This window comes from Pisciglobus halotolerans (assembly GCF_900113675.1).
Lineage (GTDB): Bacteria > Bacillota > Bacilli > Lactobacillales > Carnobacteriaceae > Pisciglobus > Pisciglobus halotolerans.
In genome coordinates this window covers 1-55,710 of sequence record NZ_FOQE01000012.1, presented here as the reverse complement: position 1 = coordinate 55,710, position 55,710 = coordinate 1, and the positions used below count along the sequence as shown (strand labels likewise).

General features: G+C 38.3%; 66 protein-coding genes and 2 pseudogenes. All 68 read left to right on the top strand.

Annotated features, from left to right (window positions below; all coding sequences use genetic code 11):
- Positions 1-481 (top strand): DnaD domain-containing protein (locus BM057_RS05890; RefSeq protein WP_143074482.1); only part of this gene is annotated, 481 nt, incomplete at its 5' end.
- Positions 482-865 carry a RusA family crossover junction endodeoxyribonuclease gene (locus tag BM057_RS05885; RefSeq protein WP_092092162.1) on the top strand — a complete coding sequence of 128 codons (384 nt, stop codon included), beginning with the start codon at positions 482-484 and terminating at the stop codon, positions 863-865.
- 4 nt (positions 866-869) lie between these two features.
- Positions 870-1,088, top strand: a complete 219-nt coding sequence (locus BM057_RS11665) for a hypothetical protein (protein ID WP_092092160.1) — start codon at positions 870-872, stop codon at positions 1,086-1,088.
- A 1-nt stretch (position 1,089) separates the two neighbouring features.
- Positions 1,090-1,761, top strand: a complete 672-nt coding sequence (locus tag BM057_RS05875; protein WP_245741841.1) for an N-6 DNA methylase — start codon at positions 1,090-1,092, stop codon at positions 1,759-1,761.
- The gene (locus BM057_RS05870; RefSeq protein WP_092092156.1) at positions 1,751-2,689 is read left to right on the top strand and encodes a site-specific integrase; all 939 of its coding nucleotides are present in this window, start codon (positions 1,751-1,753) and stop codon (positions 2,687-2,689) included. The genes BM057_RS05875 and BM057_RS05870 overlap by 11 nt, the downstream gene beginning before the upstream one ends.
- 8 nt (positions 2,690-2,697) lie before the next feature.
- Positions 2,698-3,450: a helix-turn-helix domain-containing protein gene (locus tag BM057_RS05865; RefSeq protein WP_092092155.1), complete on the top strand. Its 753-nt coding sequence runs from the start codon at positions 2,698-2,700 to the stop codon at positions 3,448-3,450.
- A gap of 6 nt (positions 3,451-3,456) precedes the next feature.
- Positions 3,457-3,681, top strand: coding sequence for a DUF3310 domain-containing protein (locus tag BM057_RS05860; protein ID WP_092092153.1), 225 nt, complete (start codon positions 3,457-3,459; stop codon positions 3,679-3,681).
- Positions 3,674-4,045, top strand: coding sequence for a hypothetical protein (locus BM057_RS05855; protein WP_092092151.1), 372 nt, complete (start codon positions 3,674-3,676; stop codon positions 4,043-4,045). The genes BM057_RS05860 and BM057_RS05855 overlap by 8 nt, the downstream gene beginning before the upstream one ends.
- Positions 4,042-4,260, top strand: coding sequence for a helix-turn-helix domain-containing protein (locus BM057_RS05850; protein ID WP_092092149.1), 219 nt, complete (start codon positions 4,042-4,044; stop codon positions 4,258-4,260). Before BM057_RS05855 ends, BM057_RS05850 begins: the two co-directional genes overlap by 4 nt.
- Positions 4,261-4,263: 3 nt before the next feature.
- A complete protein-coding gene (locus BM057_RS05845) occupies positions 4,264-4,491 on the top strand; it encodes a hypothetical protein (protein ID WP_092092147.1) in 228 nt (75 codons plus the stop codon).
- Positions 4,492-4,583: 92 nt separating this feature from the next.
- Positions 4,584-4,808: a hypothetical protein gene (locus BM057_RS05840; protein ID WP_092092145.1), complete on the top strand. Its 225-nt coding sequence runs from the start codon at positions 4,584-4,586 to the stop codon at positions 4,806-4,808.
- Entirely contained in the window at positions 4,805-5,002 is a 198-nt protein-coding gene (locus BM057_RS05835) for a hypothetical protein (protein WP_092092143.1), read from the top strand. The genes BM057_RS05840 and BM057_RS05835 overlap by 4 nt, the downstream gene beginning before the upstream one ends.
- An 18-nt stretch (positions 5,003-5,020) precedes the next feature.
- Positions 5,021-5,299: a hypothetical protein gene (locus BM057_RS05830; RefSeq protein ID WP_092092141.1), complete on the top strand. Its 279-nt coding sequence runs from the start codon at positions 5,021-5,023 to the stop codon at positions 5,297-5,299.
- Complete coding sequence (locus tag BM057_RS12045; RefSeq protein ID WP_281246061.1) at positions 5,296-5,421, top strand: hypothetical protein; 126 nt, start codon at positions 5,296-5,298, stop codon at positions 5,419-5,421. The genes BM057_RS05830 and BM057_RS12045 overlap by 4 nt, the downstream gene beginning before the upstream one ends.
- Before the next feature lie 103 nt (positions 5,422-5,524).
- Positions 5,525-5,770, top strand: a complete 246-nt coding sequence (locus BM057_RS05825; protein ID WP_092092139.1) for a hypothetical protein — start codon at positions 5,525-5,527, stop codon at positions 5,768-5,770.
- Between the two features lie 34 nt (positions 5,771-5,804).
- On the top strand, positions 5,805-6,152 hold the full coding sequence (locus BM057_RS05820; RefSeq protein ID WP_092092137.1) for a DUF1642 domain-containing protein: 348 nt from the start codon (positions 5,805-5,807) through the stop codon (positions 6,150-6,152).
- Between the two features lie 145 nt (positions 6,153-6,297).
- Positions 6,298-6,810, top strand: coding sequence for a DUF1642 domain-containing protein (locus BM057_RS05815; RefSeq protein WP_092092135.1), 513 nt, complete (start codon positions 6,298-6,300; stop codon positions 6,808-6,810).
- 165 nt (positions 6,811-6,975) lie between these two features.
- Positions 6,976-7,329 (top strand): hypothetical protein, encoded by a 354-nt coding sequence (locus tag BM057_RS05810; RefSeq protein ID WP_092092133.1) that lies wholly within the window; start codon positions 6,976-6,978, stop codon positions 7,327-7,329.
- An 8-nt stretch (positions 7,330-7,337) separates the two neighbouring features.
- Positions 7,338-7,541 (top strand): hypothetical protein, encoded by a 204-nt coding sequence (locus BM057_RS05805; RefSeq protein ID WP_143074480.1) that lies wholly within the window; start codon positions 7,338-7,340, stop codon positions 7,539-7,541.
- Complete coding sequence (locus tag BM057_RS12040; protein WP_281246060.1) at positions 7,538-7,669, top strand: hypothetical protein; 132 nt, start codon at positions 7,538-7,540, stop codon at positions 7,667-7,669. The genes BM057_RS05805 and BM057_RS12040 overlap by 4 nt, the downstream gene beginning before the upstream one ends.
- Positions 7,670-7,681: 12 nt before the next feature.
- Positions 7,682-8,104 carry a hypothetical protein gene (locus BM057_RS05800; RefSeq protein WP_092092129.1) on the top strand — a complete coding sequence of 141 codons (423 nt, stop codon included), beginning with the start codon at positions 7,682-7,684 and terminating at the stop codon, positions 8,102-8,104.
- Between the two features lie 187 nt (positions 8,105-8,291).
- A complete protein-coding gene (locus BM057_RS05795; RefSeq protein WP_143074479.1) occupies positions 8,292-8,528 on the top strand; it encodes a hypothetical protein in 237 nt (78 codons plus the stop codon).
- Complete coding sequence (locus BM057_RS05790) at positions 8,525-8,848, top strand: HNH endonuclease (RefSeq protein ID WP_092092126.1); 324 nt, start codon at positions 8,525-8,527, stop codon at positions 8,846-8,848. Before BM057_RS05795 ends, BM057_RS05790 begins: the two co-directional genes overlap by 4 nt.
- 70 nt (positions 8,849-8,918) lie before the next feature.
- Positions 8,919-9,311, top strand: a complete 393-nt coding sequence (locus BM057_RS05785) for a P27 family phage terminase small subunit (protein WP_245741839.1) — start codon at positions 8,919-8,921, stop codon at positions 9,309-9,311.
- A complete protein-coding gene (locus BM057_RS05780; RefSeq protein ID WP_245741838.1) occupies positions 9,304-10,941 on the top strand; it encodes a terminase TerL endonuclease subunit in 1,638 nt (545 codons plus the stop codon). Before BM057_RS05785 ends, BM057_RS05780 begins: the two co-directional genes overlap by 8 nt.
- Before the next feature lie 58 nt (positions 10,942-10,999).
- Positions 11,000-12,253, top strand: coding sequence for a phage portal protein (locus BM057_RS05775; protein WP_092092122.1), 1,254 nt, complete (start codon positions 11,000-11,002; stop codon positions 12,251-12,253).
- Complete coding sequence (locus tag BM057_RS05770; protein ID WP_245741835.1) at positions 12,207-12,938, top strand: head maturation protease, ClpP-related; 732 nt, start codon at positions 12,207-12,209, stop codon at positions 12,936-12,938. The genes BM057_RS05775 and BM057_RS05770 overlap by 47 nt, the downstream gene beginning before the upstream one ends.
- The gene (locus BM057_RS05765; RefSeq protein WP_092092120.1) at positions 12,939-14,153 is read left to right on the top strand and encodes a phage major capsid protein; all 1,215 of its coding nucleotides are present in this window, start codon (positions 12,939-12,941) and stop codon (positions 14,151-14,153) included.
- Positions 14,154-14,220: 67 nt separating this feature from the next.
- Positions 14,221-14,379, top strand: a complete 159-nt coding sequence (locus BM057_RS11660; protein WP_177186181.1) for a hypothetical protein — start codon at positions 14,221-14,223, stop codon at positions 14,377-14,379.
- An 8-nt stretch (positions 14,380-14,387) separates the two neighbouring features.
- Positions 14,388-14,675, top strand: coding sequence for a hypothetical protein (locus tag BM057_RS05760; RefSeq protein WP_092092118.1), 288 nt, complete (start codon positions 14,388-14,390; stop codon positions 14,673-14,675).
- Positions 14,675-15,019: a phage head closure protein gene (locus tag BM057_RS05755; RefSeq protein ID WP_092092116.1), complete on the top strand. Its 345-nt coding sequence runs from the start codon at positions 14,675-14,677 to the stop codon at positions 15,017-15,019. The genes BM057_RS05760 and BM057_RS05755 overlap by 1 nt, the downstream gene beginning before the upstream one ends.
- Complete coding sequence (locus BM057_RS05750) at positions 15,012-15,362, top strand: hypothetical protein (protein WP_092092114.1); 351 nt, start codon at positions 15,012-15,014, stop codon at positions 15,360-15,362. Before BM057_RS05755 ends, BM057_RS05750 begins: the two co-directional genes overlap by 8 nt.
- Positions 15,363-15,761: a hypothetical protein gene (locus tag BM057_RS05745; RefSeq protein ID WP_245741830.1), complete on the top strand. Its 399-nt coding sequence runs from the start codon at positions 15,363-15,365 to the stop codon at positions 15,759-15,761.
- 20 nt (positions 15,762-15,781) lie between these two features.
- A complete protein-coding gene (locus tag BM057_RS05740; protein ID WP_092092112.1) occupies positions 15,782-16,360 on the top strand; it encodes a hypothetical protein in 579 nt (192 codons plus the stop codon).
- A 51-nt stretch (positions 16,361-16,411) separates the two neighbouring features.
- On the top strand, positions 16,412-16,780 hold the full coding sequence (locus tag BM057_RS05735; protein WP_092092109.1) for a hypothetical protein: 369 nt from the start codon (positions 16,412-16,414) through the stop codon (positions 16,778-16,780).
- A 201-nt stretch (positions 16,781-16,981) separates the two neighbouring features.
- Positions 16,982-17,887, top strand: coding sequence for a hypothetical protein (locus BM057_RS05730; protein ID WP_092092107.1), 906 nt, complete (start codon positions 16,982-16,984; stop codon positions 17,885-17,887).
- Positions 17,888-18,181: 294 nt separating this feature from the next.
- Positions 18,182-19,234: pseudogene (locus BM057_RS12110) on the top strand (phage tail tape measure protein); the annotation flags it as partial.
- Between the two features lie 1,604 nt (positions 19,235-20,838).
- Complete coding sequence (locus BM057_RS05720; protein ID WP_092092105.1) at positions 20,839-21,522, top strand: phage tail domain-containing protein; 684 nt, start codon at positions 20,839-20,841, stop codon at positions 21,520-21,522.
- Positions 21,519-25,772: a phage tail spike protein gene (locus tag BM057_RS05715; RefSeq protein ID WP_092092103.1), complete on the top strand. Its 4,254-nt coding sequence runs from the start codon at positions 21,519-21,521 to the stop codon at positions 25,770-25,772. Before BM057_RS05720 ends, BM057_RS05715 begins: the two co-directional genes overlap by 4 nt.
- Complete coding sequence (locus BM057_RS05710) at positions 25,772-26,212, top strand: DUF1617 family protein (RefSeq protein WP_092092101.1); 441 nt, start codon at positions 25,772-25,774, stop codon at positions 26,210-26,212. The genes BM057_RS05715 and BM057_RS05710 overlap by 1 nt, the downstream gene beginning before the upstream one ends.
- The gene (locus tag BM057_RS05705) at positions 26,212-26,424 is read left to right on the top strand and encodes a hypothetical protein (RefSeq protein WP_092092099.1); all 213 of its coding nucleotides are present in this window, start codon (positions 26,212-26,214) and stop codon (positions 26,422-26,424) included. The genes BM057_RS05710 and BM057_RS05705 overlap by 1 nt, the downstream gene beginning before the upstream one ends.
- A 1-nt stretch (position 26,425) precedes the next feature.
- Positions 26,426-26,671 carry a hypothetical protein gene (locus tag BM057_RS05700; protein ID WP_092092097.1) on the top strand — a complete coding sequence of 82 codons (246 nt, stop codon included), beginning with the start codon at positions 26,426-26,428 and terminating at the stop codon, positions 26,669-26,671.
- A gap of 55 nt (positions 26,672-26,726) precedes the next feature.
- The gene (locus tag BM057_RS05695; RefSeq protein ID WP_092092095.1) at positions 26,727-27,173 is read left to right on the top strand and encodes a hypothetical protein; all 447 of its coding nucleotides are present in this window, start codon (positions 26,727-26,729) and stop codon (positions 27,171-27,173) included.
- Complete coding sequence (locus BM057_RS05690) at positions 27,166-27,573, top strand: hypothetical protein (protein WP_092092093.1); 408 nt, start codon at positions 27,166-27,168, stop codon at positions 27,571-27,573. The genes BM057_RS05695 and BM057_RS05690 overlap by 8 nt, the downstream gene beginning before the upstream one ends.
- Complete coding sequence (locus tag BM057_RS05685; RefSeq protein WP_092092091.1) at positions 27,573-27,932, top strand: phage holin, LLH family; 360 nt, start codon at positions 27,573-27,575, stop codon at positions 27,930-27,932. The genes BM057_RS05690 and BM057_RS05685 overlap by 1 nt, the downstream gene beginning before the upstream one ends.
- A 2-nt stretch (positions 27,933-27,934) precedes the next feature.
- Positions 27,935-29,203: an N-acetylmuramoyl-L-alanine amidase gene (locus tag BM057_RS05680; protein WP_092092089.1), complete on the top strand. Its 1,269-nt coding sequence runs from the start codon at positions 27,935-27,937 to the stop codon at positions 29,201-29,203.
- Between the two features lie 141 nt (positions 29,204-29,344).
- The gene (locus tag BM057_RS05675) at positions 29,345-29,836 is read left to right on the top strand and encodes a hypothetical protein (protein WP_092092087.1); all 492 of its coding nucleotides are present in this window, start codon (positions 29,345-29,347) and stop codon (positions 29,834-29,836) included.
- A gap of 12 nt (positions 29,837-29,848) precedes the next feature.
- Positions 29,849-30,292, top strand: coding sequence for a hypothetical protein (locus tag BM057_RS11940; RefSeq protein ID WP_245741825.1), 444 nt, complete (start codon positions 29,849-29,851; stop codon positions 30,290-30,292).
- A gap of 861 nt (positions 30,293-31,153) precedes the next feature.
- Positions 31,154-32,518, top strand: coding sequence for an RNA polymerase factor sigma-54 (gene rpoN, locus BM057_RS05665; RefSeq protein WP_092092085.1), 1,365 nt, complete (start codon positions 31,154-31,156; stop codon positions 32,516-32,518).
- Positions 32,519-32,708: 190 nt separating this feature from the next.
- Complete coding sequence (gene clpP / locus BM057_RS05660) at positions 32,709-33,305, top strand: ATP-dependent Clp endopeptidase proteolytic subunit ClpP (protein WP_047389993.1); 597 nt, start codon at positions 32,709-32,711, stop codon at positions 33,303-33,305.
- Between the two features lie 733 nt (positions 33,306-34,038).
- A complete protein-coding gene (locus BM057_RS05650; protein ID WP_047389994.1) occupies positions 34,039-34,569 on the top strand; it encodes a thioredoxin domain-containing protein in 531 nt (176 codons plus the stop codon).
- Between the two features lie 251 nt (positions 34,570-34,820).
- Positions 34,821-35,849, top strand: a complete 1,029-nt coding sequence (locus BM057_RS05645; protein WP_047389995.1) for a sugar-binding transcriptional regulator — start codon at positions 34,821-34,823, stop codon at positions 35,847-35,849.
- A gap of 52 nt (positions 35,850-35,901) precedes the next feature.
- Positions 35,902-36,903 (top strand): type I glyceraldehyde-3-phosphate dehydrogenase, encoded by a 1,002-nt coding sequence (gap, locus tag BM057_RS05640; RefSeq protein WP_092092083.1) that lies wholly within the window; start codon positions 35,902-35,904, stop codon positions 36,901-36,903.
- A 155-nt stretch (positions 36,904-37,058) separates the two neighbouring features.
- On the top strand, positions 37,059-38,246 hold the full coding sequence (locus BM057_RS05635; protein WP_092092081.1) for a phosphoglycerate kinase: 1,188 nt from the start codon (positions 37,059-37,061) through the stop codon (positions 38,244-38,246).
- A 70-nt stretch (positions 38,247-38,316) separates the two neighbouring features.
- Positions 38,317-39,072: a triose-phosphate isomerase gene (gene tpiA, locus BM057_RS05630; RefSeq protein ID WP_047389998.1), complete on the top strand. Its 756-nt coding sequence runs from the start codon at positions 38,317-38,319 to the stop codon at positions 39,070-39,072.
- Complete coding sequence (gene gpmI / locus BM057_RS05625) at positions 39,072-40,601, top strand: 2,3-bisphosphoglycerate-independent phosphoglycerate mutase (protein WP_092092079.1); 1,530 nt, start codon at positions 39,072-39,074, stop codon at positions 40,599-40,601. The genes tpiA and gpmI overlap by 1 nt, the downstream gene beginning before the upstream one ends.
- A gap of 432 nt (positions 40,602-41,033) precedes the next feature.
- Positions 41,034-42,332, top strand: a complete 1,299-nt coding sequence (eno, locus tag BM057_RS05620) for a phosphopyruvate hydratase (RefSeq protein WP_047390000.1) — start codon at positions 41,034-41,036, stop codon at positions 42,330-42,332.
- Positions 42,333-42,758: 426 nt separating this feature from the next.
- Positions 42,759-43,203 (top strand): annotated as a pseudogene (locus tag BM057_RS11935) (DUF2441 domain-containing protein).
- A 77-nt stretch (positions 43,204-43,280) separates the two neighbouring features.
- Positions 43,281-43,520, top strand: a complete 240-nt coding sequence (locus BM057_RS11930) for a P-loop NTPase family protein (RefSeq protein ID WP_245741824.1) — start codon at positions 43,281-43,283, stop codon at positions 43,518-43,520.
- A gap of 444 nt (positions 43,521-43,964) precedes the next feature.
- Positions 43,965-46,217: an RNA polymerase recycling motor HelD gene (gene helD / locus BM057_RS05600; protein ID WP_092092072.1), complete on the top strand. Its 2,253-nt coding sequence runs from the start codon at positions 43,965-43,967 to the stop codon at positions 46,215-46,217.
- A gap of 90 nt (positions 46,218-46,307) precedes the next feature.
- On the top strand, positions 46,308-47,234 hold the full coding sequence (locus BM057_RS05595; RefSeq protein WP_092092070.1) for an AbiH family protein: 927 nt from the start codon (positions 46,308-46,310) through the stop codon (positions 47,232-47,234).
- Positions 47,235-47,722: 488 nt separating this feature from the next.
- Positions 47,723-48,811 carry a 3-phosphoserine/phosphohydroxythreonine transaminase gene (serC, locus tag BM057_RS05590; protein WP_092092068.1) on the top strand — a complete coding sequence of 363 codons (1,089 nt, stop codon included), beginning with the start codon at positions 47,723-47,725 and terminating at the stop codon, positions 48,809-48,811.
- On the top strand, positions 48,804-50,018 hold the full coding sequence (locus tag BM057_RS05585) for a 3-phosphoglycerate dehydrogenase family protein (protein ID WP_092092066.1): 1,215 nt from the start codon (positions 48,804-48,806) through the stop codon (positions 50,016-50,018). Before serC ends, BM057_RS05585 begins: the two co-directional genes overlap by 8 nt.
- Entirely contained in the window at positions 49,996-51,240 is a 1,245-nt protein-coding gene (locus BM057_RS05580) for a DUF1015 domain-containing protein (RefSeq protein ID WP_092092064.1), read from the top strand. Before BM057_RS05585 ends, BM057_RS05580 begins: the two co-directional genes overlap by 23 nt.
- Before the next feature lie 86 nt (positions 51,241-51,326).
- A complete protein-coding gene (gene secG / locus BM057_RS05575; protein ID WP_047391115.1) occupies positions 51,327-51,563 on the top strand; it encodes a preprotein translocase subunit SecG in 237 nt (78 codons plus the stop codon).
- Positions 51,564-51,812: 249 nt separating this feature from the next.
- A complete protein-coding gene (locus BM057_RS05570; protein ID WP_092092061.1) occupies positions 51,813-52,556 on the top strand; it encodes an alpha/beta hydrolase in 744 nt (247 codons plus the stop codon).
- Between the two features lie 3 nt (positions 52,557-52,559).
- Positions 52,560-54,941, top strand: a complete 2,382-nt coding sequence (rnr, locus tag BM057_RS05565) for a ribonuclease R (RefSeq protein ID WP_092092059.1) — start codon at positions 52,560-52,562, stop codon at positions 54,939-54,941.
- 15 nt (positions 54,942-54,956) lie between these two features.
- A complete protein-coding gene (smpB, locus tag BM057_RS05560; RefSeq protein WP_047391108.1) occupies positions 54,957-55,415 on the top strand; it encodes an SsrA-binding protein SmpB in 459 nt (152 codons plus the stop codon).
- Positions 55,416-55,710 lie beyond the last annotated feature (295 nt).

Below are 55,710 nucleotides of genomic sequence, written 5' to 3'. Positions count from 1 at the left end.
TAGGTTAGGTAAGGATAGGTTAGGTAAGGATAGTAGTAGTAAAGAAGAAATTCCTGCTACTACTACTCAGCCTAATGCACATGATTTTTATCAAAATAACTTTGGAATAGAAAACCCAACAGTTATGCAGACGATTGAAATGTGGATTGAAGATTTGAACCAAGAGCTTGTTATTGAAGCTATGCGCAGAGCTGCGATTGATCAAAAAGGATTTAGATATGCTGAGGGCATAATGAGAAATTGGGATAAGAAGAATATCCGGACTATGGAACAAGTAGAAGCGGAAGATGTTGCATTTGCAAATCAGAGCAAAAAGAAAACTTCTTATTCTAAACAACCAGTTAGAAAAGAAGTTCTGCCAGATTGGGCGAAAGACGATTACGAAGAGCCGAAAGAGAAGCCAGCAAGTGTAGAAGATCAGCAAGCGTTTAGAAACAGGCTAGAGAAAATTAGATCTAAAAAGAAGGTGGAAGAAAAATAAATGTTGCAATTAACGATAATCGGAAAACCAATAACCAAGAAAAACAGCCAGCGTATATTGAGGAATAGACGGACGGGCAAGCCATTTGTTGCCCCGTCTGCTCAATATGAGCGATACAAGAAAGATTTTATCATCCAAGCAATGTCAGCCAAACCGAAAGAACCAATCAACAACCCTGTCTGCATTACTGCTTTGTATTATATGCCAGACAAAAGACGCGTTGATATTACTAATTTGATGAACGCAACACATGACTTGCTGCAAGATTCAGCAATCATTGCAGATGATTCTTCAAAGATCGTTAAGTCGGTTGATGGATCAAGAGTATTGCTAGATAGAGAGAACCCGAGAGTTGAGATATTGATTAAGGAATACGAGGAGTGATCATATGTGTGAAGTACCAAAAACTGAAAAGCAAAAAATGATGATTAAGCTCCATTCTTGGATGCATGAGAATAGAATCAAACCAAATGGACCTATAAAAGAAGGATTTGGAGGATACAGACAAGAAGGAGCGACTAGACAAGGGATAAAGCTTTATCTCGTAAACAGGCATGGTATACACGTTTGGAGAGGTGTGGAAAAAGGTTGGAGAAAGTTGGTGTGATGTGGATCTAAAAACGGTAAACAGCATATTAGGCATCACAGAATCTTATCAAGCTCCTGAGAAACTTATGAAAACATTGTTTGATAAAGAAAAACGAGAAGCAATGTTCAAAAAGTTTCTTGAACATGAACATAAAATGGACTTTGATTGGTTTCATGAATATTTTCAAGAGGAACATGCAGAAAAGAAAAGTAAGAAACAAGATTTCACTCCGCAATCCATTTCTCATCTGCTAGCTAGATTGACAGTAGGAGAAAATGGATGCGGCAGAACGTTAGATGTAGCGGCTGGAACAGGCGGGATCACAATCGCTAAATGGCATCACGATCGCTTACAACAATCTCCATGGGAATACAAGCCGTCAAATTACTTTTATCAGTGTGAGGAGTTATCAGATAGAGCTATTCCTTTCTTGCTGTTCAATTTGATGATTAGAGGCATGAACGCAACTGTTGTGCATGGTGATTCGTTATTGAGAGAAGCAAAGCAGATCTACTTTATCCAAAACGAAAACGATGACTTCATGGCGTTCAGCTCTTTAAACGTGATGCCTCATAGTGAAGTAGCTGCTAAAGAGTTCGGCGTGAAAGAATGGCTGGAAGACGCTATTGAGCATACTGAAAGCGAAGGAATGCCAGAACATTTAAAAGGAGTGGTCAATAATGGAAAGTGAACTATTTGTTGACTACTTCAAGGAATGGGTTGAAACGTATAAAGTCGGCGCTGTCAGAGATGTCACGCTGAATAAATATAAGATGACACACAGAAGTTTAAGCAACATCGTTCCTGATTTAACGATAGACAAGTTGGATAGGCGTGTGTATCAGAAAATACTTAATGAATACGCTAAGACACACGAAAAAGCAACGACTACCGACTTTCATCATCAAGTCAAAGCGTGTGTCCAGGATATGTTCCACGATGGCATCCTGGATAGGGATCCGACATATCGAGCAATCATCAAAGGTAAGAAGCCAGATCATCGTAAAAAGAATAAGTTTCTGCAAATTGATGAACTGACAAAACTGATCCGATCACTAGACCTATCAAATGGAATCAATAGTGATTGGCTCATCATGATTATCGCTAAAACAGGGTTGAGATATGCAGAAGCTTTAGCGCTAACGCCAGCCGACTTTGATTTTGATCAAAATGTGCTGCATGTCAATAAAACGTGGAAATACAAGTCTAAAGATGGCGGCTTCGTTGAAACGAAAACATCAACATCGATCAGGACGATTGCGATTGACTGGCAAATCGTTGGACAATTCAGGCCAGTTATACAAGGGATGCCAGAGAATGAACCAATATTCGTTAAAAAGAATAAAGATGGATCGTACGTAAGGCAGTTCAATTCAACGATAAACGGTTACTTGGAAAGAAAGTGTAAAGAATTAGAAATCACGATCATCAGCATTCATGGTTTGCGGCATACGCATGCAAGTGTTTTGCTTGCTGCAGGCGTTTCGATTCATTCGATTTCAGCAAGGCTAGGGCACGCTAATGTAACGGTGACACAAGAGACTTATGCTCATGTTTTAGATGATCTGAAGCAGAAAGACAACCAGAAAATAATCGGAACATTGATGCAGATAGCGTAGGTGACAAGATGCGAAGATGGACAACTGAAGAAATAGATATCCTGAAGGAAGAATATGGCAACAGACGAATAGAGACTTTGCAGATGGAATTAAATAGGAGTGAACAGTCAATATTAAATAAAGCTGTTCGATTAGGTATCACACAGAAAGAAAATGGAAGCTGGTTCACGGTAACTGACTTTTGTGAAGCAACAGGGATAAGCAGAACAACTGTTCAATATTGGATTAACGAGTGCGATTTCCCTGCTAAGAAAAGTAAGACAATTGCAAAGAAATATGTGCGAATATATCCAGATAGTTTCTGGATTTGGGCAGAAGAAAACAAACATCGTATCCAATGGCCAGAGTTTCCAAAATATATTTTCGGAAAAGAACCTGATTGGGTAGATGTGGCGAGAAAAGCAGGGAAATCCAAAGTGGGCAAGCGCAGACCGTGGACAACCTGGGAGATCAGCGAATTAAAATTTCTATTGAACCAAGAAAAATACACTTATCCAGAAATTTCAGAAAAGTTAAACAGATCTCAAGGAGCGCTGAAAAGAAAGATATATGACTTGAACCTACCCTGGCCGGTATATGTCAACCGTACGGCAGTTCCTCCATACACGCAAGAAGAAATAGACAAAGCGATAGACTTGTATAAAAGCGGATATCCATTGGCGGAAGTTGCCAAAATGATCGGCAGGACAGAAATGGGATTAAGAGGAAAGCTGGAACGATCAGGGTACAGAATAACTGGAAAGAAAATAATTAGGGAGTGACGAACAATGGAAAAGCTAAAACCTTCCTACTACCACAACGGCAACATAGACGTTATCAAATTTGGCGAAGAAAACTTCACACAAGATGAGCTGAAGGGTTTTTACAGAATGAACGTGCTGAAATATGTAACACGTTTTGACAAGAAGAACGGCTTGGAAGATTTGGATAAAGCGGGTTATTACTTGGATAAATTAAAAGAGATTGCAAAGGAGGAAAATGACGATGAATAGAGAAAATAGGAAAGAAGCGTTTGAACAACTTAGAAAAATAGAAAGAGATTATGGTTCTGTTGTTGCTCTAGACGAAGGACATGCAGAATTGGTTAGATTGAGAGCACTTTATGGTGGCAAGTTGATCGCTGACAATACTGAGGACGAGAGAAGAGCTACAAAAATAAACAGTCACAAGAGAGGCAGAGGGAGTTCTAAAAAAACTGCTGTTTATAAAGACGGTAAAGTGCTTGAAGTATTTCCTTCGTTGAAGAAAGCCACTGTGTATTTTAATTTCCCTTACAGTGCTATCAAAAGGCAAATGAAAAAAGGTTGGGGTTATCGGGATGGATATAAATTCGTGTATGCAGGTGAAGAAAGATGAGACCGACAAGAATAGTAGTAGGCGAGAACATCGAACGTTACCGCAAAGAGTTAGGCATGAGCATCACACAGTTAGCTGCAAAGATGGGGATGAATGCGACACAAATCGATCGTTACGAGAACGCTGAAACAAACATGGGGATTGATAAGCTAGACGAATTCGCTTGTTGCTTAAAAGTCAAAACGATTGATTTGGTGGAAGATTGGGAGGACTAATAAATGAAAGTATGGGTAGTGGTAATCGAAAAGAAAGATGGCACGAGTGAAATTGTCGGAGTTTTTAAAGATGTCGGAGATGCGATGGTTAAGAGTGAATACACTAACAAACTAGGTAATGATGACTATAAAGAAATATATATTCAGGAACATGAAGTTGTGGAAAATACAGGTCAAACTATGAATCTCAAAGAGTTCTCAGAATTTGCGAAAAGAGAGTTAGAGAAATGACCAAAACATTCGCCATCTACAAAGGTTATCAACTCCTTGCAGAAGGAACAGCAAAACAGTGTGTAGAGAAGTTGGTGTAAAGGAGGGATAGTATGGAAAGCTGGGTAAAAGATACGAAAGGTTATGAATATTTTGTAAGTAATAAAGACACGTTTGATCGTGGCTGGGAAACAATGGTTTTTATGTCTGAAAATCAAGAGGTCACTGACTGGGGAGAAGTTTATCAGGCGCTATATGATAACGTAGACCAAGCCGTGGCAGGTCATGACCATGCTGTACGTTTGTTTAGAGAAATAGAACAGGAGGAAACGGAATGAAAACAGAAAAGAATTATCTTGATTTAGTTAGAGAATATTTCCCTAACATTTCAGATGAAAAAGCAGACTGGATATTGTGGGAAAAAACGCCTTTTCCAATGATAACTGACGAAAAAGAAATAAGGAGATATTTGGCAGAATATAAGAAGGATTTGGAATACACAAAAGGAACTCTTAACTCAAATCGAATTTAAGCTGAAGGAGGAATCGGAATGTTCGAAATACTAGAAGAAAAAATAGTTAACACCAGAAAAGAACACAAATGCTATTTGACGGGAGAGGTTATCCAAAAAGGAAGAACAGCTATTTTTATAAGAGGAATCCAAGACGGCGACTTCTACACTCTATATATTTTACCAGAAGCGGAAATTTTTAAAGACTTGCATAAAAAAGAACTAATCAATACGGAAGGTTTTTTAGAAGAGTTTTGCATCCGAGATAACATGAAAGAAGAATGGGAAAGTTTTAAAAAGAAGGAGGAATCAGAATGAACTATAAAGAAGGTACAGTACGTAAATTTAAAACAGAGGAATCATTTGAGGCAGAAGGACGTCATTTCTATGAAGGGAAAGTATACGAAGCTCAATATAAAAATGGGATAAAAACAGTCTGATGGTTTCTATCTTTGCAGAAAATGGCTATTTTAATTTCACGCCAGAATTGTTTGAACGAGTAATTGTCGGGTGGGAATTGATAGAGGTTAAGGAGGAAGTGGAATGAAAAAAATAGTATTAGCAGCAGTAACGCTTACAGCATTTGGAGTAGTCGTGAAGTATAGAAATAAACTGAATCAAGCGGTTGGTATATCAATGGATAACAAAAGTGATACAAGGGAACAAGGGTGTTATCCAAGTATCATAGTCACCAAAAAGAATGACGATGTTCTTGCGGTAATATCGGAAGATGATGTTATATATCACGATTCTGTAAATGTATATATGAATGGTGAGTTAGTAGATTAAGACAATGATGCAGATATATTTGAGGAGGATTGTCATGAAAAAAGATAAAGAGTGGTTGAAGAATGAAATATCAAGAATGTCATATGTGCCCGCAGGTTTAGACGAAAGCAATTCGATAATATCCACAAACTGGGTGCTTAATTTTGTTGAACAACTAGAAGAATCAGAGCAGGAGAAAGTTGTTATCCCACAGTATACCGCTTGTTTTGCACCGATAGGAACTAGACAAGGTGTCTACTTATATCGAGAAAGTGGTAGCGTAAAAGTAGGAGACAATATGAAAGTATATGATAAAAGTAAACAAGAGTACCATTTAACAGAACAAGAAATTAGAAACATAGACGAACGATTTTGGGCATTTGCAGAGGAGGTAACGGAATGAATTTGCGTAACAAAGTAAACAGATTTTTAGATAAATCAGTCACGCCTTGGGAATTTTTTATATTTCACTTGGTTATGTTTTTAATCATCGGTCTATTTATATTTTGGATGCGTTCGGTAAGTTAATTATTTTAGGAGGAATAGCCATGGAAAAAGATAAACAATGGTTGGTGGAAGAAATAACAAAACAGATCAATATTTATGGTGGAAAAGGAGAACAAATGGAAGGCTTTAAAAAAGGCTTGGAATTTGTTTTAGGATTGGCTAAAGAATTAGAAGAACCAGAAAAACCAATTATTCCGAAATTTGTTGCTGATTTCATAACGGAGATAAAGCCTAATTTTAATATTAGAACCGTCTTCACTTTAAAAAATAATAAACATGAGCGAGCCCAAGAATGGGCACTGGATAACCCAGATGTATTCGCTAGAGCATGGTTTGGTTATACTGTTGAGAAAGAGAAGTTGTATCGGGTTAAAGTAGACCAAGGATTAAACTACCTATACGTGGAATCGCTACATTTATATAAAGATGTTGTCGAACCTTTAGATTTTAATTATAAATTTTCAGTAAAAGACAAGGCTTTAAAGTTCGCTAGCAGAAACCAAGCTAAAGGTGTGGCGGAGTTGGTTGGCGGAGAAGTTGAGGAGATAATGTAGAAGTGTACGACGAGTTTAATAAGGAAGCAGAGGAGGAAACGAAATGAATAAACTGTTTAAGTGGCTCGCTTCGATTGAGCGGCTATTTGACCAACTACCGATCGTAATTGAGAGAGCGTGGGACATTTTAGTAAATGTGATATTTAAAAAGGAGAGATAAAAAAGATGAGTCTGATAGATGAAGTTATAAGCGTAGACAAGGAATCATACAATTTGTGGTTTGAACGTTGGTACAAAAAGATGGATATAGAATCTCAAATAATCGAAATGGCTAAACAAGGGATAAGTACAGCGAATATTTTTATAAAGAAAACAGACGAAAAAGAATCAACGTGGGACGATAAAAAAGTTTATTTGGTTAGACGTTTGAGAGATAAACGTACAACGAAGAAGATAAAAGAAAGGCTAGGAGATGGCTTTGACGTTGTTTGGGAAGAGAAAGAATACAAGACCAAACTTTTGAATATGGAGTTTGTCAATAAAGGTGAGCGGATAAGAATTAGCTGGAATAACTCTTAAAAGGAGATGTGCCAATGGAACCAACTTTTTATTGGTGGAAGCCACGCAAGAAACACACCAGACCACCAAGTAACTGGGTAGCGTCTGTTTATGGAATTGTAGCGACAGAAGAGTATTTGGAACCGGACGAGATAGACAGGCTAGACTACATTTATTTGGGGTATATGACAAGAGAAGAAATGCTGGAATTGACAGGGGTGGGATGTAGATGAAAGATTTAGTTGCGGATATACTTGCTGCAATCGTGTTTGTTGCACTAGTTGCTATCGCGATACTTGTTACAGGCTTAGCGGTGCTTGGTGCGATTAGTATATGGATGAAAGTGATTAGTCTATTCTAGGAGCGTGGGAGATTGGAATATAACTTTAAAGAGCTAGAGAAGATGCTTGCTAAATATAAATGGTACTTAAAAGAATCAAAACTGATTGAACTTGCTATCCGAAATCCTATGAGAGAAGTAGATGAGAACATTGGCGGCGGTAAGTCCAGTAATCAACACGTAGATGAGAGCACGCTCAGAACTTTGATCAAATTAGATGAAGATGAAACGCTAAATAAGTATTTATCTATCGGGTTCGCGATTGAAAAAACTTATGCAGAATTACCGCAATACTTACAGGAAGCAATGACGGAGTTTTATATCAATCGGCATGGAACATACAGAGGACATGCGAAGCGAGTGTCTGCTAAACTTAATATAGATGTAAGTACGCTTTATCGATGGCGTGAGAAAATAGTTAATAGTTTTTACAACAATTTGAAAGAAAATAAATAGTTGCACGACATTGCACGATTTGAAGGTGTATATTATTAATATGAGAATACTCCTTTAGAAGAGAGAATCGTTTATGCGGTTCTCTTTTTTTAATAGAAAGGATGAGAACATGTCTGATAAATTAAATAGGTTTCAGAAAAGGAACATAGAAGAGTTTGTTAATAATCAAGAGAAGAACCTTGACGAAATGCAACAACATATCTATGACATGATAACGTTGTATGGATTGACAAATGCTGAGACCGCAGCACTGTTAACTTCTGTTATGATCCAAGTATTGAAAGGCGATAACAATAAAGAATATTTAGAACGGTTGAATTTAACACCTGATACACTAGGGCTTAAAGCTACTCTACTAATCCAAGAGATTCTAGCAGGTGAGTATGCTAAAGAGTTCGCAAAGAAAGAAGAAGGTAAGTCATGAATCTTATGACTCCTTTGATACTCAAACAATTAAAAGAATACATTGCTGCCAATGACATGATTAGGTTTTACAAATCTAAAGAGTGGCGGAAGCTAAGAGCTATTGCTAAGAAGAGAGATCATAACGAGTGTCAAATGTGTAAAGCAAATGGTAAGTATTCTAAAGGCGACATGGTTCACCACATAAAAGAAGTTAAAGACAATCCTGAACTGGCTCTTGCTTTAAGTAACCTGCAAACGCTATGTAATGCTTGCCATAACAAGGTGCATGATAAGTTACCGAACCAGAAGAAAAAGTTCACCAATGAAGAAAGATGGTAGTCGTACGTAACCCCCCCGGGTCAAACCAAACGCTGATTCTTTTGGGGAGGCTAGCAACGGGGAGGGGTCATTGGAAAAAATATTTAATCGCCATATCATGAAAGGGCGTGATTTTTATCAAAAAGGAGTGAGTAACTTGAGTAGTGAAAGAATGACTGAAGCGGCCTACAAATTGGCTCGCGGAAAGATTAGAAACGCGCTAATCAAACAATTAAAAGAAAAAAACTTATATCATGAACCGTATAGCGATATGATCGAAAGGTATATGAGCCTTTGGGATACAACGATTGCACTTGAATATGATATTAAAGAAAGAGGAGTTGCTGTAGAAGGGCCGACAAGTATTAAGAAAAATGATTCTGTTGGAATGCTTGTGAATGTGAACAAGCAAATGCTATCCATTCTAGACAAACTAGGCCTTCAGGCAACTGGCATTAAGAATGAGGGTGGAGTCGATGTATAGTGGTGGATGTCGACACTTAGACGACTGGATCGATATAGTTGACACTGGGAAACAGAAAACAAACAAAGAAATGAAATTGCTCATTAGGTTAGTCAAACAAAAATTGAATCTACCCAATACTTATGTCGATCAATTAAAAGTGAAAAACTGTATTGAACTGATAGAAAAATATCGCCCTTACAAACTAGCACCGATACAGCGATTTATCCATGCCTGCATATCGGGGCTTTTTTATGATAATGGAGACCTTGTTTTTGAGGAATTTTTTCTCTATATCGCTCGTGGATTTGGTAAAAATGCAATACTGACGGATGCAGCCTTTTATTTGACTAGCAACCGGCATGGAGTGAATAGGTATAATTTCGATATTGTCGCAAACAGTGAGGATCAAGCCAAAACTTCGTTCATGGACGTTCATGAAACGATCGGGAATAATAAGAATCTGATACCGGCGTATGACAGAAGTTTGGTAAGAATTACATTCAAGAAAACGAATTCTACTATCCGATATTATACAAGCAATGCAGCAACAAAAGACGGTTTAAGACCAGGAGCGGTCGGTTTTGACGAAACACACCAGTATGAGAATTACGATCAATTAAAAGTGTTCACTTCTGCTTTGGGAAAAGTTCCTTTTGCTCGCATTTTTTATACTACAACAGATGGATACGTAAGAGGAGCAGTTCTTGACGACCAAAAGACGGAAGCACTAGAAGTTTTACAAGGAATGGACACAGAAAGTACACTTTTTCCTATGATGTGCCGGATTGACTCTTATGAGGAATGGGAAGATCCTGACAGTTGGGAAAAAGCAAATCCAATGCTCCCATATCTTCCAGAACTAAAAAAAGCCTATATGAGAGACTACAAAAAAGCTAAAAAGAATCCAGCAATGAAAATTGAATTTTTGACAAAACGTTTGAATTGGCCGCTCGAAGATACTTCTGCTTCGGTAGCTAGTTGGGATGACATTTTAGCTACTAATCAAGAAATACCAAAATTAGATGGTATGCAATGTGTTGGAGCAGTTGACTATGCGGATATTCGCGACTTTATTGGAGTTGGGTTATTATTTAAAAAAGACGGCAAACGTTACTGGAGACACCATACATTTGTCGTTGCTGAATCCCTTAAATTAACAAAATTTAAACTGGATATTGACAGAGCAGTTAATGAAGGGCTAGTGACTATTGTTCCAGGAACGATCATGGATCCTGCATATATTACTAATTGGTTTATTGAACAAGTTAACAAACACGGTTACCGTATTAAAAACATAGCAATGGATAGATTCCGGATAAGTGTATTAAAAGAAGCGTTTCAAGAAGCTGGATTGCCTTGGCAAGAAGTTCCAAGCGGTCCGATTACTCATGGCAAACTTGCTCCTTTGATTGATACGATGTTTGCAAATCATACAATTGTTTATGGAAATGACATGATGATGCGTTGGTATACAAATAACGTATATGTAAAAATGGATAACAAAGGAAATAAAACATATGAAAAAATCGAGCCTGAAACAAGAAAAACAGATGGATTTATGGCTTTGGTTCATGCGCTAAGTCTTGATGAGCAATTAGAAGTAAGGACAGTTAAATATAACAAGAAATTAAAAACATATAACTATTAAATCGGTAGCCATTGCTAGCGGTTATTTTTGTGCCTTGAAAGGCGGTGAGAAAATATAAATGGCAATAAAAGAGAATATTAAAGAGCTACCTATTATTAATTGGCTTTTTCCAAATAGAACTAAGAATTCAAATAAAATGATTACCGTAACCAACGAATGGGGTGCAAGTATCCAATTTAAAAGATATGCCATTTATCTTTGCATTAATAAATTGGCTAATGCTTTATCTTTATGTGACTTTCAAACATATGAAAAAGGGAAAAATATAAAAGGCGAAAATTGGTGGAAATTGAATTTTGAACCAAATCCTAATCAAAATGCTGTTGATTTTTGGTATAAAGCGCTAGAGAAAATGATTTTTGATAGCAATGGTGCATTGATTTACCAATCACAAGAAGGGTATTTAGTTGTCGCTGATGATTATGAAGTTGGCGAGTTTGCTTTTAAGGATAATGTTTATACAAGAATAGAATTGCCTGGCGGTCTTAAGCTTCAAAGTAGCTATCTTGAAAGTGATGTAATTCGATTAAAACTGAATAATTCTAAAGTTAAAGATATCGTTGATTCAATCTATGATGATTTTGGAAAATTGATTGCTGGATCGATTCGTAACTACAATCGTGGCAACTCAATCAAATTAATTGTGAAGATTGGAGCCATGTTTGAGCAATTAAAAAACAAAGTAGACGAAGAAACAGGCGAAACAGAATACGATACAGCAATCGATGACATTTTCCAGAATCGATTAAAAGGTGTGTTTTCAGATGGAGACTCAGCTACACCTTTAGAAGATGGTTTAGAAATCGATTCAATCGGAACGGCTAAAAACACAAAATCCGGAGCCAGTACCACACGAGACATATCCGCAATGTTTGATGATATTTTGAACATTGTTGCAGATGCTTTTGGCATTCCGAGAGGATTTGTAAAAGGCGATGTAGCTGATGCAGAAGCAATTACAGAAAACTTTATCAACTTCGGATTGCGACCGTTGACGAAAGAGATCGAAACAGAATTCAATCGTAAAATGTATGGAAAAAATGAAGTTATTCAAAATACAAAAATGAAAATCATGACAGATAAAGTAATGATTTATGATCCTGTTAAATTCGCAAACTCAGCTGAAGCATTCATGAGAATTGGAGTTTATTCTCCAAATAAAGTATTGGAAAAATTAGACGAGGAAACAATTGATGAGGCATGGGCAGATAATCACTATGTCACTAAAAACTATGAAGTTGTTGACAATTTGAAAGGTGGTGAGAATGATAATGAGCAGACTGGAAGAACTAATGAAACAAAGACCAATTAAGAACGAGTTTAAATTAAAGAATGAAGAAAATGGACCAGCAAAAGTTTTTTTGTATGGAACTGTCGGCGGTTATTATGACGGTTTTTCTTTAAGAACAATTCAAAATGCGTTAAAAGAAATTGACTCTGATGAAATTGAATTGCATATCAATTCATACGGTGGCGACTTATTTGAAGGGATAGCGATTAAAAACCTTTTGCGAAGTAGAGATGAAAAAATTACTATTTATATTGATGGTATCGCAGCAAGCGCAGCTTCTATTGTTGCTATGGCTGGAAATGAAATCATTATGCCATCAGATTCACAGTTGATGATCCACAATCCTTGGACAGTTGCTTTTGGAAATGCTAAAGAATTGCACAAAGTAGCTGATGATTTAGAAAAAATGCAGTCCAGCTTAGAAAAAACATATATTGATCGTTTTGTTGGCACGGAAGATGAGTTGAGAAAACTTCTTGACGAAGAAACGTATTTAACAGCTGAAGAATGTGTTGTTTTTGGTTTAGCTGACAAAATTGACTCTGAAGAAAATGACAATCAAGCAGATGATGAAATTAGCGCTAAAGATACATTGATTCAAAGAATAGCTGCTGAAAAGCTTAAAAAACCGGCAGCGGATATAAAAAAAGAAAATAAAGGTAATGATCTTTTGAAAAATTTAATTAAAGTAATGGAGGAAAAATAAATGAAAAACTTTGATTTTGTTAAAAATACACTAGCTACTCAGCGGCAAGCTGTAGTAGATGCTTTAAAAACTGATGATGCAGACGCTCAATCCAAAGCATTCAACGATTTGTTTGCTGGTATTCAAGAAGCAACAATGGAAGAAGCAAAGGCTTATATGGACAAATTTGGAAATGACTATAATGATGAACGTGTTTTGAGTGAGCGCGGATTGCAAAGAACACTAACTTCTAATGAGAAAAAATACTTCAATGCAGTTGTGGAAAAACAAACATTTGAAGGGATTGAAGAAGTATTTCCGGTAACAATTGTTGCTGATGTTTTCAAAAACTTAACTACCGAACATCCGCTATTGAGTCGAGTAGATGCAGTCGCTACTGGTGCTTTGATGAAATACGTTTATGCAGATCCAACTAAAGCAACAGCTTTCTGGGGACGTGTGCCTGATGATATTAAACAAATTCTTTTAGGTGCGTTTAAATCGATCAACCTTGAAACAAGCAAGCTAAGCGGGTATATTGCTTTACCAAAAGGTTTCTTTGAATTAGGACCGAACTGGTTAGCTCAATATGTTGTAACGACTTTACAAGAAATCATGCAAGCAACATTAGAAGTTGCAATTGTAGATGGAAATGGTAAAGAACAGCCAATCGGTATGACACGCAAATTAAGTGGGTCTGTAGATGGCGTTTATCCAGCTAAAGATAAGATTGAGGTTACTGATTTCAGTGCTACTACTCTTGCCGGAATTCATGCTGCTTTGGCAAAAGCTAAAACAGATAATGGACGTGTGGCAATGTTGGTTAATCCACAAACTTATTGGTCAAAAGTATTTCCAAAACTTTCTTTCCAAGACCAAAACGGAAATTGGGTAGTTACAGGACTAGTAACTGGTGATGAAATCATTGAATCTCATGCTGTTCCAGAAAATACAGCTATATTCGGCGTTCCTGAAAACTACTTCTTGGGCGTAGCTGGAGATGTACGCGTAACACGTTATGATCAAACATTGGCGATTGAAGACTATGATTTATTTGTAGCTAAATTCTTCGGTAATGGTGTTGCGAAAAATGAAAATGCGTTTTTTGTAGCAGATTTGGCTGAAATGGATGGTGCTACTATTCCTGACTTGGAAGGTAAAGCAGATGTTAAAAAAACAAATAACTTAGGGGTTCCAACAACTGAACCTGAACCTGAAACAGAAGAATTGCCCTAATAATCCTCTCGTTCTAGGAGAGGCAGCTATTGAAGAAAACTTTAAAATTAAATAAGGAGGGATTCAATTGGCTAAGAAAAAAGAAGAACTAAAAAAAGCATTTTCAAAAGGTTCTACGCCTACTGAAAAAGATTTCCATGATTTGATTGACGCTATTTTTGGTAACAAAGAAGATGAAAAAGAAACAAAATCTAAAACTAAATCAGCAAATAAAAAATCGAAATAGGTGATCAAATGAATACAAATGATTTGATTGCTGAATTGTTGCCAAAAGTTAAAAGGCACTTGCGAATCACTTGGGAATATCAAGACGATGAAGTAAAAGATATGGTTGAAGAGGGAATGGCCTATTTTGAATCTATAGCAGGTCCTTGTGATTTTGAACAAGGACTTGCTTTGACTTTATTAAAGGACTATTGTCGCTATTACTGGAATGGTTCTGTTTCGTTTTTTGAAGAGAACTACCGGCATATGCTACTAAATCTGCAGATAACCAATGCCAAAAAGCGAGTTGAACGTTAATGAAATTCAAAGATGAAGAAAGATTCAATGATGGACTGTTAGAGTTTGGGAGAACAGAGACCGTTAGAAACGCAGAAAAGAAGATAATTGGTGAACGTTTCATTCTAAACGGTAGTCTTTTCTTCAACTATACAACAATTAGACAAGTAGATTTTGATTTCTACGGAACACACGATAAAACTGTAGATTTAAAAGTAAAAACCTTTTATGTAAAAGGAATTGAGGAATCACATAAAGTGTTGATTGATGAAGTCTTGTACGACATAACAGATACAGATCCTACGACTGATAGACGATATCTTTTTTGGTATTTACAGAGAGTTGGTGAATTTGAGGGTGTTTGATTTAGAAAAAGTAATCAAAACGATTGAAGCGGTTGGCGGATATCAAGTTTTTGGGACAGACATGAAAAAAGATGAAGTGGACTCTAATGAGTCGTTTTTTATCTATTACGATAAAGGACCGATAACAAAAGCGGATGGATCAAATCAATATTTGAGAGATTTCATCTTAATGTTTATTACAAAAGAAAATGCTGAAATTGATGAATTTGGATTGATTTTGGCTTTACAGAAATGCCGACTGAGATTTGATAATACCGAATATGATTATGGACGTATTGCTGATACAGAAAGAGAAGCAAGGATGACCACTTTCAATTTCCATCAAGCATTGGTGGTGTGCTAGTTGGTCAAATTCCAATTAAACGCTCAAGAATCTGAGCGAATTGAACAGGCAATGGCAAGGATACCGGAAGAATCTGAACGCATGGTAAATGACGTTCTTAAATCAAAAGGTGTAAAGAAAGCTATTGAGTCAATTGTTGGATTTATGCCAATAAGTGACCGAAAAAAAGCTCATGCAAAACTTTCTAATCCATTGAAACAAAATATGATCAATTTAGGTTTTGAAATAACGCCTAAACCGCGTTTTGGCTATTTAGTTTTTCCGAATGACGGAATAGGTAGAAGTAATCCAGTTAAGCAGCAATTCTTTGAAAATGGACTAGAAAAAGTAACAGATAGTATTTTGGATGACGTTGTGCTTGCTCTAGAAGAAGCAAGCAATAAAGCGTTAGGAAATTAAATTAATAGGAGGAAATAAACATGGCGGAAATTTTAGAGTTTGATCAATATAAAGTAACAAACGGCCATATTAGATTTGACAAAAATGGAACACTAGGAACAGCAGAAGAATTGGGTTGCACAGGGTCTCTTTCTGTTGAACCCGAGATTCAGGAGGTAGTGAAAATGTGTGAAGGTGTGGAAGCAAAACGATACAGCAAGCCAATTCGTTTAAACGGTACGCTTGTTGGCCATATTAAAGTTGCTGTACTTCGCGATATTTTCGGATTGACGGCTGATGACTTAAAAGATGGTGTATATGGATATGGTTCCAAGTCTGTTGGAGGATCAGGAGCATTGACTTTTGACGTAACAGATATCACTGAAGAAACAGTTAAATATATCGCTTTTCCAAATGTCAGTTTTACAGGTGGTTTAAATTTCTCTTTAGAAAATGGTGGAGATGAAATTGCACAAATTGAAATTCCGTTTGCGGCTCATTTAGACAAGAACAAAAAGTTCTATTACGAAGGCTTTGCGGATGAGATTACAGATGAGGACGTTAAGTCAGGTTGGCATGAAAACTTTGATGAAGAATTAGTTAAAAATACTACTCCCTAATGGTCCCCTGACAATAGGGGAAACTAGCATTAAATAATAAGGAGAATAAACATGAGCGAAGAAAAAAAAGAACCGATCAAAAAGATCACGTTAACAGACGGATCAGTTGTTGATATTAAGACTAACATTTCTTTAGGCGCCATGAAACGAGCTCAAGCTGAGGGCTTATTTTCCAAGAATTATCTTCAAGAAATGATTTTAGCGGATAAAGACCCGTCAAAAGCGAATTTTGAAGATATGGAAAATGCGCCTTACATTGCATACCGATTTGCCAATCCTGGAGGGTTAAGTAGAGACGAATTCAATAACTTGCTCCCGAATGATTTAGAACTATTTGGACAAATCTATGCTCAAATTGTAAGTGGTGGAACAAATAACGCGGAAATGGCTAAGGCGTTTAAAAAAGCAACAAAAAAGTAAATAAAAAAGGTAAATCAAACAAACGGATGCCAAAAATAAGAGTTGAAAGCATAGAAGACGTGTATAGCTTCTATGCTTTTTTAGTTGGACTAGATTCTTGGACTGTCTGGAATTTGCCTATAAATGATGTTAAAAAAATCGCAATAAATAAATTATCGATACAAGGATTTATTAATTCTGACTAAAGAGAGGAGGAATTAAATGGCTAAACAGCCTAGTGTTAAAGTTGAATATAAAGTAATCAATCAAGAATTTAATCGTGGCATTAAAGAAATGAATCGATCTGTTAATACGCTGAATAAAGAATTCAAACTTCAGAAAGAACAAATGCGAAACTCTTCTAGCGAGACAGACAAACTTCAGTCAAACTTAAACAAGTTGAATAAAGAATATGAACTTGCCCAGCAAAAGACTAGAATGGTAGAGACAGCTTTACAAAACGTTCGGGAAGTAACCGGAGATAACTCAAACGAAACGCGTATTTGGACTGATAAACTTCTTGATGCTAAGCGGAATGAAGAATATCTAAAAAATGCTATTGATGATACATCTAAACAACTTGATAAAGCAACAGAAGCACAAAAGAAAAATACTTCTGAAACGGAAAAAAGAAAAGCAAAGCTGAATGAATTAAAGGCGTCACAAGACACATTAAAAAGCTCATCTGAGAAGCTTTCTAAAGAGTATGAATTACAAGTTGCTAAACTTGGAAGCAACGCCAAAGAGAGCGATAAAGCCAAATTAAAGCAAGAATATTTGGCTAAGCAAATGAAGGTTACTGCTGATGAAGTTAAAAACTTAGAACAGCAGTTAGATATTGCTAAACAAGTTTATGGAGAAAATTCTAAAGAAGTTGACGAACTAGAAAAAGAACTGTTAGATGCAAAAATAGCAAATCAGGAGTTTGCTAACAGCTTCAAAGATTCTACAGATAAATTGAAAAATTTTGCTGCAAAAGCGGATAAAGTCGGCGGAGCAATGAAAAACATCGGTTCTAGCATGAGCAAATATGTAACTGCTCCAATTGTTGCTGGTGTTGGATTGTCTATTAAAGCAGCAAGCGACTTTGATAGCGCGTTTATCGGGGTAAATCTTTGCCCTCTCTAATAGTAATATTAGAGTAATTAAATCGAGCAAAAACGGTGAAAGCTAATTGTTTTTTCGTTAAAGCATCTGATTAATTTAGGTGCTTTTTTTATATACCAAAAAACATATGCTAATACCGTGCTAACTTAATAGATAACGAAAGGCTATTAAGCAGTGTAGAGCGTAGAAGTTGAATAAATATAATACTTCCACGAGTGTTCGACAGCCTTTTTTTTGAGGGTTGAAAATGTACGCCGAACTATATGGAAACATATAGAAGTAGAGGATAAAAAGCCTTTACGATAACAAAATTGAAAGAAAACTGTAGATGAAGTTAGAGATGCAAACGGGAAAGTAGTTGTTTCTTATGAAGATCTCGAAAAAGGCATTAGAGATATGGCCAAAGAGATCCCAGCTTCCACTACTGAAATATCTGCAGTTGCAGAAGCTGCTGGGCAACTTGGAATAAAAACTGAAAATGTTTTAGAATTTACCAGGACAATGATTGATATGGGAGAATCCACTAACCTTTCCAGTGAAGAAGCCGCTAGTTCTTTAGCGCAGTTGGCAAATATTACAAAAATGCCACAAGAATCATTCGATAATCTTGGTTCTGCTATTGTAGAATTAGGTAATAACATGGCAACCACCGAAGCAGACATCGTTAATATGTCTCTTAGACTGGCTGGTTCTGCAAAGCAAGCTGGCATGTCTGAAGACCAAATTTTGGCTTTAGCCGCTGCAATGAGTTCTGTAGGTATTAATGCAGAAGCTGGTGGCGGATCGATGTCACGTGTTATGCAAAAAATAAACTCTGATGTGCTTTCTGGCGGAGGGAACTTAAAAAAGTTCGCAAAAATTTCTGGTATGTCATCTAGTGAGTTTCAAAAAGCGTGGAAAGATGATGCGGCTAGCGCAATCACTGAGTTCGTAAAAGGTTTAGGTCGAGTGAAAGAATCTGGCGGAGATGTTTCTGGTGCTTTGAAAGATATGGGTATCAATTCCACGCAAGAAATTGATACGCTTTTGCGTTTGTCAGGCGCTGGAGATCTTCTTTCTGAAGCGCTGGATACTTCGGCAGATGCTTGGAAAGAAAACACTGCTCTAACAGAAGAAGCGCAAAAAAGATATGAAACATTCCAATCGAAGCTAGAAATCGTAAAAAATAAGCTAAAAGATATTGGTATTGAAGTTGGCGGGCCACTTATGGATGCTCTAGGAAGCGCACTAGATGCTTTACAACCTGTAATTGATGTTGTCACAGATTTAGCAAAAGCTTTTTCAGAAGCTAGCCCAGCTGTTCAAAATACAGTTATGATAATTGCAGGCATAGTAGCTGCTGCTGGTCCCGTATTATTCATCGTTGGGTCTTTAATACAGACTCTAGCTGCTCTAATTCCTATTGTAAAAGCAGTAGCTGGTATTTTTGGTATAGCTACAGGCGCTGTTGGTTGGATAGCCGTTGTCATACCAATCGTTATTGCGGCAGTAGTTGCACTAACAATTGCTATTGTTAAAAACTGGGATGAAATAAAACAATTTTTGTCTGAAACATGGAATACCATAAAAGAAACAGCTGTCAATGTTTGGAATAGCTTGAAAGAGTTCTTTTCTGAATTGTGGTCATCTATAACAGAAGGCGCTACAAACGCATGGAATTCTTTATCTGAATTCTTTTCAAATCTTTGGAATACTATTTCTCAGACAACATCTGATATGTGGACTACTTTTACAACGTTTTTAACTGAAACGTGGAGTTCAATTGTTGAGTCTGCTTCAAACATATGGAACGGACTTGTAGAGTTCTTGAGCGGTATTTGGGATAGTATATCAAATACAACGATAGAAGCATGGAATTCCTTAGTTGAGTTTATGAAGCCTATCATTGACGGGCTAATAAATGTGATTATGGTTCCAATTTCTTTAGTTCAAACTGGATTAGAAGCAATCTGGATATTGATAAAAGATGGAGCGATCATTGCTTGGGAAGCTATAAAAATAGTAGCTTCGACAGCTTGGAACGCTATAAAAGAACATATCGTCAATCCCATAAAAGAAGCGTGGGCTAATGTTTCTGCTAAATTACAAGAAATGTGGAGCGGAGTTGTTCAGAAGTTTGATGCAATAAAATCAGCTGCTTCTGAAAAATGGAATGCTGTGAAAAACGCCATAGCAACAGCTTTCACGTCTGCTAAAAATACAGTAGTTAAAATAGCAAGTAATATTTGGTCTAGTGTTACGTCTAAATTTGAACAAGTGAGAAGCGCAGCTGCTCAAAAATGGAATGCTGTAAAGACAGCAGTAACAAGTCCTTTTAAAGCTGCAAAAAACGCTGTAGTTACTACTGCTTCGAATATGTGGTCTTCTGTTACAAGTAAGTTCGAATCGATTCGTAGTAGTGCATCTTCAAAATTCAATGCAGCAAAGAACGCTATTATCGATCCGATAAAAGCTGCTAAAGATAAAATAAGTGAATATATTGACAAAATAAAAGGTTTCTTTAGCAATTTAAAATTGAAAATTCCTAAACCTAGTATGCCTAAAATGCCGCATTTTAGTTTAAAAACTTCATCTAAAACGGTTTTAGGAAAAACAATCACTTATCCAACTGGCATTGGTGTAACATGGAATGCAAAAGGTGGGATTTTTAATAGACCAACAATCATCGGAGAATATGGTGGTAAGTTGCAAGGTGTAGGAGAAGCTGGTAAAGAAGCAGTATTGCCCCTAAACGAGAAAAATTTAGGAGGTATCGGTAAAGGAATTGCTAACGCTATGTTTGGTGGTAACGATTTGAGAGATATGTTAGATAATTTAGTCAATAATTTTGGTAATCAGAATATATCAATCGTATTCAATCCAGTTGTTCAATCTCCTGCAGATATGGATATGATGTTTGATAAAGCTGATCATTGGCTAGCTAATAAAGGAATCAGTAAAGATTTCGGAATAGGGAAAAGGAGGTAATGAAAATGTTCGATACTTTATTAGATGGAATACCATCTTCTGATTTTAAACTATCCCCTACCTCCAGGCCTGATATTCCGACACCTGAACAAATGATAGAAACAATTGAAGTTGATGGTAGACATGGTTCTTTAACTAAAAAAGGAGCATTTAAAGATATACAGTTTCCAATCGAATATAATATCCTTGAAGATGAGAACATTAAACCTCTTTTACGCAAAATAAGAGGTTATTTTTTTGGTAAAAAAATGCTTAGATTTACAGATGACAATGTTTTTTACAAGATAAAAAGCTTACAAATCAGCGAAACAAATAACGAAATTGAACAGTATGGTTTATTTACAGTCAATTTTGTTTGTTCTCCTTTCCAATACGAAATGTCCGATAAAGTAACACTAAACGCTCCTGGAAAATTGACCAATCCAGGAACGATTGAATCAGAACCATTATTAAAAGTATTTGGAACGGGAAACGCAGCAATAACCGTTAATGGGCAAACCTTCAAATTGAACGGTATGGCTGATTATATTTCTGTTGATTGCGAATTGAAAGAAGCACATAGAAATGGCGTATCACGAAATGACATAATGGTTGGTGAATTTCCTGTTTTTAAAATTGGAGAGAATGGCATTTCCTGGAATTCAGCTGTAAAAAAAATTGAAGTAGAAACGAGGTGGCGATATATATGATAACTATTTTTAAACCGGATGAAACTGATTTTAGTCATAACGGCTTAGGCGTGTTGGACAAAAATATTATTGATCCAGTCGTTTCCGAAGACTTAAACGGTATTTATCAATTTACATTCAGATATCCACTATTTGCGCCACATGGCTTAGAAATTGAAGGACAGTCTGTTATTCGATCTCCTGTACCTAGCGAAGAAGATCAACTTTTTAGAGTTTATCGTCCAATTAAATCAATGGGATATTTAGAAGTAAATTGTTATCACATCTTCTACGATTTAATCGACAATTTTATCGAAGATACAAATATCGTGTGGAAAAATGGACAAAATGCTCTCAGCCAGCTTTTAGGAGCGACACAATACAAACATAAGTTTAGAGTGTTTTCTGATATTGATACGTCAGCAAGTGCTCGTATTGTACGCATGAACCCGATTGAAGCGCTACTGGATGACGGAAAAGAAAACTCTTTTATCAATCGTTGGGGTGGAGAAATAAAGCGAAATAACTTTGATATTCGTATTAACAAAGCTATTGGGTCAAATAGAGGAAAAGAAATCAGACATCGTAAAGACTTGATTGGATATGAAGCAGATGTAGATTGGACGGAAGTAACCACTCGCATTATGCCGAAAGGATTCGATGGCTTACTTCTTCCTGAAAAATATGTAGATAGCCCGATGATCAATAAATATGTTTATCCTAAAATAAAGATGATTGAGTATCAAGACATTAAAGCGGCTATCGGAGAATATGCAGACGATGAAGATGCTGTACCTTTAGAAGAAGCTTATCGCTTGTTACGCAAAGCAGCTAAAGCAGAATATACGAATAATCATGTAGATGTTCCGCATGCAAATTATAAAGTTGATTTTGTTACGCTTGATCAGACGGAAGAATATAAGGACTTACAGGATCTTCAAAAAGTAGCTATTGGCGACACGATAACTGTTATCCATGAAGAAGATGACATTAAAATTGAAGCAAAAGTTATCAGTTATAGATATAATCCACTTGCTAAGAAGTACTTGGGTATTGAATTAGGAAACTTTGCTGAAAGTTTGACAAAAACATACTCAAATGTTCAGTCCATGTCTGACAAAATATCAGAAATATCAGAAGCAACTACTATTATTCAAGCGACAGCAGATGGAAAAAATACCATATACCGTGGAGATAATGAGCCTGGCAATCCCAATATAAACGATTTATGGTACAAACCAAACGGATCCGAAACAGAAATGTATCAATATGTAGAAGAAAGTGGACAGAAGTTTTGGAAAAAAATTGCCGACACTGCTGAACTGTCATCTGTAAAAAAAGAAGTCTCCTCCGTCATCGCCCAAGCCGACGCAGACCGCGCAAATGCAGAGCAGAAGTTTAACCAATCTGTTTCTGATTCGAAGGACTACACTGAAGCGAAAGCCGCAGAGCTTACTGGTAAAATCAACACAGTAAAAACAGAAGTAACTAAAACTGCTAACGACGCAGTGACCAAAGCTGATAAAGCGATAGAAGACGCTGGGTTTGCTAAAACAGAGGCAAGCACAGCAAAAGGAGACGCTGCAACAGCGCTAGGTAAGGCTGAGACAGCAATAACTGATTCTAGCAAAGCTTTAACAAACGCCAATTCTGCGTTAACTAAGGTTGGTGCAGTTGAAGTAACTACTGGTAATCTTACAGCTTCATATGACGAATTGACAAAGACAGTGGGATTAAAAGCTGACCAGACTACTGTAGATGGAATCAAAGGAACGATAACCAATCATAGTACTGCTATATCAGCTAATGCAAAAGCACTCGGATTAAAAGCTGATAGTAGTTTGGTCAATACAATCAAAGGAACAGTAGATACACATACTACACAGATTAAAGCCAACGCTGATGGCTTAAAGCTAAAAGCTGAGGCAAGTACCGTTAACAGTTTAAGCGGAACAGTATCCAATCACACTAATCAGATTGCTGCCAATGCTAAGGAAATAAGCGCTAGGCTGACGCAAGCACAAGTTAACAGTTTGGTGGAAGGCAAGAACTATGTTAATCAAACGTCTCTGAATGCTACTGCTAAAGGTCTAAAAGCGGATATTACACAGGTTAGCAGTGCTTTTAGCAATCTAGATATTTCCGACAGAAATTTGATTTTAAACGGATCATTTGAGAACGGGTTAGATCACTGGTTTATCAGCGGTATAGAAGTAATATCCACAGAACATGCTGTATACGAAGGAAATAAAGCAGTTAAAATATTGCAAAAAGACTCTACTGTCAATAACTTTCCTGGTGTGTGGCAGGAGGTAGAGGTAATTGAGGGAGAAGAATATACATTATCTTTTGCTTACAAATCTATGGGAGACTCCACTAACGATCAAGGGTTCTTCGCTCGTTTAAATTGGATTGATCCCAGTGGCGATAATATCGGGTTCCGTGATTTAATCATAGAAAAACAAAGTCCTTACATGTTTAGAATTAACTCCATTACAGAAACAGCACCAATCGGAGCAGTTAGATGTGTAGTGAGAATTAACTACCGCAGAAATGGCGGGGGTTACATTGACGCAGTTAAGTTCCAGAAAGGCAATAAAGCCACGTCCTATTCTCCGGCCTTTGAAGATTATGCCACACTAGAAAAAGTAACCAGTATAGAGGCAAATATAAACGGCTTGCAGACTAAAGTTTCAAATAAAGCGGAACAGTCGCAGGTAACTCAGTTGGCCGGACTAGTTAGCAGTAAAGTGGAATCGAAAGACTACAACAGTAAGGTGACTCAGTTAGATGAAGCTATTAACTTGCGAGTGCAGAAAGGCGACGTTGTAGGACAGATAAACGTTGAGGCAGGGCAGACACTTATACAGAACAATAAGATATTGTTAGACGGCAACACATATATCATCGGAACCACGTTTGCTAACGACATTAAAACTAAGTCACTAGACGCTGTTAGAGCCGATATTGCTGACTTACGTACACGAATATTAACAGCAGATGTAATCACTTCGACAATGCTTAAATCTGATACAGCAATGATCAATAAGCTGTTCGCTACAGACGCTAACATTAATGTATTGACCGGTAAAGCTGCTTTTATTAACAGTGTTAAAGCTGTAGATATTGTAGCGGATAGAATTACAGGCGGTACGTTTAATGGTGCAAATATGAACATTGTTAATTTAAACGCCAATAGTATCACGTCCGGAACTATCAATGGTGCCAACTCATCTTGGAATTTGAATACTGGAATTTTGGAAACAAGATTGTCAGGAACGACTACAAAAGCAACGCTCGATGGTGGTCGTATTATCAGTTATTCAGACAGATACGGAACCGCAGAACTGAACGGCGGGAAAATAGATTTTGATGATGGAACGTATCGAGTGGGCGTTAATCCTTTAAACCTGTATTTCGCAAAAGGAAACAACATCCGAAACCTTTTCTGGACATCGGAAGGACTCATGACCGAAGCGGGTTCATTGACCCCCAGAGCTAATAGCTCTTTCCACATAAAAGGGAAGGGAACAGGTTCTTTTCAGTATCTACAATTTATATCCGGTGATGGAATCAACATGAGAGTGCAAAGCGAGGCAAATGACATGACCCTCATGCATGCGCCGAACGGGGCAGTTAAGATTGCTCCATATGGTGGAAGTGACACGCAGGGAATCATACAGGCCGCGAACTTTCAGACCCGTCATGTAAATGGAACCTCCTTGATCTTAGTAGGAGACCGATTAGAAACACCACGGTTCGATAATCGGAATATATATTTGACTCCGAGTGGCTCTGGCTCTGTAGTCGCCAGCGACCGTGCAGAATCTCATTTCTACAACATGGTTGCAGCTGATTTTGTTAAAAAGTCTGAACGTCGTTTGAAGAAAGATATCTCTTCCGTGAACGGGCAACAGTCACTCGAATTGATCAATCATTTAGATGTTGTTAGTTTTAGATACAAATGGGAGAAAAGTGACGATAAATTAAGCGTCGGGTTGATCTATGATGATGCACCCTGTGAGTTGACGAATGATAACGACAAAGGTATTATCACGAATAACGTTCTTTTCCATGCTGTCAAAGCAACGCAAGAATTGAGTAATACTGTCGACAGACATGAAATGAGACTGCTAAGCATAGATAGATTAAATGAAGATGTTGCTCGTATAGACACTTTTATCAATCAACATGATTTAGAAATTCAACAATTAAAAAATAAGATAACAGAACTAGAAAATAAAATACAACAATTGGAGAGTGCAGCTTAATGAAAACAATCAAACTAGAAAACAAATCAATCGTACCCGTGTTTAATTTCTTACAAAGTGTTAATTTGAAGGCAAATAAAGCAAGCCGTGGACGCACACAATTTTCAAAACGATTGGAGGAAAAAAACAAAGAGTTTAATGAAGCTTTAGATGAAATTAGAAAAGAATATTTCGAGATTGATGAAAATGGCGAACTCATTATTGAAAATGACAAATATATTTACAAAGATGAATCACAAGAAACAGAAGTCAACGAGAAAATTAAAGAATTGAACGAAGAGAAGTTTGAAATTCATTTTGGCGAATACTCCACCAAATATGAAAACTTGTTCACTGCTTTAGACAATCTGGAAATAGAATTAAGCGGTCAAGACGCGTTCGCATACAATGAACTAATGGACGCTTATGAAGCTAACGAAGATAAAGAGGAGGAAGAATAATGAGTGATAGTCATTCTGAGTTAAGCCAATTGAACGCAGTAATAAGTACTCTACAAGCCAAAATAAACACTTTAGATGTTAAAGTGGATGATTTAGAGAAAAAGCTGTTAGATCAACCAGATCGTATTGACGGAGGAACTATTTCCGCTACTTCGATAAAATGCGGTAATATCCTATTAGATGGAAAAACAACTATCAAGGAGGAAAAATAATATGGCATTAGAAACTAGAAAACAAATCACACTATCAGGTAACTCAGCTATTGACGGACAAGTGGTGGTAAGTTTAACCGCAACAATTCCAGACGACACAGGAGTTGGTAATGTTAGCCAATATGTGCAAAATACGGAATTGTACGAAAAAAATAAGACAGCTGTACGTAAAGATGTCCGTGAGTTCCAAGATATGGTTTATGCGATCGAAGATGAAATTGCGGCTGAGGAAGAAGCAGTGGAATAAAACGGTAAGGGCGCTCAAACGGGCGCTCTTTTAATTTACAGAAAGTTGGTGAGAAATGTTAAAACTACCGCGAAAACCGCCTAGTAAACTGCGCCAAGCTTGGACTTATGTAAAAGATAGACGAGCATCCTTTTCGTTCACGATCGGCTCGGTTGGATACGGCTGCTACCACTTTTTTAACAGCAAAATTTTGATCCATTCCGACGCCTACAAAACTTTAGATGCTTTATTTGGCTTTGTTGGTGGCCGTTTCTTTGGCCTAGTGTTTATCGTTCTTGGATGTCTAAAGCTGTACGGGATCATTTCTGACAAAACTATGTTCAAATTGCCACTTTACTTCGCCCTGCTGTTTTTATGGTTCACACTTGCTATCTGTTTTTTTATCTCATTCTTACAAGGAAATCAAAACTCCTTGTGGATCTACTCCTTTATTATCGTTGGTATGAGTACAAGCATACTTATGCCTGTAACAACGGTAATTGAGGGGGAAGATAATGGATAACTTTTGGAACAGTGGTTTACCCGCTTTCCTGACTTTAGTGGGCATTATCGTGTCTGCTGTTTGGGGGCCAAAAACAGTCGCTAAGATTCAAGGAAAGCAGAAGATAGATGAGATAAAAACAGAAGGCGATAACAGCGCCGAAACACTTTATATAAAAAATATGAGTGTGTTATTGACAGAATATAAAGAGCAAGTTGCAGGCTTCAAAAATGAACTAGCAGCAGTTAGACAAGAGTTTGCAGAGTTTAAAGAACAACAAGAGCAAAAAGCCGAAGAGTACGAGAAGAAAATTGCGTTTCTTGAGATTCAAATCGAACAAAAAGATGACGAAATCGAGGAATTGGAAGGCAAGATAATTGTCAAAGACAACATTATCGCATCATTGAGAGGGGAAAAATAATGGAAGAAGTACAAACAGCAATACTTAGTGCATTAAGCGCTATATTAGTTGCACTGATCGGAGTCATCACTAAGAAAGTGGTGGCTTTTTTGAATGAAAAGGGGGTAACAGAAAAGTTAAACAAGAAGCGATATTTAGTAGATCTCGCAGTCAACGCTATTGAGCAGATTTATCAGAATGAAGAGGGAGAAGTCAAACTCAAGAAAGCGAAACAAATGATATTGAGCTTGTTTAACGATAATGGACTATCAATCACAGAAACTGAACTTGACGCTTTGATTGAAGCTTCAGTAAAAGCCATGAATGATGCATTTAACAGCACTAAAGTCGGCATGATTGAATTGAAGGAGGAAAAATAAATATGAATAGTTGGCCAAAAGATAAGGTATTTAAAAGTGGGCAAGAGTTTGTAGACTGGTTAAAAACAGCATACCCTAACACTGTTAAAAACAACATTAAAGAGGCACACGTACACCACACGTGGTCTCCTAACCACAGCAATACGCAGTCAACGTTGCGCTTGCACCAGAACATGCGAAAGTATCACGTAGGCACTAACGGTTGGTCTGATATTGCACAGCATGTTACTGTTGGTAAAGACGGTAAGGTTGTTACAGGTAGACCAATTACAAAAGCACCCGCTAGTGCAACTGGTCATAATGGATCAAGCAGCTGGCACCCGTTCATGTTTGAGACTGTCGGAAATTTTGACATTGGGCATGATAAACTAGCTGGAAAACAGTTAGAATCAGTGTTAGCTATTTTACATTTCTTTAACGTAGAGAAAGGTAAACCAATTCACCTACACAATGAGTTTAGCTCTAAAACTTGCCCAGGAACAAGTATCAGCAAAGCGGCTCTAATTAAAGAGGCGAAAGCGTATAAGCCAGGCAAAGGCGGCAATGTTACTGTCGAAGGATCAGGCTTGAAACCAAGCGATACTAAACCTATTACTGTTAACAGCAACTCGATCAGAGACTACCTTGTGTCTATTGGGGAAAGTGGTAGTTTTGAACACAGAAAAGAATTGGCTGAAAAACGTGGTATTACTAACTATAAAGGAACGGCTGAACAAAACCTTAAACTGTTAGATATGCTAAAAGCCGAACATTCTGGAAAATCAGAAAGTAAACCGTCTGGCGGCTCTATCGTGGATTACTTGAAAGCTCACAACGAAAACGGTTCCTTTACTAACCGCAAAAAATTAGCAGCAGAATATGGAATTGGTAACTATTCAGGTACTGCCACACAGAATACGCAGCTATTAGAAAAAATGAAAGCTGGTAAGAAACAATCAGCTACTGAAACAATTGATGTAGACGGCTATTGGGGTAAGAACACCACTAAGCTTCTGCAAGAAGTTCTAGGAACGCCGGTAGACGGGATCATCAGCAAGCAGCACAAAAATGCTATTACCACACAGATTCAAGGTGTAACATTTGGTGATGGTGGTAGTCTTGTTGTTAAAGCAATGCAGAAAGAACTAGGTGTAACGGAAGACGGCAACATTGGACCTGCAACAATCAGAGCGCTACAAAAACGCTATGGTACACCGCAAGACGGCAAGCTGTCTAGACCTTCGCTTGTTGTCAAAGCAATGCAGAGAGCATTAAATCAAGGAAAATTTTAATAAACAAAAGAGAACCCCGGCTATTAATTTAGCTGGGGTATTTTTTTGTGCGTTTTTTTAAAATTAATTGCAATAAATGCTTGCTATTTATTAGTACATGTACTATAATATAAATAGAAATAAGGAGAGGGAGTTGTTAAAATGATCGAGTTTAAAAATAATATCTATGACTTATCAATCGCAGGGCTTAGAAGAATGTTACATGAAGCATTAGACGAAGAGTTTTATAACGTTTTTGAAGATCCACAAGAAGATGAGCAAGAAGAACTACAAAAAGCACACGAATTAATTAGTGCACAAGATGCAACAAAATTAGCTGAACATATGATCGGGTATGACATTTCTTTTATGTTAGTCAAAGAGAAAGATATGATCGAAGAAGTTTTGAAAGAATCAGGTTATGAAGTAGAAAAATCAAATGTCAGCCGTAGCTTGTACGCCATTAACGATAGTGGCGAAGAAGTTAGAATCAGTGATCACAAACGTCCTGCTTACCAAGTGAAAGGCGCTGTAGGGTATGTGGAACACGAATACGAAAAAGAATTAATTGTTGAAGAAAATAAAGTGACAAAAGCACAGCTGATAAATGTCGGATTTAGCCGTTTGGGGCAAGAAGAATACTTTTTAGGATAGGAGAGAACAAGAATGAGCAAAGGAATGTCAGAGCCACTTAAATCGGCTCAAAAGAGATACGAAAGCGAGAACAGAGAGCGCAGAAATTACTTAAAGCAGCGAACGTCTGCAAGATCGTTTATCCGAAATAAAGCAGAAAAAGAAGACTTAGAGGAGCTGAGAGAAATGATTAACGAAAGAGAAAAAATGCTAGAAGAATACGAAGCACTAAAGAACTTTGTTGAAGATGATTTATCAGAAAAAGAATTAGGCAGCAACTTAACTGGTTTTGACATTAGCGCTATTTTGAAAGGGAAAACAGTTTCTTGTTATACAAAAGATTTTGCTAAAACGATTGTCGAAATCAAACTTGCCTCCGAAAATGATGACGAAAAAAACAATAATGTAATTGATAGCTACATCGTTGACTCTGTGGGAAAAGAAATGCAAGTATCATATTTAAAAGCAAAAAAATAGCCCTCACGTCTGAGGGCTTGGCGCGAGGACGCCTTATGTCGAAATCGCCCCAATATGTCGCGTCATCACGACAACGTGGAGTGGTGTCTGGCTTTATTATAGCAAAATAAACGTGGTCCGCAATATAAAATCTATATTAATATACATCCATTTTTTACACCTGCAGTGATCAGCTGCAGGTGTTTTTTATTTTATTAATTCATTTAAACAGTTTAAATCTGGTAAGAATCTGGTATGATTGTCTAGAAAACGCTAATATATCAATAGTATTCGATTCCCTCAGGAGACATCATATACACTGCTTAAACGTCTATGACTAGGCGTTTTTATTTTGCGGTCGCACGATTATCGCAAAACTTTTATATTAAAAAGAGCAATAGCGATACCGAAACTGATTCCGAGCTGCTCGTTTCTAAGAAACACAGGGACAGAGCTTTATGAAATCAATCAAAGGTTTACAAGTAAGGAGTTGGTGTCTTTCTTTAAACAAAGCCAAGTCTTGTAATAAAAATCTGTTTAGTATATGATAGTAACTTGTAAAAAGTTTTTCAATTTCCAAGAGACGATTTTATCAAAAAAAGAACGAAAGTCTTGTTATCTATGGCTCAACGAGCAGAGCATAGTCGCAAGGCTTTTTTGATACACTTGATTAGCAGATTCATTCAAAAATGATGCGTTAAGTAAAAAATATTTCCTTTAACAGAGGTAGAGACTGCAATAGAACTTGTCTGTTAAAGAAAGGTATTGGATATGGCCTCATTTCTGATTGACAGTAAAAAGAACGTTGAAAAAACAGCGAATAAAGCCTTTACAATTGTGGTAAAATAAAAACAATAAGAAAAAGAAAAGGGGATGCAGACATTGAATTTTGAACAATCGTATACGCAACATCAAAAACAAGTTCAAAAATTAGCGATGACGCAGCAGTTGCAACAATCGATCCAGATGCTGCAAATGAACCGCGAAGATTTGACGGGCTTTTTAAAGCAAAAAGCGCTAGGGAATCCTTTGATCGAAGTAAAGGTGAAAGGTCCAGCTGAATCTGATTTTTCTGCACCGATTATTTCTAGAACAGCTTCTGAATCCTATCATCAATTTATGGACGAAAGAATGAATCGTTTACCGAATAAACCAGTTTCATTATTTGCATATGTTGTTGAACAAATTCATTTGAATATGAGAGAAACTTATTTACGTAAATTGGTTTTATGGTTAAGCGAGTTTTTGGATAAGAATGGCTACTTAACGATTTCGTTGGAGGAAGCGAGTCGCCAAGCTGGGGCAGAGCAGATTCAAATGCTGGATGCTTTGACTTTGTTGCAACAACTAGAACCAGCAGGCGTGGGCGCTAGGAATCTACAGGAATGTCTGATGCTGCAAACAGAGCGTGATGAGTATGCACCGAACATGGCTTATGTTATTTTAGAAGAAGATTTTCACGATTTTGCAAATCGCAAATGGGAAAAAATCGCTAAAAAATATGCGATTTCTTTGAAAGAAGTGCAAATCGTTTTTGATTATGTTCAACTGCTGTCGCCGCACCCTGGAGCAGCTTTTGCAAGAGAGAATGAGCAGTTTGTCCGTCCTGATTTGATCGTTAGAGAAGATCAGCATGAGCTGTCTGTCCATTCTGTCCAATCAGGGTTGCCCATTGTGACTTTCCAAAAAGAGTATTACCAACAAATGATGGCGTTGGGTGACAAAGAAGTTTCTACTTTTATGAAAGGCAAATATACAGAATATGATTGGATCCAAAAAAGTTTGGCGCAAAGAGGCGAAACGATCGCTCGTGTCGGTGCAGCAATTGTCGAAAAACAAAAAGCCTATTTTTTTAACGAGAAACGGCCTTTAAGCCCTTTGACATTAAAGGAAATCGCAGCAGAAGTAGGACTGCACGAGTCAACAGTCAGCCGAGCTGTTAATGGAAAATATTTGCAGGCCTCATTTGGCATTGTTGAGTTAAAGAACTTTTTTACTGCTGGTCTTACAAGATCCACACCAAAGACATCTGGAAAAAAAGTAGAGGATGAATTGGTTTCTGTTGAAAATGTCAAACAGGAACTGAAACAGTTGATTGACGAAGAAGACAAGAAGAAACCTTTGTCCGATCAGAAAATTGTTGATCTTTTGAAAGATAAAGGCATTCAAATCTCCAGAAGAACAGTCGCCAAGTACCGAGATAACTTGCATATTCCATCATCTTCTAAAAGAAAAAGAGTCTTTTGAACGCTTACCGCTACACTTCTTAATGAAGCGTCGCTCCTTTATTATGCAAGTTATGGCAATTTGCTTGTGGATCAAAAAAGCAGTGAAAAACATTTGACCTTTTTTGACCAAAGGAGTAAAATACTAGTTGTACCTCAAAGAAAAGAATATGTTACAATGAACTGGAACAACATCAGAGGAGGAAGTTTACATGAATTTAGTACCAACAGTTATCGAACAATCTTCACGTGGAGAACGTGCTTATGATATTTACTCTCGTTTATTAAAAGACCGGATCATTATGTTGAGCGGCGAGATCAATGACGATGTAGCAAATACCGTTATCGCTCAATTGCTTTTCTTGGAAGCACAAGACCCTGAAAAAGATATCTATCTTTATATCAATTCTCCAGGTGGAAGTGTAACAGCTGGATTTGCGATTTATGACACGATGAATTTCATCAAAGCTGATGTTCAAACGATCGCAATGGGAATGGCAGCTTCTATGGGTAGCTTCTTATTAACAGCTGGAACAAAAGGCAAACGTTATGCTTTGCCAAACGCTGAAGTGATGATCCACCAACCATTAGGCGGAGCACAAGGACAAGCAACTGAAATTGAAATTGCTGCACGCCATATCTTGAAGACACGTGAACGTTTGAATCATATCTTAGCAGACAGAACGGGTCAACCGCTAGAAGTTATTGAACGCGACACAGACCGCGACAATTATATGACTGCTCAAGATGCCATGGAATATGGATTGATTGACGGCGTAATGGAAAACAATTCTGAATTGAACAAATAAGGAAACTTTCCCATCTAGTTTGTATAGAAGAAAAGTAAAAAGTGCTTGGATAGGCAAATCACCTATCCAAGCACTTTTTTGCTTTATGAGAGCTTCTTTAATTTTTCTGTCATTAAATTCGATAGTTGCTGTTCAAGTTTCGTACTATTCTAATGAGTGTCACCCCTGTTCTAAAATAGGTGCCCAGAATACACTGAAAATCACTTTAATTAAGATTGAGTAAAAAACCACCAAACAACAAGAAAGATACTCGCTATTCCCCAGACTGTGACTCCTAATATCCACCAGATAGTTTGCGTAGCCGAATATTTCTTGCTTTTCATCTTCCTTTTAACAAAAGCAAACAAAACAAACCCAATTATGATGAAACAGACTATTGCTCAAAGCGATAAATTCACTTTTTCACCTCCTCTTTTTTGAATACTTGATTTAACCGGCTCGTCGAAGTACATTGTTTTTAGTATTCTTATTTCATCTTAACATAGAATAACACTATTCTTTTGCTGTTCTTAAAACAGCCGATCATCATTGCGATAAGCAAGGATCAAATGATCAACCAATTGTGTAGTGAAAGCAAAAATAGATAGACGTTGCATGAATTATTCATTGCTTGATGATCAATTAAACATTTGAATCGGGGTATTTCTTTGGTTTTCCTTAAACGATTCGTTTTTCATTTGGCTTTTTTCACGTTATAATAATGAAAGAGACAAAATGTGAGGAGAGATAGAGCATGGATATTTCAAATATTAAGGCAAATGAAGTCGACGCAACGCGTGGTATTCGTTACGGAGAAGAATCAGCACCGGTAAAAGTGTTAGAGTTTATCAACTTGAACTGTCCCTATTGCAAGCAATGGTATGAAGAATCCAGGGAAGTGCTGAATCGCTATGTAAATGAAGGCAAAGTACAGCGCATCATCAAATTGTTTGATAAAGAGAAACCAAGCTTGAGAAAAGGCAATGTTGTCCACCATTACATGGACTACAACAATCCAGGAAGAGCAATTGAAGAGATGGATTATTTCTTTGCGCATCAAGATGAGTGGGGCGCATTGGACGAAGCCAAAATTGGAGAATATGTAGAAGAAAAACGCGGATTGCTTTATCATCCTATAGAAGATGAAATCCAAGGCATTATCCAAGAAGCGGAAAGAGCAAATGTCGTCTTTGTCCCAACTATTTTTATTGGAGACCATATCTTTGATGAACACATGACACCTCAGGAACTGGAAGAAATAATTGAAAAAGAGCTATTGAAATAGCTTCAAACTTTCTTTCATCCCTTACTGAAAAAATGAAGCAAACTTATTGGTTGCAACTTGTCCTGCAAACTGGTACAATAAATTTTGTAAGGGATGAAAGCAGTAAAGTTTTGCTGCTAAAATGGTAAAGACAACAGGTTGTTAAAAATTGGTGTCTTCGTTCATTTTAAATCTCTTTGTTTTTTTCTTCAACGAGGGTCGCTAAACGACTTACATGGTCAGAAAACGACCAATGTAGAAAGAGGTGACTCATGCAGGAAGTGTTGTCAATATTTGAAAAGGTCATACCGGATGCGATGCAAGCTTTGAAAGAACGTCATCAGATCTTGCGGCAGATTTACTTGCTGGCGCCAGTGGGACGTCGTGTTCTTGCCGACAAGCTGAACATGACCGAAAGAAGCTTGCGGACAGAAGTTGAAGTTTTGAAAAAACAGCAGCTAATCGTATCTTCAAAATCCGGCATGCAACTTACGTCAATGGGAAAAGATGTTTTTCGTTCGTTGGATACTTTCATGGGACAGCTGCTCGGCATACGTGAAAAAGAAAAGAGATTGGCTCAACACCTTCAGATCGACCAATGTGTCATTGTTTCTGGAGATGTAGATGAACAAGATAAGGTGAAGGAAGAAATGGGCAGAGTCGTTTTAGAAACCCTAAACTTTCTATTACCCCCTGGTTTAAGTGTTGTTGCAGTGATGGGTGGCACCACCATGGCAGCTGTAGCCGGTCAATTCAACACAACGCTTTCTCATAACCGTGAATTTATTTTTGTCCCAGCCAGAGGAGGAATTGGAGAGTCTGTTGAAATTCAAGCAAACTCGATCAGTGCTCAAATGGCAAAAGCCACAGGAGGAAAAAGTCAAGTTCTGTATGTTCCAGAACAAGTAGGTAAAGGAACATACGAAATGCTGCTGCAAGAGCCAAGTGTCAGTAAGGCGTTAGATTTGATTAATTCTGCAAATTGTGTACTCTATGGTATAGGGGAAGCAATACCAATGGCAAAGCGGAGAGGTATGGATCAAGAAACCCTCCAGCTATTAAAAGAAAAAGCTGCAGTTGGCGAAGCTTTTGGCGAATTCTATGATGCAAACGGAAAAGTGATCTATAAGATTCCGCGGATCGGTTTGCAGTTCAAACAATTGGCCCAGATTCCAAATGTTATTGCGATAGCAGGCGGAGCGAAAAAAGCTGAAGCAATTGAAGTGAACATGAAAAAAGCACCATCTCAATCTTGGCTGATTACGGATGAAGGTGCAGCTAACTTGATTTTAAGAGGGTAACCCCTTTAAAATAAAAATATATTTTTGATTTTCTAAAGGAGGAAATCTAGTTATGACAGTTAAAGTAGGTATTAATGGTTTTGGACGTATTGGACGTTTAGCATTCCGTCGTATCCAAGAATTAGAAGGTATTGAAGTTGTTGCAGTCAACGACTTGACAGATCCAAAAATGTTGGTTCATTTATTAAAATATGATACAACTCAAGGCCGTTTCAATGCAGATGTAACTGTTGGCGATGACTCATTTACAGTTAACGGAAAAGAAGTTAAAGTTTTCAGCACTCCAAATCCAGATGAAATTCCTTGGAATGAAGTTGAAGCTGAAATCATCTTAGAAGCAACTGGTTTCTTCACAACTCAAGAAAAAGCTGAATTACACTTAAAAGCTGGTGCAAAACGTGTGATCATCACTGCTCCAGGATCAGGCGACATCAAAACAATCGTATATAACGTTAACCACGAAACACTTGACGGATCTGAAACAGTTATCTCAGGTGCTTCATGTACAACAAACTGCTTAGCTCCAATGGCTAAAGTATTGAACGACAAATTTGGTATCGTTGAAGGATTAATGACAACAATCCATGCTTACACTGGTGACCAAATGACATTAGACGGCCCACACAAAAAAGGCGACTTCCGTCGTGCTCGTGCTGCTGCAGAAAACATCGTGCCTAACTCAACTGGTGCTGCTAAAGCTATCGGTGAAGTTATTCCTGAAATCAAAGGTAAATTGGACGGATCTGCACAACGTGTTCCAGTTCCAGCTGGTTCATTAACTGAATTAACAACAGTATTAGAAAAGAAAGTTACTATTGAAGAAGTAGATGCAGCAATGAAAGAAGCTAGCAACGAATCTTACGGTTACACTGAAGACCCAATCGTTTCTTCAGACGTTGTAGGGATGACTTACGGTTCATTATACGATGCAACTCAAACAAAAATCATGACCGTTGGCGACCAACAATTAGTTAAAACTGTTTCTTGGTACGACAATGAAATGTCTTACACTTCTCAATTAGTACGTACTTTAGAATACTTCGCAAAACTGTAATTCGAATTTAAACAGTTTAACAACAGAAGCTATCAGAAGAACAGTACAATGATAAGCGGGGGAGCATCGCGCTTCCCCGCTTTTATTTTTGAATCAGAAACAAAAAGTTTTGCTTTATGCCCATCAACAGGCAGATCTGAAGGAGGAACAACATAGTGGCTAAAAAAGTTGTAACAGATTTAGATTTAAAAGATAAAGTTGTTTTGGAACGGGCAGATTTCAACGTTCCTATGAAAGATGGACAAATCACCAATGATAACCGTATCCAAGCTGCATTGCCAACCATTCAATACATTTTGGAACAAGGCGGAAAATTGGTACTATTTTCTCATTTAGGGAAAGTAAAAACAGAAGAAGACAAAGAAGGCAAATCTTTGCGTCCAGTCGCTGAACGTTTAAGTGAATTATTAGGCAAAGACGTGAAGTTCATACCTGAAACGCGCGGCAAAGAATTAGAAGATGCGATCGCAGCGTTGAAATCAGGTGAAGTATTGATGTTTGAAAACACACGCTTTGAAGATATTGATGGTAAAAAAGAAAGCAAGAACGATCCTGAATTAGGCAAATACTGGGCAAGTCTTGGCGATGTATTCGTGAATGACGCGTTTGGTACAGCTCACCGTTCACACGCTTCTAACGTAGGCGTAGCAGCAAACTTAGAATCAGCTGCCGGCTTCTTAATGGAAAAAGAAATCAAGTTTATTGGTGAGGCAGTGGACAATCCAAAACGTCCATTTGTTGCGATTTTAGGTGGCGCGAAAGTTAGCGACAAAATCGGCGTGATCGAAAACTTGCTTGAAAAAGCAGATAAAGTATTGATCGGCGGCGGAATGGCTTATACTTTCTATGCTGCTAAAGGCATCAGCATTGGTAAATCTTTATTAGAAGAAGACAAAGTCGATTTGGCTAAATCTTTACTTGAAAAAGCTGGAGATAAACTAGTATTGCCAGTCGACAACGTAACAGCTAAAGAATTTAGTAATGACGTACCAACTGAAGTTCATGAAAATGGTGTTCCTGAAGATCAAATGGGGCTAGATATCGGACCTAAAACGATTGAACAATTCAAAAAAGAATTGGACGGCGCTAAAACAGTTGTCTGGAACGGACCAATGGGTGTATTTGAAATGTCTAACTTTGCCAAAGGAACGATCGGTGTCTGCAAAGCTTTAGCAGAATTGGACGATGCCATCACGATCATTGGCGGTGGAGATTCAGCAGCTGCAGCTCAACAATTGGGTTATGCAGACAAATTCACCCACATTTCTACAGGCGGCGGCGCTTCGTTAGAATACTTGGAAGGTAAAGAATTACCTGGATTAGCAGCGATCTCTAATAAATAAAAAAAGCTGTTACTGTTTGCGGACAAGTTTAATTGAACTTGTCTGCTGAAAAAAGAAAGGAAGGTTTTATATGCGTAAACCAATTATTGCTGGAAACTGGAAAATGAACAAAACGGCTTCAGAAGCTCACGAATTTGTAGAAGCAGTGAAAAATAAAATTCCTTCATCTGATGTAGTGGATTCTGTCGTGGGAGCACCAGCTTTGTTCTTACAAGACCTTGTCAACTCATCAAAAGGAACTGACTTAAAGATTGCAGCTCAAAACTGCTACTTTGAAGAAGAAGGAGCTTATACAGGCGAAACAAGTCCTAAAGCTTTGAGCGATATGGGTGTTGACTATGTCATTATTGGACACTCTGAACGTCGTGAATACTTCCATGAAACAGATGAAGAAATCAACAAAAAAGCACATGCTATTTTTAGAAATGGTATGATTCCAATTCTTTGCTGCGGCGAAACTTTGGAACAACATGAAGCTGGAAAAACAAACGAATGGGTCAGCGGACAAGTTAAAGCTGGCTTGGAAGGATTAACTGAAGGACAAGTAAGCGAGATCGTGATCGCTTATGAACCTATTTGGGCAATCGGAACTGGTAAAACAGCAACAAGCGAAGAAGCAAATGAAACCATTTCAGTTATTCGCGAAACAGTTGCAAAAGCAGTTTCTCAAGATGCAGCAGATGCTGTACGTATTCAATACGGCGGTAGTGTAAAACCAGCAAATATTGCTGAATTAATGGCACAATCTGATATCGACGGTGCTTTAGTCGGTGGCGCAAGTTTAGAACCTGATTCATTCTTAGCATTATTGGAGGCAAATAAATAATGAGTAATAAACCAGTAGCTATCATCATTCTTGATGGATTCGGCTGGAGAGAAGAAACGACAGGAAACGCTGTTGCACAATCCAAAAAACCTAACTTTAACCGTTACATGGAAACTTTTCCTCATGCAACTTTAAAAGCTTCTGGTTTAGATGTTGGACTTCCAGATGGACAAATGGGCAATTCTGAAGTAGGGCATACGAATATTGGTGCTGGACGGATTGTTTACCAAAGTCTGACTCGAATCGATAAAGCAATCGAAGAAGGCGAATTTCAACAAAATGAAGCTTTAGCAAGCGCAATGGATCAAGTTGTTGACAACGATTCAAATCTGCATTTGTTTGGACTAGTTTCAGACGGAGGCGTTCACAGTCATATCAATCACTTGGTCTCTCTTATCGCAACTGCGAAAAATAGAGGCGTAAAAAATGTTTATATCCATGCTTTCACAGATGGACGCGATGTGGCACCAGATTCTGGTCTTGGTTACATTGAGCAATTAGAAAAAGCATTGTCTCAAATGAACATGGGAGAAATTGCTACTGTTTCAGGTCGTTTCTATGCAATGGACCGTGACAAACGTTGGCAGCGTGTAGAAAAAGCTTATAATGCCATTTTCCATGGCGAAGGCAATAAAGCCGCTTCAGCTATTGAAGCTGTTAAACAAAGCTACGCTGATGACAAGATGGATGAATTCATCGTGCCGACAGTGATTGAAAAAGATGGTAAACCAGTCGCTACTGTTCAAGATAATGATGCAATCATTTTCTTCAACTTCCGACCAGACCGTGCTATCCAATTATCAAATGCTGTTACAGACGAAGAGTGGGAACACTTTGACCGTGGCGAACGTCCACACAATGTCAAGTTGGTCACTATGACCCTTTACAACCCAAGCATTGATGCAGAAGTTGCTTTCCCACCAATCGAATTGAAAAACGTTTTAGGTGAAGTATTATCAAATGAAGGCTTGTCACAACTGCGGATTGCAGAAACTGAAAAATATCCGCACGTAACGTTCTTTATGAATGGTGGACGTAATGAAGAATTCGACGGTGAAAACCGGATCTTGATTCCATCTCCAAAAGTCGAAACATACGACTTGAAACCAGAAATGAGTGCTTACGAAGTAGGAGAAGCTTTAGTTGCTGACATCAAAGCAGGTAAAAATGACGCCATCATTTTAAACTTCGCAAACCCAGACATGGTTGGACATTCTGGTAAACTAGAACCAACGATCAAAGCCATTGAAGCTGTGGATGAAAATCTAGGAAATGTTGTAGATGCGATCCTTGAAAAAGGTGGATATGCTATCATCTTTGCAGACCATGGGAACTCAGATACTATGATCACACCAACTGGTGAACCGCATACTGCACATACAACAGTGCCAGTACCTGTTATCGTAACGAAAAAAGACGTTACATTACGTACAGATGGCCGTTTGGCAGATATCGCACCAACTATGCTAGACCTACTAGGAGTCAAAAAACCAGCCGAAATGACAGGACAAAGCCTCATCCAAAAATAAAGGATGCGGAGCGACCCCGAAAGAGAACGAGCACTAATGCAGGAACAACGCAAGCAACCCAGCGAAGCGGTTGTGCGGATGTTACAAATTAGGCGGAGATCTCTGGGGAACGCAGCTCAACTCCAAGGATGCGGAGCGACCCCGAAAGAGTCACAGCAAAAACAGGTTGAGGAGAAGGCTTGAAAAGCAAAGCCGTATGGAAGCACTGTTGCCGTTCCGGCAAAGTATATCCTGTCTCTAAGCGATTATAATCGAAAGAGCCATGACAATATGAAGAAGGCTAAGACAAAAACTTTGCTAACTTCTTCTCAATCCTAACAAAACGATGATAAATAGGGATTTTTATTGCAAAAACGATGGAAATTAACTAAACTAAACTTGGGCAAAAGTTCGAGCGTCCAAAGTGATTTATATCTAAAGGAGAGAAAAAATATGCCATTTATTACAGATGTTTTAGCTCGCGAAGTATTAGACTCACGCGGTAACCCAACGATTGAAGTTGAAGTTTACACAGAAAGCGGTGCGTTTGGTCGCGGTATGGTTCCATCAGGAGCTTCAACAGGTGAACACGAAGCAATCGAATTACGCGACGGAGACAAATCTCGTTACGGCGGAAAAGGTGTTTTGAAAGCTGTAGATAACGTAAACAACTTAATCTCAGAAGCTATTCTTGGATTTGATGTACGTGATCAATTAGCAATCGACCGTACAATGATTGAATTAGACGGTACACCAAACAAAGCTAAATTAGGAGCTAACGCTATCTTAGGTGTTTCTATTGCTGTTGCTCGTGCAGCTGCAGATTACTTGGATATTCCTTTGTACCAATATCTTGGCGGATTCAATACTAAATTGTTGCCAACTCCAATGATGAACATCATCAACGGTGGTTCACATGCTGATAACAGTATCGACTTCCAAGAATTCATGATCATGCCAGTTGGCGCTCCAACTTTCAGAGAAGCTTTGCGTATGGGAGCTGAAGTATTCCATGCATTAGCTAGCATCTTGAAATCTAAAGGATTAGCAACTTCAGTTGGTGACGAAGGTGGATTCGCTCCAAACTTAGGTTCAAACGAAGAAGGTTTCGAAGTCATCATCGAAGCAATCGAAAAAGCTGGTTACAAACCAGGCGAAGACGTTATGCTTGCAATGGACGCTGCTTCTTCAGAATTCTATGACAAAGAAAAAGGCGTTTATGTATTAGCTGATTCAGGCGAAGGCGAAAAAACAGTTGACGAAATGATCCAAATGTACAAAGAATTGGTTGAAAAATACCCAATCATCTCAATTGAAGACGGCTTAGACGAAAACGACTGGGATGGATTCAAGAAACTAACAGACGAATTAGGTGACAAAGTACAATTAGTTGGAGACGACTTATTTGTAACAAACACTGAAATCTTGTCTAGAGGTATCGAAAACGGTGTTGCTAACTCAATCTTGATCAAAGTTAACCAAATCGGTACATTGACTGAAACATTCGATGCTATTGAAATGGCTAAAAAAGCTGGTTACACTGCAGTTGTTTCTCACCGTTCTGGTGAAACAGAAGATGCTACAATCTCTGACATCTCTGTTGCAACAAATGCTGGCCAAATCAAGACTGGTTCATTGAGCCGTACTGACCGTATCGCTAAATACAACCAATTGTTAAGAATTGAAGACCAATTAGGTGAATTAGCTGAATACCATGGTAAAGCTTCATTCTACAACTTGAAAAACAAATAATAGCAGTTTACTTGAGAGAAGAAAATTCTTCTAAAAAAGTTACCGCTGAACAGTTATCATAAACTGTTAGATGCCCTTCCTATGGAAAGTAAGATAGGAAGGGCATCTTTTTGTGCTGTTAGAACAATCTAAACATACGTTTGAAACTTGATTTCATACTTAATAGAGCATTTTTTGTCCATCACTTACGATAGAAAGCGACGGACATCCTTTAAACTGTTGGTTTGGTTTTGGAGAGGGAATGGTAAAAACAATCTTAGCATGTAAAGGGGAAGGGGAGAAAAAATGGGATTTTATCATTTGGTAACACGTAAACCTATGACGATCGGTCAAGCACATTACTTTTGAGAAAGAGGGCCGAAATAGATTATATTCTTTTTTCTAGACAATCACTTTAAGTATGATGACAAACAATCAGCCGCTGAGATGTGGCAAGCATTTCGAGAAGATGGTCATTCTATATCATCGGCAAAATTAAGGTTCTTGAGCAATGTGCAAGAACATGAATCGAGAGCGATCAGAGAAGTGATAACGAAAATGGTTGCATTAGAATACTTTCCAATATATCCTTCAAGATTTAAGTGCTTATGCGGCACAACAGAGTTAAAAGATTTTTATCAATGGAAAGAGGTATTTGAATCTTGATAGGGAAGTTCTGCAAATTGTGAAATTGGAATCAGAAGGACCTTATTTTCAAGGCGATGCTGAATTGTTGCCTTCTCCACGCAATGTTACTTTTGTAGAAAAAATGGAGCAAGCAAAAAAACATTGGCGTCATCCCAATCGTCAAGGTGTTTCTGAAGTGTTGATGGGTGGCGTGATTGAAGTAGTCGATATTCTTGAAGACTTTCAAACAAAGCTTTTAAATTAGGATCAAAAACTATACTGTTACTTGCCGAAAAGTTTGGTTTAACTAGCGAGACCGTTTCTAACCTTTAAGGAGCTGCGATGGAATCTACATTCATTATTATACGTGGAAATGCTGCAAGCAGAAAAACGACTGCTGCAAAATTATTACATGAACGATTAGGCGGTGGAAATGCTCTGCTCATTTCTCAAGATGTTGTCAGAAGAGAAATGTTAGGCGTTAAAGATACAAAAGAAAACTTAGCCATAAATCTAATAAAGAATATCGCTATATATGGCAAGGGATGTTGTCTTTACGTGATTCTGGAGGGGATTTTTTAAGACTGCCATTTACAATGAGCTGTTTACAGAACTTTATGATTTATTTGAGCATCACGTTTTTGCTTACTATTTTGATATTTCTTTTCAGGAAACATTGTTTAGGCATAAAAAAAGAGAAAAGTCTCAAGAATTTGGGGAAGAAGCAATGAAGAGATGGTGGATAGAAAAAGACCTTCTCAATCGTTCTGGAGAATACCTTTTTACTAAGGATCAATCAGAAAAAGAAATTGTATCAAAAATCTTAAATGACATTGGTTAAAAATACGCAACTTAAAATGTTGCTTTTTCCATTGATAGAGAAACCTGCTGTACATTAACTGTATGGAGAAAGATGTTCAGTTGAAACTTTGCGATAAAGTGGTAAACTACTAGGAGGAAATTCCGCTATTTTTAGTAGGATAAAAAAAGGAATAGATCAAACAGCCTTTTTGAGGAGGAAAATGATTGGAACAGCCAGAAAAATTTGCTGAACAAAAACGTGTAGACGAAACAGTCAAAAAAATCACGATAGAGCGAGAAAGACTTCTTTCATCCTTAAAAAAGACTACCGCTCAGTTAAATGAGGTTTTAAGAGAAAATGGTCAACTGAATGTTGGCGGCGACAGTTTTGATGAAATAGTAGAATCGAATATATCATTAAGAGAGCAAGAACAACGATTGCAAATCAAAGATTTCCAACGAAGCAAAGAGGAAAAAAGAGCCTTTGTTCTTCATCAAATGGCAGATAGCCCTTACTTTGGTCGCATTGATGTTTGGGATAAAGAATTGGAAGAAAACTTTTCTGTTTACTTAGGCTTAAGCTCGTTTGCTGAAAGCGGCCAGCATATCGTCTATGATTGGCGAGCACCGATCGCTTCTCTCTATTATGAAGGAAAGCTAGGTGATAATAGCTATCAGACGATGGATGGAGCAGTAGCAGTCAATGTACAACTGAAACGACAATTTATCATTAAACAGGCAGTGATCGAAACAATGGCAGATACGACGGAAGTGATAGGCGATGAAGTCTTGCTCAAAGTGCTGGAATCTAACAGCGACAGCCATATGAAATCGATTGTTTCAACGATCCAACAGGAACAAAATGCGATCATTCGTGATGAAAAAAGTCCAGTATTGTTTGTTCAAGGTGTAGCAGGAAGCGGTAAGACCTCAGCCATTATGCAGCGAATGGCTTATGTATTATACACACATCGTCACCATCTATCGTCGAAAGATATCCTGATGTATTCACCCAACCATTTGTTCAGTGAATACATTTCTCAAGTGCTGCCTTCTTTAGGAGAGGAAGATATCCAACGGTTAGAGTTTTATCAGTTCTTGAAACCTTATTTGCCGGAATTTACCATTCAAAGAGAGCGCAAAAGCAATGCGATCACTGCTTTTAAAGAAAGTTTGTCCTTTTATAAGCTATTTGAAGATTATGTACAATCTTTGGCTGAAAAGGGTCTTCAATTCTTTCCTTACCGGCTAAATGAAGAAACGATATTAAGCAAAAAAGACCTGCGTAACCTGTTTAAAAAGACAAATAAAGAATTGCCTTTACATGGACAAATTCTTGAACTTCAACATAAACTCTTACAAAAAATCAAACGATTAAAAGAAAAAGAGAAGCGGTCAGAATCGATCGAGAAAGAGATCGAAACCATGGCGCTTGATGTTCTTCAAGAAATGGAAGGAAATGGAAAACTGCTTGACGAAGAAAATGGAGATACTATTCGAGCAGAACTGGCACAACACTTAGTCGATAAACACTATGCGAAAGCAGAAAAAAGAACCCAACAACTTGGTTTTTTGAACATCAAGTTGCAATATCTTCACTTCTTAACAGTTGTTCCTCAGTTGATAAACTTAGCTGAATGGGGGATCGAAGTCCAAGAATGGGAAGAACATCTTGAGCAAGTCCATCATGAATTGAAACAAAAAAATATTCAGCTTTGCGATGGCGTAGCTTATTATGCTTTGAAACGCAACATGCTGAACGATGATCATCACACAGCTTATAGGTATATCTTTATCGATGAAGTTCAAGACTATACGTCGGCTCAAGTGGCGTTGATTCATGATATGTATCCACGGGCCAAATATACCTTATCTGGGGATTTGAATCAGCTGATTTACGGCAATACTTCAGTTGTGGACAATATTCATCAGCTGTTCCCTGAACAAGTGACGGACGTTTATTTGAAGACCAGTTACCGATCATCACGCGAAATCACACAATTTGCGAACCACATTTTAAAAGATGCTTCTGGCATCGAGGCTTATGGACGTTCAGGTGCACGACCAGCAATAGGTCAATATAAGAACCAATCAGAGATATTCCAAGCTTTGCTTTCAGATATACGACAACATCCAAAAGAGGAAAAAAAAGCTATTATTTGTAAAAACCAGGAAGAATGCCAGCAAGTTTACCAAGCGCTTCATACTGAAACGGCGATTGAATGGATCCAAAAAGATAAAGGACGCCTGGATCGTGACTTAGTCTTACTTCCAGTCTCATTAGCTAAAGGATTGGAATTTGATGCGGTCTATTGTTTAGATGCGAACCAAGACCAATACCATACGGATGAGGATCGCAATATTCTTTATACGATTTGTACGAGAGCCATGCATCGGCTAACGATCTTAGCTACGAATGAGTTAAGTTCATTCTTTTCATCCATTCCAGCCGAACAATTGCAAATGTTGAACAAATAAAGCTTATCAGGTGCGTTGAAAAACAGAAAAGTCTAAAATGGAAGTAACAGCTCTTGAAATCAGTGGACAATAGAGGAATGAAGGGGAAAAATGGAAATGATCATTTTAGGAAATGGATTTGACCGTAATCATGATGATTTTCCATCCAGTTACCGTCATTATCGCGACTTTTTAAATCAACGACCAGACTATCGCCATTTGATCAAGATTATGGAACGCTATATTCCAATTTTACTAAGCAAACAAACAGAACAGCAATTTATTTGGGCAAATTTTGAGGAAGCACTTGGAGAAATGGATTTTAAGTTTTTAATGGAAGAGCTATTTTCAATGTATGCAGTAGAGTATGAAGAAAAAACAGCAGCTGATTTTTCTGAGCGAGAATTACAGGTAGAGCTTTCCAAGTTTACAAAGGACTTAATACAGAGTTTCGTACAATGGATCCAGTTCATTGAGAAGAAAGTCGATACCTTAGCGGCTAAAGATTTTCCAATGATCCATAACCGCAATTTATTTTTGACGTTCAATTATACAAAACTATTGGAAAAAATCTATGGTATCCATGCTCAACGCATTTGTCACATCCATGGTACAATCGAAAATCCCAAAAGTGTTGTTTTCGGCCATCGAAACCGAGAACAAGTGGATAAAGCAATAGCCAACAGCAAAACGAGCCGCTATCTCTATTCAAGACAGCTGGAGCAAATGGCGCAACATTTTTATCGTGATACTTATAAAAACTGTGAAAAGCAAATTGAAAAAAATCTTGATTTTTTTCGTCAAATCAATGCCGCTCAAATCGAAACGGTCTATGTTATCGGGCAATCTTTGAACCCGCTTGATGGGCTTTATTTTGAATATCTCCTTTCATTGCTGCCAAGCCATTCTTTATGGAAGATCTATATTTATTATGATCATGAAGCTGAAAAACGCCAAGAAAAAAAGCGGATCCGGCAATATTTTTTAAAGCGCGGGGTAGAAAGCAAGCGGATCAGTTTTATAGACTACCCAAATTGAATAGCGATGAGCGCGAGATTGCTCAATAGAGAAAAACTGCCAAGACATGTAGAAAAGTTGACATGTTCTGGCAGTTTTTTACATGGTTAAGATTCGGGCAACAATCTGTCTATGGAATAAGCAAATATGCAGTTTTTTAGTGCCTGTTTTTCCTTTTATTTAGCAGGCGTGATATAGATGAATGTAAACAAAAAAAGCAAAAGAGGAAAAGGGAACAAAAGCTCACTGCGCTCGCTTTATTGTAAACTATCAAAACTTGTTCACAGAGCTTTCTTCTGTGACCAAGTCGAGTCGTAAACTGCTGCAACTCGTTCACAGCCTCGTCTCCTGTGACCAAGTCGAGTCGTAAACTGCTGCAACTCGTTCACAGCCCTATCACCTGTGACCAAGTGGGCGGCTTTCTATCTCTCATCGCAGATGGTACAATGAAGATGAAAAATGAAAATTTAATGATAAAAGGTAAGTTGAAGAATCAGGGAGGAAGCAAAATGCAAGAGATATATAATTTTTCAGCGGGGCCTGCAGTGATGCCGAAGCCAGTCCTTAAACAAATCCAAAATGAAATGATGTCTTATCGCGGTAGTGGGCAATCAGTGCTGGAGATGAGTCATCGCTCTTCCTTGTTTCAAGAAATCATCAAAAAGGCTGAGGAAACACTGCGCGCATTGATGCAGATTCCAGATGAATATGATGTTTTATTTTTGCAAGGCGGAGCAAGTCTGCAATTCACAATGGTTCCATTAAATTTGGGCATAAAAAAAGCTGGCTATATCCATACGGGGATTTGGGCAAAAAAAGCTATTCAGGAAGCTGAAAAGCTGGCTGATTTAGAAGTAGCTGTTTTAGCTTCTTCTGCTGCAAAGAACTTCACTTATATTCCTGAAATAACATCTGTACCACAATACCTTGATTACGTTCATTTGACGACCAATAATACAATCGAAGGGACAGCTTTTTACACCTTGCCAAAGACAGGAGATGTACCGTTAGTCGGGGATCTCTCTTCGAACATTTTATCTTTTGACTATGATGTAAAAGACTTCGGGCTGATCTATGCAGGGGCTCAAAAAAATATGGGACCTGCTGGAATGACGGTCGTGATCGTACGCAAAGACTTGTTGGGCAAGAAGAAGGGATTGCCTGCGATGATCGACTACAAACTGCAAGCGGAAAATGACTCAATGTATAATACACCTCCGACTTTTGCCATTTATGCTGCTGGTTTGGTTTTTGACTGGTTAAAAAAACAAGGCGGGATCAAAGAGATGGAACAACGCAGTCGGCAAAAAGCTCAGTTGCTGTATGAAACACTCGATGCTTCGTCATTATTCTACTCATCAGTTGCGAAAAAAGACCGCTCATTGACGACCATTCCTTTTATGACCGGAAACTCCGACTTAGATGACCAATTTATCAAAGAAGCGGAAAAAGTTGGGTTGGTCAATCTAAAGGGGCATCGATCAGTAGGCGGCATGCGAGCCAGTCTTTATAATGCCTTTCCATTGACTGGGGTAGAAACATTAACGGCTTTTATGCAGGACTTTGAGCAGCAGAATGGGGGAAATCGAGATGTTTAATATCAACAGCTATAATGAAATCGCCGCAGAAGGGTTAGAGCTATTTGAAAAAGAACAGTATGCTTTGGATGTAACGGATGATCCAGATGGAATCTTGTTGCGAAGTGCAGATTTGCATGGAACAGTCCTGCCGCTTCAATTAAAAGGCATTGCTCGTGCTGGAGCAGGAACCAATAACATTCCTTTAAAAGAATGCTCCGAACGAGGGATCGTTGTATTTAACACACCGGGTGCCAACGCCAATGCAGTAAAAGAATTAGTACTGGCCAGTTTGCTTTTGGCAGCGCGCCCGATATTGGAAGGCGCCATGTGGGCAAAAACGTTAAAAGGTCCAGATGCTGTACAAAAAGCGGAAGCGGAAAAAAAGCGGTTTGTCGGCAGTGAATTGGCAGGAAAGCGGCTTGGGGTGATTGGACTCGGTTCGATCGGCGCAATGGTCGCCAACGATGCTTATCGGCTAGGCATGGAAGTGAGAGGATATGATCCTTATCTTTCTGTAGATACTGCCTGGAAAATCTCAAGACACGTTATTCGGGTAGAATCGATCGAAGAAGTACTTGAAACTTGTGATTATATCACTGTTCATGTTCCTTTGATGCCTGAAACCGCCAAAATGATCGATGCTGAAAGTATTCAACGGATCAAGAAAAATGCTGTACTGTTGAACTTTTCAAGAGGTGGTCTAGTCGACATCGAGGCAGTCGTTGAAGCTTTAGAAGAAAGACGGTTGGCTCAGTACATGACTGACTTTGTAGATGAAAGGTTGTTAGGTATAGAAGGGGCTGTGGTTTTACCGCATCTAGGAGCTGCGACTGCTGAAGCAGAAACAAATTGCAGTGTAATGGCTGCTGAAACATTGAAGTATTTTCTAGAAACAGGCAATATTCGGCATTCTGTCAATTTCCCTCATGTTGAAATGGCGTTTCGTTCCCCGATCCGGTTAGCGATCGCCAATCGAAATGTCACGAATAGAATCGGGCAAATGTCTGCTATTCTGGCTGAACAAGGGATCAATATCGTGAATATTCTTAACCGCAGTAAAGGAGACTATGCCTATACCTTGATCGATATAGATGAGATCGATGCAGACCAATTAGGACACATCGCAAATAAAGTTCGACAACTAGAGGGCATATTGAGTGTTCGTGTCATTCGACCCTTAAACAGAAAGGAGGGAATTGCTCATGGTTCAGATCAATCCGTTTAAAGCAATCCGGCCAAAAGCAGAATTAGCTGGCAAGATCGCCTCATTACCATACGATGTTTTAACTTCAACTGAAGCAGCAGAGTTAGCCAAATATAATCCTTATTCCTTTTTACACATTGATAAAGCAGAAATCGATCTGCCACCTGAGACAGCACCGGATGACGATAGGGTTTATCAAAAGGCAGCCGATCATCTAAAACGTTTTTTAGAAAATCGTTGGCTGATTCAAGACCATCAAGAATCCCTTTATTTATATGAGTTGACCTGTGAAAACAACAGTCAATTGGGGTTGGCAGCTTGTACAACCATTGAAGATATGCTCGATGGTAAAGTCAAAAAACATGAGTATACCCGTGAAGAAAAAGAACGAGATCGCATGCGCCATATAGATGCAACAGATGCGCAAACTAGTCCAATTTTTCTGACATACCGAAAAAATGAGCACATTTACTCATTAATGAAAGATTGGACAGAAACCCATTCACCTATTTATGACTTTACCAGCTTCTATAAGGTCACACATCGCATGTGGGTGATGGACGACCCGGATGTGATGCAAGAAATAATCGCAGCCTTTCAAACGATAGATCATCTGTATATTGCGGACGGGCATCATCGTGCAGCTTCGGCAGTCAACATTGCCTTATCTCGCAAACAAGCTTTCCCAAACTTGTCTAAAGAAGCTGAGTCTCAAAAGATTTTGTCTGTGATGTTTCCTCAAACAGAATTGGCTATATTAGATTATAACCGAGTATTGAAGGTAGATATCCCTAGTGACTTTTTTGAACAGCTTGCGCCTACATTTTCGATCGAACCTGTGGATAAAGCTTTTAAGCCAAACCAAAAAGGGATGTTGGGCTTGTATTTGAAGGGACAATGGTATGCCTTAAAGGTCAAATCCGAAAAAAGAGCAACCGATCCGATTGCTGGTTTAGATGTTTCGATCGTACAAGAAGAGGTGTTGAAACCCATTTTTGCGATCCGAGATGTCCGAAAAGATCCAAGAATTGATTTTGTCGGCGGGATCGAAGGCTTAAAAGGGTTGACAGACAAAGTGGATAGTGGCGAATACACGATTGCTTTTGCTATGTATCCGCCTACGATGGAAGAACTATTAGCAGCAGCAGACAGCGGAAAAATGATGCCGCCTAAATCAACTTGGTTTGAACCAAAGTTATTGAGCGGGCTGCTGATCCATGATTTAGAAACACCTGAACAGTAGCGGGAAATCACAATCTTTTCTAGTAATTTGACTGAATTTATGTTAGAGTTAACTGCAGAAGAAAAATGAGACAGGAGGCAATAAAATTGTATAATGCACTTTTAATTGCTGAGTTGGTCGTGTCCGTATTGTTGATCATCATCGTTGCGATGCAGCCGACTAAAACAAACAGTGCTTCAACTGCTTTAACAGGCGGAGCTGAACAATTATTCGGAAACCAAAAGAAACGTGGATTTGAAGCTGTCTTACAACGGATCACCGTTGTACTAGGAACAATTTTCGTTGTGCTGGCATTGGCATTAGCTTATTTATCTGCACATTAACAGAAAATGGATAAACTGTCTGGAACTTTCCAGGCAGTTTTTTTGGTTGAATAACAAAAAGTTAGTGTAATATATACCGAAAAGTCTATTTAAAGCAGCGAAACGCTCGAAGTGAACAGCTCCAGAGTAGAATCTTTGGACTGTGACAGCAAAAAAAGTATCATGGATAGTAGAGGGTTTCTTTTTTAATAGGCAAGTCAGGTTTTTTCAAGTAAAATAGAAGTATCAGTTAGATCAGGAGGCTTTTAAATGTCGAATAACACATTCTTTTTTGAAAATGGCTCGAAAGCAGTCATTTTATTACACGCTTACTCAAGTGGTCCTAATGATGTTCGAATGCTGGGCAGAGCGTTAGAAAAAGAAAACTATACCGTATTAGCACCTGTTTTTGCAGGTCACGGGACGAAAGATCCAGAAAATGTACTGGAAGTTTCAGTGGAAGACTGGATTCAAAATGCTAAGGAAGCTCTTTTATTCCTAAAAGAAAAAGGTTATCAAGACATTGCCGTGTTCGGCTTGTCTTTAGGCGGTGTGATCGCTATCAAGACGTTGATTGATGAAGAAGTGGTCGCTGGAGGAACATTCAGTTCACCTTTGATCCCATCAGATATAAACAATGTTCGTACAGAATTTTTAAGATTTATGAAACAAGAAAAATTAAAAATAGGCGTTTCCGAAAGCGACTATGAGCAGTATTTGCCGGTATTAGAACAAAAATTGGATCAGCAAATGGCTGAGATCCAAGGTTTGGTCAAAACGATGATGCCGCACTATAGTGAAATCAGAAAGCCTATCTTTATTGGTCAAGGCAGTGATGATGAGCTGATCGACAGTGCAACTGCTTATGATTGGGCAGATGCACTCACGAATACGACTGTTGATTTTCATTGGTATGAAGGTGCGCCGCATGTGATCACAGTTGGTAAGAGTCACAAAGCGCTAGCGCAAGACGTCATTCGGTTTCTATCAAAACTGCAATGGAATGGAGGTTGAATAATGGCAAAAGAACAAAGACTAAAAGATGCGATTCTTGTCTTTATGACAGACAGTTCAAAAACGTCATTTGAAGTAAAAGACATCAGTGAAGGATTGAACCTGACAGGAGCTGATGATTTTAAATTATTGGTACAAACATTAGCTGCAATGGAACGAGAAGGCCTTGTTTTCCTAACAAAAGGTGGAAAACTTAAAATACCGCATAAAGACCCCGTGTTGGCAGGAATTTTTCGGGCCAGTGACAGAGGGTTTGGGTTCGTCTCTATAGAGGATGAAGAACAAGACATTTATATCCCGCCTAATAGCACCAACTTTGCACTAGAAGGAGATAGGGTGTCAGTAGATGTCACTAAACCAGGCGAGCCATGGCATGATAAAGGGCCTGAAGGAAGAATCCAAGCCATCTTAGAGCGGAACTTCACTCAAATCGTTGGGGAATTTTGGGCCTATGATGATGCTGGAATAGAAGAGACCGGCTTATACGGTTATGTTGAGCCGAGCGATAAAAAAGTAGCTGATCTGCGCGTCTTTATTAAAGCTGAAGGGATCAAACCTGTTGACGGCTCTATTGTTATCGTAGAAATCACTCATTATCCAGATATTGAATTTCCAAGAAGCATGCAAGGTCTTGTAACCAAAGTAATTGGGCATAAAAACGATCCAGGCGTTGATATCCTGACGATCGTTTATGATCATGGCATTCCGACAGAGTTTCCAAAAGAAGTATTGAAACAAGCGGAGCAAACGCCTGATAAAATCACAGAAAAAGATTTGCAAGGCCGAACAGATTTGCGAGACGAAACCATCATCACGATCGATGGAGCGGACGCTAAAGACTTAGATGATGCCATAACGGTTCGCCAATTAGATAACGGCAATTTTTATTTAGGCGTGCACATTGCGGATGTCTCGTATTATGTAACAGAAAATAGTGCGATGGATCGGGAAGCATTTGACAGAGGGACGAGTGTGTATTTAACCGACCGTGTCATTCCTATGCTGCCGCAGCGTTTATCAAACGGCATCTGTTCCTTGCATCCAAATGTCGATCGGTTGACGATGAGTTGCGAAATGGAGATCGATGGCAGCGGAAATGTTGTGAAGCACCATATCTTTCCGAGTGTGATCCGTTCTTATCGGAGAATGACGTATACCGAAGTCAATCAAATATTGATGGATAAAGATCCTGAAGTACGCGAGCAGCATGCAGACTTAGTTGATATGTTTGAACTAATGGCTTCATTGCACAAGATTTTGGAAAACAAACGTATTCGACGCGGAGCGGTTGACTTTGATACAAAAGAAGCGAGTATTTTAGTAGATGAAGAAGGTCATCCGACTGATATCGTGATGCGAGAACGCGGAGTAGGCGAGCGCTTGATCGAATCCTTCATGTTAGCAGCCAACGAAACAGTTTCAGAGCATTATGCGCATTTGCAAGTACCTTTGATCTATCGGATCCATGAAAAGCCGGATAGTGAAAAAATGCAAAGCTTTATGGAATTTATCACAGCTTTTGGTATCGTAATGAAAGGAACAAGCGAAACAGTATCGCCGAAGCAATTGCAAAAAGTCACGAACCAAGTAAAAGGAAAACCGGAAGAATCGGTTATTTCAACGATGTTGCTGAGAAGTATGAAGCAAGCTCGTTACGATACGGAACCGATTGGCCACTATGGCTTAGGAGCAGAATATTACTCACACTTTACTTCTCCAATCAGACGTTATCCTGACTTGATGCTTCATCGCTTGATTCGTTCTTACGAGCAGAATGGTACCGGCAAGAACATGAAAGATAAATGGTCAGGTATCTTGCCAGAAGTTGCTGAACACAGTTCTAAAATGGAACGTCGTGCAGTTGAAGCGGAACGAGATACAGATGCATTGAAGAAAACGGAGTATATGGAAGACAAAGTGGGAGAAATTTTTGATGGCGTCGTAAGCTCGGTCGTAAAATTTGGATTGTTTATAGAGCTGCCGAATACTGTAGAGGGCTTAGTCCACATCTCCAACATGAATGATGATTACTATCACTTTATGCCGGAACGTTTGTTGGTGATCGGTGAAAGAACGGGGAACATGTATCGAATTGGTCAACCTGTAAAAGTACGTTTGACAAAAGCAGATACAGATACTAGAGAGATCGATTTTGAATTGCTTCCAGATCCTCACCAAGAAAAAGCAAGTAAAGGTCAGATGCCTGATCGACAAGCTAAACACCAGGGTCGTAGAAAAGGACAAAAAAATGGTGACCGCAATCAACATCATGAGCATAAAAACAAATCAAAAAACAACAGAAAAAATACAAAAAGTAAACACAAAAAAGGCAAACCCTTCTACCAAGATGTAGCAAAGAAGAAAGGGAAAAAGAAACGAAAATAAGGGAGGGATAAAAGAATGCCAAAAGGAACAGGCAAACTGATTGCACAAAATCGTAAGGCCAGACATGATTACACGATCTTGGAAACTTTTGAGGCAGGCATAGTTTTACAAGGAACTGAGATCAAATCGATTCGTGCAGGGCGGATCAACTTGAAAGACGGTTATGCAACCATTCGTAATGGAGAATTATATTTGCAAAATGTTCATATCAGCCCATATGAACAAGGAAACCAATTCAACCATGATCCAGTAAGAACAAGAAAACTGTTGCTGCATAAAAAACAGATCATGAAACTCGTCGGCGAACTCAAAACAAGCGGAAACACACTTGTTCCGCTAAAAGTTTATATCAAAGACGGCTACGCCAAAGTTTTGATCGGCCTAGCCAAAGGGAAAAAATCCTACGACAAACGAGAAACCCTAAAACGAAAAGCCCAACAAAGAGAAATCGACCGCGCCATAAAAGCCAGATAAAAACAGGATGTGAAGAAAGCTCGAAAGAAAGTGAGCACCAGCGCAATCTTGACGCAAGCGTCCCAACGGAGTGGACGTGCGGACAAGATAAGCTGGGCACAACTTTCTAGCTTTCGCAGCTCAACTAAAAGGATGTGAAGCGAGGTTGATAGAGGCGACGGGAAAATGAAAAAGCGCGATACAGAGCATCCTGCGCATGTGAGCGACTTTAGAATTTTACCCGAGACTCTACCTCGCGCAACTCAACTAAAAGGATGTGAAGCGAGGTTGATAGAGGCGACGGGAAAATGAAAAA

What these genes read in the sequence shown, in the direction of transcription:
- BM057_RS05885 (WP_092092162.1), top strand. Translation starts at nt 482, where the DNA reads ATGTTGCAATTAACGATAATCGGAAAACCAATAACCAAGAAAAACAGC.
- BM057_RS11665 (WP_092092160.1), top strand. Translation starts at nt 870, where the DNA reads ATGTGTGAAGTACCAAAAACTGAAAAGCAAAAAATGATGATTAAGCTC.
- BM057_RS05870 (WP_092092156.1), top strand. Translation starts at nt 1,751, where the DNA reads ATGGAAAGTGAACTATTTGTTGACTACTTCAAGGAATGGGTTGAAACG.
- BM057_RS05865 (WP_092092155.1), top strand. Translation starts at nt 2,698, where the DNA reads ATGCGAAGATGGACAACTGAAGAAATAGATATCCTGAAGGAAGAATAT.
- BM057_RS05860 (WP_092092153.1), top strand. Translation starts at nt 3,457, where the DNA reads ATGGAAAAGCTAAAACCTTCCTACTACCACAACGGCAACATAGACGTT.
- BM057_RS05855 (WP_092092151.1), top strand. Translation starts at nt 3,674, where the DNA reads ATGAATAGAGAAAATAGGAAAGAAGCGTTTGAACAACTTAGAAAAATA.
- BM057_RS05850 (WP_092092149.1), top strand. Translation starts at nt 4,042, where the DNA reads ATGAGACCGACAAGAATAGTAGTAGGCGAGAACATCGAACGTTACCGC.
- BM057_RS05845 (WP_092092147.1), top strand. Translation starts at nt 4,264, where the DNA reads ATGAAAGTATGGGTAGTGGTAATCGAAAAGAAAGATGGCACGAGTGAA.
- BM057_RS05840 (WP_092092145.1), top strand. Translation starts at nt 4,584, where the DNA reads ATGGAAAGCTGGGTAAAAGATACGAAAGGTTATGAATATTTTGTAAGT.
- BM057_RS05835 (WP_092092143.1), top strand. Translation starts at nt 4,805, where the DNA reads ATGAAAACAGAAAAGAATTATCTTGATTTAGTTAGAGAATATTTCCCT.
- BM057_RS05830 (WP_092092141.1), top strand. Translation starts at nt 5,021, where the DNA reads ATGTTCGAAATACTAGAAGAAAAAATAGTTAACACCAGAAAAGAACAC.
- BM057_RS12045 (WP_281246061.1), top strand. Translation starts at nt 5,296, where the DNA reads ATGAACTATAAAGAAGGTACAGTACGTAAATTTAAAACAGAGGAATCA.
- BM057_RS05825 (WP_092092139.1), top strand. Translation starts at nt 5,525, where the DNA reads ATGAAAAAAATAGTATTAGCAGCAGTAACGCTTACAGCATTTGGAGTA.
- BM057_RS05820 (WP_092092137.1), top strand. Translation starts at nt 5,805, where the DNA reads ATGAAAAAAGATAAAGAGTGGTTGAAGAATGAAATATCAAGAATGTCA.
- BM057_RS05815 (WP_092092135.1), top strand. Translation starts at nt 6,298, where the DNA reads ATGGAAAAAGATAAACAATGGTTGGTGGAAGAAATAACAAAACAGATC.
- BM057_RS05810 (WP_092092133.1), top strand. Translation starts at nt 6,976, where the DNA reads ATGAGTCTGATAGATGAAGTTATAAGCGTAGACAAGGAATCATACAAT.
- BM057_RS12040 (WP_281246060.1), top strand. Translation starts at nt 7,538, where the DNA reads ATGAAAGATTTAGTTGCGGATATACTTGCTGCAATCGTGTTTGTTGCA.
- BM057_RS05795 (WP_143074479.1), top strand. Translation starts at nt 8,292, where the DNA reads ATGCAACAACATATCTATGACATGATAACGTTGTATGGATTGACAAAT.
- BM057_RS05790 (WP_092092126.1), top strand. Translation starts at nt 8,525, where the DNA reads ATGAATCTTATGACTCCTTTGATACTCAAACAATTAAAAGAATACATT.
- BM057_RS05780 (WP_245741838.1), top strand. Translation starts at nt 9,304, where the DNA reads ATGTATAGTGGTGGATGTCGACACTTAGACGACTGGATCGATATAGTT.
- BM057_RS05775 (WP_092092122.1), top strand. Translation starts at nt 11,000, where the DNA reads ATGGCAATAAAAGAGAATATTAAAGAGCTACCTATTATTAATTGGCTT.
- BM057_RS05770 (WP_245741835.1), top strand. Translation starts at nt 12,207, where the DNA reads ATGATAATGAGCAGACTGGAAGAACTAATGAAACAAAGACCAATTAAG.
- BM057_RS05765 (WP_092092120.1), top strand. Translation starts at nt 12,939, where the DNA reads ATGAAAAACTTTGATTTTGTTAAAAATACACTAGCTACTCAGCGGCAA.
- BM057_RS05760 (WP_092092118.1), top strand. Translation starts at nt 14,388, where the DNA reads ATGAATACAAATGATTTGATTGCTGAATTGTTGCCAAAAGTTAAAAGG.
- BM057_RS05755 (WP_092092116.1), top strand. Translation starts at nt 14,675, where the DNA reads ATGAAATTCAAAGATGAAGAAAGATTCAATGATGGACTGTTAGAGTTT.
- BM057_RS05740 (WP_092092112.1), top strand. Translation starts at nt 15,782, where the DNA reads ATGGCGGAAATTTTAGAGTTTGATCAATATAAAGTAACAAACGGCCAT.
- BM057_RS05735 (WP_092092109.1), top strand. Translation starts at nt 16,412, where the DNA reads ATGAGCGAAGAAAAAAAAGAACCGATCAAAAAGATCACGTTAACAGAC.
- BM057_RS05730 (WP_092092107.1), top strand. Translation starts at nt 16,982, where the DNA reads ATGGCTAAACAGCCTAGTGTTAAAGTTGAATATAAAGTAATCAATCAA.
- BM057_RS05720 (WP_092092105.1), top strand. Translation starts at nt 20,839, where the DNA reads ATGTTCGATACTTTATTAGATGGAATACCATCTTCTGATTTTAAACTA.
- BM057_RS05715 (WP_092092103.1), top strand. Translation starts at nt 21,519, where the DNA reads ATGATAACTATTTTTAAACCGGATGAAACTGATTTTAGTCATAACGGC.
- BM057_RS05710 (WP_092092101.1), top strand. Translation starts at nt 25,772, where the DNA reads ATGAAAACAATCAAACTAGAAAACAAATCAATCGTACCCGTGTTTAAT.
- BM057_RS05705 (WP_092092099.1), top strand. Translation starts at nt 26,212, where the DNA reads ATGAGTGATAGTCATTCTGAGTTAAGCCAATTGAACGCAGTAATAAGT.
- BM057_RS05700 (WP_092092097.1), top strand. Translation starts at nt 26,426, where the DNA reads ATGGCATTAGAAACTAGAAAACAAATCACACTATCAGGTAACTCAGCT.
- BM057_RS05695 (WP_092092095.1), top strand. Translation starts at nt 26,727, where the DNA reads ATGTTAAAACTACCGCGAAAACCGCCTAGTAAACTGCGCCAAGCTTGG.
- BM057_RS05690 (WP_092092093.1), top strand. Translation starts at nt 27,166, where the DNA reads ATGGATAACTTTTGGAACAGTGGTTTACCCGCTTTCCTGACTTTAGTG.
- BM057_RS05685 (WP_092092091.1), top strand. Translation starts at nt 27,573, where the DNA reads ATGGAAGAAGTACAAACAGCAATACTTAGTGCATTAAGCGCTATATTA.
- BM057_RS05680 (WP_092092089.1), top strand. Translation starts at nt 27,935, where the DNA reads ATGAATAGTTGGCCAAAAGATAAGGTATTTAAAAGTGGGCAAGAGTTT.
- BM057_RS05675 (WP_092092087.1), top strand. Translation starts at nt 29,345, where the DNA reads ATGATCGAGTTTAAAAATAATATCTATGACTTATCAATCGCAGGGCTT.
- BM057_RS11940 (WP_245741825.1), top strand. Translation starts at nt 29,849, where the DNA reads ATGAGCAAAGGAATGTCAGAGCCACTTAAATCGGCTCAAAAGAGATAC.
- clpP (WP_047389993.1), top strand. Translation starts at nt 32,709, where the DNA reads ATGAATTTAGTACCAACAGTTATCGAACAATCTTCACGTGGAGAACGT.
- BM057_RS05650 (WP_047389994.1), top strand. Translation starts at nt 34,039, where the DNA reads ATGGATATTTCAAATATTAAGGCAAATGAAGTCGACGCAACGCGTGGT.
- BM057_RS05645 (WP_047389995.1), top strand. Translation starts at nt 34,821, where the DNA reads ATGCAGGAAGTGTTGTCAATATTTGAAAAGGTCATACCGGATGCGATG.
- gap (WP_092092083.1), top strand. Translation starts at nt 35,902, where the DNA reads ATGACAGTTAAAGTAGGTATTAATGGTTTTGGACGTATTGGACGTTTA.
- tpiA (WP_047389998.1), top strand. Translation starts at nt 38,317, where the DNA reads ATGCGTAAACCAATTATTGCTGGAAACTGGAAAATGAACAAAACGGCT.
- gpmI (WP_092092079.1), top strand. Translation starts at nt 39,072, where the DNA reads ATGAGTAATAAACCAGTAGCTATCATCATTCTTGATGGATTCGGCTGG.
- eno (WP_047390000.1), top strand. Translation starts at nt 41,034, where the DNA reads ATGCCATTTATTACAGATGTTTTAGCTCGCGAAGTATTAGACTCACGC.
- BM057_RS11930 (WP_245741824.1), top strand. Translation starts at nt 43,281, where the DNA reads ATGGAATCTACATTCATTATTATACGTGGAAATGCTGCAAGCAGAAAA.
- BM057_RS05595 (WP_092092070.1), top strand. Translation starts at nt 46,308, where the DNA reads ATGGAAATGATCATTTTAGGAAATGGATTTGACCGTAATCATGATGAT.
- serC (WP_092092068.1), top strand. Translation starts at nt 47,723, where the DNA reads ATGCAAGAGATATATAATTTTTCAGCGGGGCCTGCAGTGATGCCGAAG.
- BM057_RS05585 (WP_092092066.1), top strand. Translation starts at nt 48,804, where the DNA reads ATGTTTAATATCAACAGCTATAATGAAATCGCCGCAGAAGGGTTAGAG.
- BM057_RS05580 (WP_092092064.1), top strand. Translation starts at nt 49,996, where the DNA reads ATGGTTCAGATCAATCCGTTTAAAGCAATCCGGCCAAAAGCAGAATTA.
- BM057_RS05570 (WP_092092061.1), top strand. Translation starts at nt 51,813, where the DNA reads ATGTCGAATAACACATTCTTTTTTGAAAATGGCTCGAAAGCAGTCATT.
- rnr (WP_092092059.1), top strand. Translation starts at nt 52,560, where the DNA reads ATGGCAAAAGAACAAAGACTAAAAGATGCGATTCTTGTCTTTATGACA.
- smpB (WP_047391108.1), top strand. Translation starts at nt 54,957, where the DNA reads ATGCCAAAAGGAACAGGCAAACTGATTGCACAAAATCGTAAGGCCAGA.